This window comes from Streptomyces sp. NPDC059909, assembly GCF_042730885.1.
GTDB lineage: Bacteria > Actinomycetota > Actinomycetes > Streptomycetales > Streptomycetaceae > Streptomyces.
The window spans coordinates 1-53,487 of record NZ_JBHWKX010000050.1; the positions used below are offsets into that span (position 1 = coordinate 1).

Here is a 53,487-nt window from a genome sequence, read left to right on the forward strand (position 1 = left end):
GCATCTCCCCGAGGGCCTGGCGCTGCCGGACGGTGGGGCGAAGGAGGAACTTGTAGGCACGTATCACGCCTGCCCCTCCTTCTGCTTCTTCGTCCAGGGGCGTTCCCACTGGGTGTTGATGTACTTCTCCACCGTGTCCGCGCTGACCGCGCCGACCGAGGCAACGAAGAACGACGACGACCACAGCGTGGGCATACGGCTCTTGAGGTGCGGGAACTCCTCGCGCAGCACGCGAGAGGTGAAGCCCTTGAACTGGTTGGCGATGTAGGAGGCGGAAGCCTTCGGCTCGTGCTTGACGAACAGGTGCACGCGATCGGGCATCACCTCAAGGGCGATGATCTCCCAGCCCTTCTCGGCCGCCTTCTGCTCGATCAGCTCACGCAGTCGGACCGCGACACGCCCACCAAGGACCCGGCGGCGGTACTTCGGGCACCACACCACGTGCAAGCCCAAGTCGTACACGCCGCCGGAGTACCGGCGAACCTTCCGTGTCACAACCACGTGATCACTATACACGCAGCGCGCATCTAGCCGAGGTCAACAGTGCAGACCCGTGGGCACAGTTGAGGTCAGAGCAGTCCTGAGAAGCGATTCCCCCCATGCCTAAAGGCACGGGTCCCCTCGCTAGCTATCCGATGGACGACCGGGCGTGGCTTGGGCTCGGCCATCTCGACCCCCCAGAAGTACGGGATCCCCGCGCCGGCGTACTTGTGCGGCTTGGTGTCGGTGTCGCGGGACTCCGAGTCCGGCGAGACCACCTCGATCGCGAGCAGGACGTCTCTGACCTGGAAGTAGGTCTGCTGCGGACTTTCTCGCCGCCGGGGCCCGTACGACGAGCACATCCGGCTCCGGGCCGTTGCGCCTGTCGATCACCACGGTCATCCCGCGAACGACTGTCAGCTCGGGTGGCACAGTGCTGCGGAGCCCGTTCACCAACAGGTCGGTCGCGATGCTGTGGAAATAGCGTTGCGGGCTCACGAAGACCAGGCTCCCGTCGATCAGCTCGGTGTGCGGCGGGAGGTCGGGCAACGTCAGCAGGTCGTCCACGGTGTAACCGTCCTGCGGCGGCACCGGCCAGGGGTGCGCGGTCTCAGCGGTCATGAGGATTCCTCCCATGGACGGGATTCTGGTCCGTATGGGCAGCGTACCCAGCCGATACGACAACGCCGCCGCCCAAACGAATGAGCGACGGCGTCGGCGTTGACCTGCTACGTATGCGTAGGGGTCACTCCCACTCGATGGTGCCCGGAGGCTTCGACGTCACGTCGAGCACGACACGGTTGACGTCCGCGACCTCGTTGGTGATCCGGGTCGAGATCTTCGCGAGCACCTCGTACGGCATGCGCGTCCAGTCCGCCGTCATGGCGTCCTCGGACGAGACGGGACGGAGCACGATCGGGTGCCCGTACGTCCGGCCGTCGCCCTGGACACCGACCGAGCGCACATCGGCGAGCAGGACCACCGGGCACTGCCAGATCTCACGGTCCAGGCCGGCCGCCGTGAGCTCCTCGCGGGCGATGGCGTCGGCCTCGCGCAGCAGGTCCAGGCGCTCGCGCGTGACCTCGCCGACGATACGGATACCGAGACCCGGGCCGGGGAACGGCTGCCGGTGGACGATCTCCTCCGGCAGGCCCAGCTCCTGGCCGACCATCCGGACCTCGTCCTTGAACAGCTTGCGCAGCGGCTCGATCAGCTCGAACTCGAGGTCCTCGGGGAGGCCGCCGACGTTGTGGTGCGACTTGATGTTCGCGGTGCCGGTGCCGCCGCCGGACTCCACCACGTCCGGGTAGAGGGTGCCCTGCACCAGGAACTGGACCGGCTGCTCGCCGTGCGCGCCCGCCTCGGCGATGATCTCGGCCTGCGCCTGCTCGAAGACCCGGATGAACTCCCGGCCGATGATCTTCCGCTTCTCCTCCGGGTCGGAGACCCCGGCCAGCGCGGTCAGGAAGCGCTCCTGTGCGTCGACGACCTTCAGCGAGACGCCGGTCGCGGCGACGAAGTCCTTCTCGACCTGCTCGGTCTCGCCCTTGCGCATCAGGCCGTGGTCGACGTACACGCAGGTCAGCTGGGAGCCGATGGCCTTCTGCACGAGGGCCGCGGCCACGGCGGAGTCGACGCCGCCGGACAGACCGCAGATGGCGCGCCTCTCGCCGACCTGCTCGCGGATCAGCGCGACCTGCTCCTCGACGACGTTGTGCGTCGTCCAGGTCGGCTCGATGCCGGCGCCGCGGTAGAGGAAGTGCTCCAGGACCTGCTGGCCGTAGGTCGAGTGCATCACCTCGGGGTGGTGCTGCACGCCGTACAGCTTCTTCTCGTCGTCCTCGAAGGCCGCGACCGGGACGACGTCCGTGGACGCGGTCACGGTGAAGCCCTCGGGCGCGGCGGAGCAGGCGTCACCGTGCGACATCCACACGGGCTGCTCGGCCGGGGTGCCCTCGAAGAGGGTGGAGCCCGTCTTGGAGACGTGCAGATTCGTACGGCCGTACTCGCGGGCGCCGGAGTTGTCGACGGTGCCCCCGAGGGTCTGCGCCATCAGCTGGAAGCCGTAGCACATGCCGAAGACGGGGACGCCGGCCTCGAAGAGCGCACGGTCGAGACGCGGGGCGCCCTTCTCGTACACGGACGAGGGGCCGCCGGAGAGGATGATCGCCGCCGGGTTCCTGGCCAGCATCTCCGCCACCGGCATGGTGGAGGGCACGATCTCGCTGTAGACCCGGGCCTCACGGACGCGGCGGGCGATGAGCTGGGCGTACTGAGCGCCGAAGTCGACAACGAGGACGACGTCGGGCGCGGCAGCTGGGGACGCTGAGGACACTACGGCGGCCTTCCGGCGGGGGTGGGAGGGGTCTCTATTTGTCGATTCTACCGGCGCGCTGGGGTCCGCCTTCGTCTCACCATCCGAACCCGCTTTGGCCCGGATGTCCCGACCGGGCCATACTGATCCCCATGCGCAAGCACTCGATCTTCGTCTTTACCTATGGCACCCGGCCCGCCGGCTGCCATGGTCGTGCTGCTTGAGCAACTGACAAGCGACTTCCCAGGCGCCCCGGGCCGACAGGCCCGGGGCGCTCTGTGTTTTCCGGGCCGGTTCGGTCCGGGGCCCCGGACACCAGGAAATACAAGGAGCCCCCTGATGACCGCCACGTCCCTCTCGACCGACACCGGCGCCCGCACCGACGAGGCCGCACAGGTGATCAGCAACGCCCGCGAGCGCATCGACGCCCTCGACGACCGCATCATCGGGCTGATCCAAGAACGGATGGCCGTCTCGGCCGTCATCCAGGAGGCCCGGATCACCTCGGGCGGCCGCCGTGTGAACCTCTCGCGCGAGATGGAGGCGCTCGGCCACTACAGGGACGCGCTGGGCAAGCCGGGTACGTCGCTGGCGATGACGCTGCTGGAGCTGTGCCGCGGCCGTATCTGAGGCATGTCGGTACGCACACGCGTACGGGCCCGCTCTCACCCGTACGGCGCGTGACCGCACCCGCGGGGGCTTCGTTGGTCCCGATGTCCGTGCCAGCCAGGGGCGGGCCCCGAAGGAAAGAAACCACGCGTGGCTCCGCTGGGGCGTGTGGCGTACCGCAGGTACGTCGTGGGACCTCGCCCCAGCGCGCGTGACCGGTCGGCAGGGGACAGCAGCCCGGTCACCCCAAGGGCGGTCGGCTCCGGGGACGCCCGGGGCCGACCGCATCCGGTCCGAACGGTTGCGTCCGCCGCAACCCGTCCAGCACGATCCCGCACCAGCCGGTCCCGCACTGCGCACCAACCGCCGACGGTCATGACCGCTGATGCGCGCCCTGAGCACCCGAGCGCGCCCGGCCGGTGACCGGGCATCCCCCACACACGAGCGGCGCACCCCCCGGCGCCGCCCCTCGGCACCGCCGCTGCCCTGACGTCGGTGCCGACAGCCGAGGGCCCCGCGGACGGGACGTCCGCGGGGCCCTCGCGTGTGCCGGGGTCCGTTACCGCCTACTGCTGTGCCCGTCGAAGCACCGGTGATGGTCGAGCCCTCAGGCGCATGTGACCGGGGCCACATAAAGATTGTGTGAGGCGGCGTACAACCAATCCCTCTGGTCGCAGGTCATGCATGCGGAACCAACGGCCACGCCCGTGACCCCACAGCCGGGGGCGGCCCACCAGACTCCGTACCGCACGCTGCGGTACGCCAGACTTCGCTGAGGTCTTCATGAAGCTTCGCCGCGCTATGGCTGTCGCCGCCGCGACCGCTGTCATAGCCCCCGCCGCCTTCCTGGCGGCGCCGGTCGCGTACGCGACGGACGGCACCACCAGCACGACCTCTGCCGGCACCACCGGCGAGACGGGCACCACGGGCGAGACCGGAACGACCGGCGAGACCGGCACCACCGGCGAGACGGGCACGACCGGCGAGACGGGTACCACGGGCGAGACGGGCACCACGGGCGAGACGGGTACCACGGGCGAGACCGGAACGACCGGCGAGACCGGCACCACCGGCGAGACCGGTACCACGGGCGAGACCGGCACCACGGGCGAGACGGGCACGACCGGCGAGACGGGTACCACGGGCGAGACCGGAACGACCGGCGAGACCGGCACCACCGGCGAGACCGGCACCACGGGCGAGACCGGCGAGGAGCCGGGCGAGGGCGAAGAGGGCGACTTCGAGGAGTGCCCCGTCGACGAGGACGGCAACGACCTCGACTCCCAGCTCGAGCTCGGCATCAAGGGCCTGCCCGGCAAGATCGTCGCGGGCAGCGGCTGGCACGAGTTCACGCTGCGCGCCACCAACAACTCGGACAAGGCCCTCGGCACCGTCCACTGGGCCCTCTTCGTCGACAACTTCGACGACAGCGAGGACGAAGAGAACTGGCTGAGCACGTACGCCCAGGTCCAGTTCAAGGACGAGAACGGCAAGTGGGACTCCCTGGCCGACGAGTTCGGCAACGGTGCCTACTTCGGTGAGACCGACCTCGACGCCGGCGCCTTCGTCGACCTGCAGCTGCGCCTGAACATCCCGAAGAAGGCCCCGGCCGGCGACAGCTACTCGGTCGGCTTCGGTGGCTACCTGGACTCCGAGAAGAACTGCTACCACAGCTCCTACTCGGACTGGATGTTCACCGTCCTGGCCGCGGGCAGCGACAACGAGGACCCGGGCGAGGCCAAGCCGGGCGACGACAAGGGCGAGGAGCCCAAGCCGGACCCGAAGCCGCAGGGTGAGATCAAGGAGATCCCCGTCACGGGCAACCTCGCCCAGACCGGTTCCTCCTCGATGCTGCCCACCATCGGCATCGCCGGTGGTATCGCGATCGTCGCCGGTGCCGGTGTCGTCTTCGCGATGAAGCGCCGCAAGAGCGACGCGGTCGCGTAACACCGCACCAAAGCACGAAGAGCGCTGCACTCGGAGGGGGGTGCAGCGCTCTTCGCATGCTCAGGGTCACTTCTTCGGCGGGACCGCCGGCATGCCCAGGAACGGCAGGTTCAGCGCGCCGAAGGCGTCCGCCGGGACCGCCGGGGACTTCGGGGCGATCGGGGCGAGGCGTTCGTACGCGGCGCCCTGCTCGGGACGCGGGTCCGTCTCGCCCTTGTTGGGCCAGAAGGACATCGCCCGCTCGGCCTGGGCCGTGATGGTCAGGGACGGGTTCACGCCGAGGTTCGCGGAGACGGACGCGCCGTCGACGACCGAGATGCCCGGGTGGCCGTAGAGGCGGTGGTACGGGTCGATGACGCCCTCGTCGGCGGAGGCGCCGATGGGGCAGCCGCCCAGGAAGTGGGCGGTGAGCGGGGTGCCCATCAGTTCGCCGATGTTGGAGCCGGCGAAGCCGTTGATCTCCTCGGCGAGGAGGGACGCGGCACGGGTGGCCTCGGGGATCTGTCCCGGGTTCGGGGCGCCGTGGCCCTGGCGTGCGGTGAGGAGGCCCTTGCCGAGCCCCTTGGGCTTGCGGTACGTCGTCAGGGAGTTGTCCAGGGACTGCATGACGAGGCCGATGATGGTCCGCTCCGACCAGCGGCGGTTGGAGAGCGCGCGGACCGAGAGCCAGGGGTGCCGGGCGCAGTTGCCCAGCCAGGCGAGGACGCGCCGTGAGCTGTAGGGCACCTGCAGGATCGTCATGCCGCCCATCGCGTTCGAGCCCTTGCCGTAGCGGACGGGCTCGATGTGCGTGTGCTCGTCCGGGTGGATCGACGAGGTGATGGCGACGCCGCGGGTGAAGTCGACCTTGTCCGCGCCGTGGCGCTTGCGGTAGCGGCGGTTGTCGGTCTGGGCACCGACGAGGGCCTCGGAGTTGGTGCGGGTCAGCTCGCCGAGGCGCCCGGAGACACGGGGCAGCAGACCGCTGTCCTTCATCCGGTGGAGGAGCGTCTGAGTGCCGTACGTACCGGCGGCGATGACGACCCGCTGCGCCGTGAACGTACGCCCCTTGCCCTTGCGCCGGTTGTCGCTGGGGAGGGTCTTGACCGCGAAGCCGGCGCGCGAGTCCTCGGTGACGGCGACGACCGACGTCATGGGGTGGATGACCGCGCCGGCCTTCTCGGCGAGGTAGAGGTAGTTCTCGTTGAGGGTGTTCTTGGCTCCGTGGCGGCAGCCGGTCATGCACTCGCCGCACTCGGTGCAGGCGCGGCGCGACGGGCCCGCGCCGCCGAAGTACGGGTCGGGGACCTCCGCGCCGGGCTTGGCCTTCACCGTGCCGACCCCGTCCCCGCCGACGGCGTCCTTCCCGTCCCCGAAGAAGACGCCCACCGGGGCCATGTGGAAGGAGTCGCCGACGCCCATCTCCTGTGCGGTCGCCTTGAGATGGACGTCCGACGGGGTCATGGTCGGGTTGAGGCGGACGCCGAGCATGCGCCTCGCCTGGTCGTAGTAGGGCTTCAGCTCCCCCTGCCAGTCCGTGATGTCCTTCCACTGCGGGTCGTTGAAGAACGGCGCGGGCGGTACGTAGAGGGTGTTGGCGTAGTTCAGTGACCCGCCGCCGACGCCCGCACCCGCCAGCACCATCACGTTGCCGAGCAGATGGATGCGCTGGATGCCGAAGAGACCCAGGGCCGGGGCCCAGAGGTAGTTGCGCAGGTCCCAGGAGTTCCTGGGCAGCGTCTCGCGGGTGAAGCGGCGGCCCGCCTCCAGGACTCCGACGCGGTAGCCCTTCTCCGTCAGCCGCAGCGCCGAGACCGAGCCGCCGAAGCCCGAGCCGATGACGATGACGTCGTAGTCGTAGTCGGATGCGGAGTCGTCCTGTTTCGGGGCAGGGGGGACCTCGGGCATGGCTCTCCTCGTCGAAAACGTGCGGGTACCGGGGTGCTGTCAGGGCGCCTAGCGCAGGCGCAGGGCCTTCATCGCCTTCAGGGACGTGCTCATGAACGCCGCGTACTTCGCGTCGTCCATCCCGAAGGACGGGGCCAGCGGGATCAGCCGCTGCTGTGCCACGGTCTGGGCCTCGGTGTACTTGAGGATGCCCTCGGAGCCGTGCCGGCGGCTGAGGCCGGAGTCCTTCATGCCGCCCATCGGGGACTGCACGCTGCCGTAGGCGGGCGCGTACCCCTCGTTGATATTGACGGTGCCGGTGCGCAGGCGGGCGGCGACGGCGTGGCCGCGCTTCCCGTCCTTGGTCCAGACGCTGGAGTTGAGGCCGTACGGGGTGGCGTTGGCCTGCTCGATGACGTCGTCCTCGTCCTTGAAGCGGTAGACGGAGACGACGGGACCGAAGGTCTCCTCGGCGCAGACGGCCATCGGCGCCTCGACGCCGTCGAGGATGGTCGGCTCGTAGAAGAGCGGGCCGATGTCGGTGCGGTGGACGCCGCCCGCGACGAGGGTGGCACCCTTGGAGACGGCCTCCTCGACGTGGCGCTTCACGGTCTCCAGCTGGCGCTCGCCGACGAGGGAGCCCATGTCGGCGCCGTACGCCAGGGAGTTGCCGAGCCGCATCGCCTTGGTGCGGGCCGCGAAGCGCTCCAGGAACGCGTCGGCGACGGACTCGTGGACGTACAGCCGCTCGATGGAGATGCAGAGCTGTCCCGCGGAGGAGAAGCAGGCGCGGACGGCGCCGGCGGCCGCCTTGTCGATGTCGGCGTCGTGCAGGACCAGCATCGCGTTCTTGCCGCCGAGTTCGAGGGAGACGCCGATGAGCCGGGCCGCGGCGCCCTGGGCGACCTCGCGGCCGGTGCGGGTGGAGCCGGTGAAGGAGACGTAGTCGGCGTGCTTGACGACCTCGGGGCCGACGACCGGTCCTTCGCCGATGACGACCTGGAAGACGCCGGCGGGGAGGCCCGCCTCGATCAGGAGGTCACGGGCCCAGAGCGCGGTCAGGGCCGTCTCGGTGTCGGGCTTCATGACGACCGCGTTGCCGGAGACGAAGGCGGGGAGCGCGTCGCCGACCGACAGCTCCAGGGGGTAGTTCCAGGGGGCGATCTGGCCGACGACACCGCGGGGCTGGCGCAGTTCGGTGGTCTTGGTGAGGACGGGGACGACGCCCGTGTGCCGCTTGGGCCTGAGGTACGAAGGGGCCTTGCGGCCGTAGTGGCGGGCGGCGACGGCGACGGCCAGGACCTCTTCATGGGCGTGGAGGCGGGCCTTGCCGGTCTCCAGCTGGATCAGGTCCAGCACCTCCGCCTGGCGCTCCAGGACCAGGTCGTGGAAGCGGAGCAGCACGGCGGCGCGGGCGCGCGGCGAGGTCGCGGCCCAGACGGGCTGGGCGGCACGGGCGCGCGCGAAGGCCTCGGCGACGTCCTCGGGGGTGGACTCGGGCAGGTCGGCCAGCTTCTCCCCGGTGAACGGGGTGTGGTTGGCGGTGCGACCGGAGCCGACGACGCCACGGGTGAGCTGGGCGACCACCTCGGGCGTGACCACGTCGGCGGCGATGCGCGCGCCGGCCGGGGCGGCGGCGACCGGGTTCGTGCCGAGGTTGCCGCTGGAGTGGGGGGCGAGGGCCTGCGAGTCCGTCATGGGGGCGAGAGTATGACGCAATCAGGGCTTTGGGTACCCGTCGGTAACAGCTTTTCGCGAGGCCCTCACACGGCATCCCACACCATGCCAGTGATCACTGGCACATAAGCCCTGATCAGGGGCTTGTGGGAGTCACAGGCCCTGGATCTTGAGATGTTTCACGACGTTCGTGAAGATCTCCTCGCCGTCCTGCCGCGCCGCGCCCTCCGCCGGCATGGACACCTGGAGCCGCCAGTAGGACTTGTCCTTGTCCTTGCCCGGAACGATCAGCTCGTGCAGGCGGTAGCGGATCGGATCGTCGCCCGACGCGGTGTACGGGATGTAGTCGACGGTCGTCTCGAAGGCCGGCTTCTCCTGGTGCGTGACGTCCAGGGTGTCGACGTCGGGCTCCTTGTAGTCCGTGCCGTTCTCGCCGCCCTTCGCGTAGAAGTCGTCCCACGCGTCCTTCCTGGGGGCGAGCACCTCGTCGGCGTTGTCCTCGGTGATCTCGACGTGCTCCAGGTAGATGCCGAAGACCCCGCTCGGGTCCCGGTACGTGACGCTGTCGCCGTTGTCGCCCTCGGAACGCTCGTACTCACTGGGGACGCCCACGTCCGCCGAGAGGATCTCGCTCTCCGGCCGGACCTGCCATCCCTCGGGCAGCTCGTCGCCGCCGAAGGGCTTCACGAGGATCAGTACGAGCGCGATCGCGACCGCGAGCACGCCGCCGAGCAGGCCGAACTGCGCGGGCCTGTTGCGGTGCAGGACCGGCGGCACCCAGCGGGAGCCGCCCGGCCCCGAGGCCGCCGCGGCCCCCGTGGACCCGTACAGCGCGGTCGGGTCGAGCGACGCCTGCGGCGGCCGGGCCACCGACTCCAGCGTCGCGCGGATCTCGGCGGCGCCAGGACGGGCGGCGGGGTCCTTGCGCAGCAGCTGCATCACCAGCGTGCCGAACGCACCGGAGCCGCGCGCCGGCATCTGCGGCTCGGCGGACAGCACGGCCTGGAGCGTGGCGGGGGTGTGCGAACGGCGGTACGGCGACATGCCCTCGACCGCCGCGTACAGCACGACACCCAGCGACCACAGGTCCGACTCGGGACCCGGCCGCTGCCCGAGCACGCGCTCGGGCGCGATGTACTCGGGCGAGCCGACGAAGGCGCCGGTCTCCGTCAGTCCCTGCTCGCCCTCGACCTGGGCGATGCCGAAGTCGGTCAGGACCACCCGGTCACCGCGGCCGAGGAGCACGTTGTCCGGCTTGACGTCCCGGTGGAGGACGCCGGCCTCGTGCGCCGCGGACAGCGCGCCGAGGACCGCGAGACCGATGCGGGCCGCCTCGCGGACGTCGAGCGTGCCCTCCTGCAGCCGGTCGCCGAGGGACTGGCCGCGGACCAGCTCCATCACGATCCACGGCTTGCCGTCCTCCATCACGACGTCGTGCATGGTGACGACGGAGGGGTGGTCGATACGGGCGGCCGCCCGGGCCTCGCGCTGCATGCGCAAATAAACGTTTTCGCGCTCGCGCTCGCCGAGGTGCTCCGGCACGCGCGGCTCCTTCACCGCGACCTCACGGTCCACGACCTCGTCGTGCGCGCGCCAGACCGTGCCCATGCCACCGTGCCCGAGGCGGGCGACGAGGCGGTAGCGACCGCCGACGAACCGGCCTGTGGGTGCCTGGGGATCGCCGGCGGTCTGCGGCACGTACTGCGTGGGCTGCGGCTCGGCCCCGTTGGGCTGCACCGGAGCCTGCGCCTGGGGCTGCGCCGGATCCGGTGTCCAGGGCTGTGCCTGCGGCGGTACGGGCTGCTGCGGCGGCCGGAGTTCGTAGCTGGTGGGCTCGTAAGCCCGTCCCCCGTCGTTCGTCATGTTCACATCCTGGCGAAACGCGACTGCAGTCGCCACCTGCGCAGTTGAGCGATGCAAAACGGTAACGGAGAACTCAGCCGGCCGAGGGCGGCGGCTGCCAGCTCTGCACCATGATGTCGAACTGCTGCCTGATCGTGGGCCAGTCCTCCGCGGGACCCGCCATGAAGAGCGCGTACTCGGTCCCGTCGTCCTCGTAGTACGCCTGGTCGATCGCACGGCGCTTGCCCGGATGGTCCTTGATCTCGGTCCACCGGAACTCCCAGATCGCCGACTTCGTCCGGTCGCGGAAGGTGATGGGGTGAAGGGTCAGCCGCTCGTAGTCCGACCGCCCGTCGACGATCTTCTCCAGATCCAGCAGGTGCATGTACGGGTTCTCGAAGTCGGGCGACTTGTCGATGCTGATACGGATGCGATGACGGCCGTTGTCGGGCGTGTAGTCGATCTGGTCGCCGTCCAGCTGCCGGGTCCAGCCGTCCGGTACGAGCAGACTGAAGCCCTCGGGGTCGTCCTCCCGGTGCCAGCCCTCCGGTACGGAACCCGTCTTGGCGGGCCCGGGCGACGAGGACGTGCCGGGCGGCGTCGTGCCGCCGCGGCCTGCCGACGTGCCGCCGCCCCCGCCCCCGTCCGCGTAACGCATCGCCAGGTACCCCGCGCCGCCGCCGACGATCGCGGCGAGCACGACGGCCAGGAGAACCGTACGCAGGCGGCCGGTCCGCTTCCGGCCCGCCGACGCGGAGACCGCGGGTGCCGCGGGTGCTGTGGGACCGGTGGGGCTGGTGCTAGCGGTGTGGCCGCCGAGCGGGTGCGCGGGCAACTGTGCGGTGGCTGCCCGCCGTTCCTCGCGGTCCACCGTCTGCGTCGGTACGTACGCCTGCGCCGACCTCGGGCTGCGCCCCTCCATCGCCTCCATCAGCATCCGCTCGGCCTCGGCGGCCGACGGGCGCTGCGCGGGGTCCTTGCGCAGCAGCGCCGTGATGACCGGGGTGAGCGGGCCCGCGTTGCGGGCGGGCGGCGGCTCCTCGGTCACCACGGCCTGCATCGTGGACAGCGGTGACGTACGGCGGAACGGGGAGTTGCCCTCCACCGCCGTGTAGAGCGTGGCGCCCAGGGACCACAGGTCGGACGCGGGCCCGGGGTCGCCGCCGCGTACCCGCTCGGGGGCCAGATAGTCGATGGAGCCGACGAGTTCACCGGTCCTGGTGATCGTCGAGTCGCCCTCGATGGCGGCGATGCCGAAGTCCGTGAGCAGGACACGGCCGTCGGAGGCGAGCAGCACGTTCCCCGGCTTGACGTCGCGGTGCAGCACACCGGCGGCGTGCGCGGCCCGCAGCGCGCCGAGGACGTGCAGGCCGATGCGCGCGGCCTCGGTGGCGCGGACGGGGCCCGACTCCTTGGCGGCATCGGCGAGTGACGGCCCGTCGACGTACTGCATGACGATCCACGGACGGTCGTCGTGCTCCAGGACGTCGTGGACCGTGACGACGTTGGGGTGGGAGATCCGGGCGGCGGCCCTGGCCTCCTTCTGGGTCCTGGCGTGCAGAACCGTCCGGTCCGCCTCGGAGACGTACAGCCCGGCGGTGAGTTCCTTGACCGCGACGGTTCTGTGCAGGAGTTCGTCGTGGGCGCGCCAGACCTTGCCCATGCCGCCGCGGCCGATACTTTCGGTCAACCGGTACCGCCCTGCCAGCAGCAGTCCCGCTCCCGTGCTCCGCATGTTCTCCACGTGCCCCGTGCCCCCGCCCCGTTCCTTGGAATGACAGGTTACGGAGGGGAAGTACGTACGGGGAACACAGGGGGCTCACCAACTCGCACCGTGACCCGCTCGTTGCGGGATGCGGTCGGCGGACGGCGATCACCCGATGGTTTTCGGCCAGTGGTCGGTGCGGGCCGGATCCGCAGCCGAACCTCGGCGTCAGCCGGTCCGCCGGCGCCCGCCTCGCGGTCTGCCGGCCGGCCGACGGCCGGTTCACCGTCAGCCGGCCGCGCGGTACGCAGCCGTCGCCTGCTGGTAGATCTCGCTGACCTTGTCCCGCTGGTCCTCGGGCCCGATCACCTGGATCACGTGGTACCGGTCGCCGACGATCATGGCGATGTTGCGGACGTACACCTCGCGTCCGGTGCTGTCCTGCCAGGTGAACTGCCCCTCCGCCATGGCCTGTTTGCCCACGTCGATACGGCGCAGACCGGACGCGGACGACCAGGAGGAGTCCCGGAACGGCTGCAGCTCGCGCTCCTTGTTGCGCTGGTACGCCATCGGGTCCGCGCCGTTCGCCCGGACCGAGTCCCGCCCGGGGACGACGACGAGCGTGAAGTCGCCGCCGACGTAACGGACCTGGCCGCTGTCGTTGATGGGCCGCCGCTGCCAGGTCTTGTCGACGCCGATCCGGAAGCCCTCCGGGTCGACGCGCACGACATAGCCGTCGGCGAGGTCCACGGCGGGTGCGGAGGTCTGGGGATGCTGACCACCGTCCGGGGTGCCTGAGGGCTGCTGGGGGTCCGGGGACCGGTCGTTCGCGGGTGCGCTCGGGCCCGGGGCCGTACTGCCCGCGGACTGGGGATCGGCCTTGGGCATGAACATCACGGCGTACGCCACGGCCGCGGCGAGCACGAGCAGGATCAGCAGCAGGAGGATGCGGCCGAGCGAGCGCGGACCGCGCGGGCGCCGCTCGCGCCGCTCCCGGGGTTCCTTGACCTTCTTGTGGCGGTGGCGGCCGTGCACCGCCTCGGGCGAGCCGGCCCGGCGCTTGCGGACGAGCTCTCCGCGACGGCGCACGACGGGCAGCCGCGTGCCGTCGACGGACGGCAGCGGCACGACCTCGGCGCCCGCGTCGGGCTCGGGCGCGGACCTGATGAGCGAGCGCAGCCAGCCACGGAGCTCCTCGAAGTCGGGGCGCTCGGTGGGGTCCTGGCGCAGCAGCGACTCGACGACCGGGCGCAGGGGCCCGCACTCCTCGGCAAATGCGGGCGGCTCCGCGCAGACCAGCTGGACCAGCTCGACCGCGCTCTCCTCGGGATACGGGGCGTGGCCCTGCACGGCGCGGTAGAGCAGCGCACCGAGCGCCCACAGGTCCGTTGCCGGGCCGATGGGCGGGGCCAGCTGCCAGTTCTCGTGGACCGGGCCCGCCTGCTCGGGCGCCCAGCGCTCGGTGACCGCGCCGACGACGGCGATCCGCGCCTGGCGGGCGCGCTCGGCGGCGAGGGGGGTGGCAGGGCCGCGGTAGGCGGCGAGAGGCGTGGCGGGGCCGCCGGCGACGACGTCGTCCCAACGACCGGTGGACCCGGCGCCCCCGGCGCCTGCAGTGGTCCCGGCGGCACCGGTGCTTCCCGTGGTCCCGGTGTGCGGCTGCCGGGTGCCGTGGGCCTGCGCGGGAAGCCGACGGCGCTGCGCGTCCGCGCGCAGGGCATCGGCGCCGAAGGACCCTCTGCCGTACGGCGATGCGCCGCCGCCCGCCGGGATCGGAGCGGGGCCGTCCGTGCCGGGGCGTGGGCCGTCGCGCCAGGTGCCCGCGAGTTCGGCGCGGTAGGGGCGGCGGGGCGGGTCGTCGCCGCCGCGCGTCACGTCGGTGGCTTCGGCCTCGTACGTCTCGGTCTCGTACGTCTCCGCCTCGTACGTCTCGACCTCGTAGGCGTCGTCGTCCGCGTCGTCGATGTCGTCGTCGGCGGCGTCCGTCGGCCGGGACCACCACTGGGGCTGGGCCCCGCTCGCGCGCGGGGCGGGCAGCGCGGAGCCGGGGCCGGAAACCCGGCCGCCGGAGGGCTCGTCCCGAACCCCCGGGTGGTGCAGGCGCTCGACGCCGTGATGCCCGTGCTGGGCGTGTTCCTCGGCCGCTCGGCTCCCGCTCTCGATCTCCCGGCGGGCTTCGTCCTGCCGCCGGTCCTCGCTGAGGCGGGCAGCGGCGCGGGCCCCCGCGCGGTACGCGGCGATGGCCCCCGCACGTGTGGCGCGCGTCTCCCCGGCCCCTTCGCCGAAGCCGTAACCGTAGGCCGGAGGTGTGTACGGATCCGTCGCGCCGCCCGCACGCGGCGAGGGCGCGGGCTCATGTCCAGGCGTGGGGGCAGGAGCGGGCGACGCCGCCTCTCCCGTCAGCGGCTCGTACGACTGCCGCGGCAGATACGGCTCGAGCCCGGCGTGCGCCTGTTGTGCCGCGGTCGCGACGTCCGCCGGGCCGACCGGATCCACCAGGTCGGCCTCGACCACCTGGTCCAGGGGCTCGGGCACCGGCGCGTACCCGCACAGGGCCTCCTCCGCCGCGCCCGCCGCGAGGCCCGTCAGCACGACACGGCCGTCGTCGCAGACCAGGACCGTGCGGACCGTGATGTTGCGATGGGTCCAGCCGTGCGCATGGAGGGCGCGCAGCGCGGTGAGGACGTCCGAGCCGATCTCCGCCGCCCGGTACGGATTCAGCGGCTTCTCGGCGAGCAGCGCCGCCAGCGGGCGCGCGGCGACGAGCTCGCTCACTATCCAGAGCGAACCGCCCTCCGCGAACACGTCGAAGACCTGGTCCAGCCGCGGGTGGTCCGGGATCTGGGCCGCGGCCTGGGCCGCCTCGACGGCCCGCCGGACGGCCGGGTCCGTCGGCCGGCGTGTGGTGCGTCCGGACACCCGCCGCGGCCCGGAGGAGCCCCGGGGGCCGGAGCCCCCGTCCGTGTCGAGCACCTCGGCGTCCACGACCTCCGGCAACGGCAGCTGCCGGACCACGACCTCCTGACCGCTGTAGGTGTCGAAGGCGCGCGTCTCGACGAGTTCGTACTCGTCGGAGGGCGGCAACGGCAGGCGGTAGCGGTCGGCGAGCACCCTTCCCGCGTAGTCGTCCACGACGCCTCCCCAGCAGCGCGCTGTGTTCCCCCCTGGTCCCGAAGACCGTACGAAACCGTCAATTCCGGTCGTTCACCGGTATCTTGCGGCTGCGTACGGTCCGCGGTCTCTCACGATACGTGGCCTGCTCAGTCCTTGGGAGCGAACGTGGCGAACGCCGTCTCGCGCAGGGTGGTGCACTCCGCGCCGTTCCACTCGCTCGCCTTGCAGCTGATCATGATGGCGTAGCCGTGCTTGGCGTCGACCTTGAAGCCGCGGTTGAGGACACGGATCCGCTCACCGTTCTGGGTGCGCTCGAAGCTCCAGTCCGCGACGGTCGGGTAACCGTTGTACTTGACCGTGTCGATGCCGAGGTGCTTGTAGCCGTTGCTGCTGGCGCGCACGCCCGCGACCGCCGCGGACCACGCCAGCTTGGCGTCACCCCCAGGGCTGCTGGTGAAGTCGACCTGGACGCGCGGGAATCCGCCGTTGGCGCTGAAGATCCCGCCCGAGTTCTGGCCCGCCGTGTCGGTGAGCCGGAAGTTCTTCGGCATCGCCATGGTGAAGTGGAAGCGGTCATTGGTCACCATCGCGTAGCCGGCCGGAATCCCGTCCCCGCCCGCCTGGCCGCCGCTCCCGGTCGAACCGCTGCCGGACGGCTGGGTCCCGGCGGTGCTCCCGCTGCTGTCCTGCGCGCCGTCGCCCTTGCCGGTGTCGCCGCCCTGGTCCTGAGCGCCGTCCGTGCCCTTGCCCTGGCCGTCGGCGCCGGAGGTGGTCCCGGCCGAAGCGGCCGTGTCGCCCTTGGACTTGCCCTGACCGCCCTTGTCGTCGTTTCCGTTGAGCGCGAGGAGGAGCACGGTGGACAGCACGGCGAGCGCGACGACGACCGCGACGACGACCAGCGTCCGCCTGGGCACCACGTCGGTGAGCGGGGCGCGCACCGGAGCCGTCCGCGTGGTGGTGGGACCGGGCGCCGGCGCGGGCTTCTGCTCGGACTTCGCCGCGGCGGCCGCGGCCGCCGCGTTCCGTACGGACCGCAGGGCGCCCCGCACGCGCTCGGCCGCCGCGTCCTTGGTCCTGGCGGTCGGGGCGGTGGGCTCGGGCGGGACCGGCGGCAGCGCGACCACCCGGGTGGCCTCGGCCGACGGCTCGGGCTCGGCCGGCCGCTCCGGGGCGTGGATGACGTCCTGGAGCAGCGCCCGCGCACCCGCGTCGTCGAGCCGCTGCGACGGGTCCTTGGCCAGCAGGCCGTAGATGACCTCCTCCAGCGGGCCCGCGTTCTTCGGCGGGTCGAGCGGCTCGGTCATCACCGCGGTGAGCGTCGCGATCGCGGAGCCCTTGTCGTACGGCGGGCAGCCCTCGACGCATGCGTACAACAGCCCGCCCAGCGACCACAGATCCGCCGCCGGCCCCGGCTTGTGGCCGCGGGCGCGCTCGGGCGAGATGTACGAGGGCGCGCCGACGAGCATGCCGGTGGAGGTGATGGAGGGGTCGCCCTCGACCTGGGCGATGCCGAAGTCGGTCAGGACGACCCGTCCGTCCTCGGCGATCAGCACGTTGGACGGCTTCACGTCGCGGTGCAGGATGCCCTCACGGTGCGCGGAGCGCAGCACGTCGAGGATCGCGAGCCCGACCTCGGCCGCCCGGCTGGGCGTCAGGATGCCGTCCTCGCGGATGGCTTCGGCGAGGGACTTGCCCTCGATGAGCTCCATGACGATCCACGGTCGGTCGTCCTCGTCGACGACGTCGTAGACCGTCACCGCGCCGTTGTTGCGGATGCGGGCGATCGCCTTCGCCTCGCGCAGCGTGCGCGTGATGAGTCGTCGCTTCTCGTCCTCGTCGATGCTGTTGGGGAAACGCAGCTCCTTCACGGCGACCGTGCGGCCGAGCGTTTCGTCGACGGCCCGCCAGACGGTGCCCATGCCGCCGCGCCCGAGCACGCCGCCGAGCCGGTACCGCCCGGCCAGCAGCCGTCCGTCGCCTGCGGCCTTCACCGCACCGCGCACCGCGTCACCGCCCGTCCTGTCCGGCGTGACCCGGGTGCCGCTGCCGGACCCTGCGGCCGCAGCCCCGGCCTCAGCCTTGGCGCCCGTGCCCGGCCCCGAAGTCGACTCCGGCTGCGCGTCCTTCGCCGCACCACGCGCCGCACCGGCCGCGCCCCCGCCAGCCGCTGACCCCGCGTCATCCGCCGGTCCCGCGCTCGCGACCGCGTCCGGCGTGGTGGTCCGCGCTGCGGCGTCCCCGGACGCCGTCGTGTCCGCCTTGCCCGCCGTGCCCGCGTCCGTCCCCGAGCCCCCGTCAGGGCTCTTCGACGCGGCGCCCGCGACGTCCCGATCAGCGTCCCGCTGGGGCTCCGGTGTCGTGTCCCGCGACTGCTCCGCCTCCGACATGCGTCCCCTCTGCGATCCCTGATCCTCGCCCGCGCCTGCCGCTTCCGCGCGATGCGGTAACCCGCCCTGGAAGAGCCCCCATTCTCTCTCACGGCGGGACCGGCGATTCTCCCGGGTCCACCGTGTGTCAGCGCGGGCCCGGAGAAGGGGACTCCGCGCCCTTCGGCCGATCGGGGCACGGCCCGCCACCCGGCATGCGATCGCCCCCTCGCATGCCGGGCCGGACTCGGGCGCCCTCGCAACCCGCTCTCCCGGGAGGCGAGTTCCACAGAAAGCCCACAGGCAGCCCGCAGAACGCCCGCGGGCAGCACCGCACCGGCCAGGAAAGGCAGCCCGATGAGCGGGCCAGGGCCCGTCTCGTGGACCAGGCCCTAGATGGGCACGATGTCGGGCGCGCCCAGCCGTGCCGCGTCCGCCGTCTGGTCGTCCGGCTGCAGCTGCGACTCGCGCTCGGCCTCCACCCGCTTCTCGTAGTGCTCGACCTCTTTCTCGATCTGCTCCTTGTCCCAGCCGAGGACGGGTGCCATCAGCTCCGCGCACTCCCGCGCACTGCGCGTCCCCCGGTCGAACGTCTCGATGGAGATGCGGGTCCGCCGTGTGAGGACGTCGTCGAGGTGGCGGGCTCCTTCGTGCGAGGCGGCGTAGACGATTTCCGCCCGCAGATAGTCGTCGGCCCCGGCGAGCGGCTCGCCGAGCCTGGGGTCGGCCCCGATGAGGTCGAGCAGCTCCTCGGTCATCGAGCCGTACCGGTTGAGCAGATGCTCCACCCGGGCGACATGGAGGCCCGTGCGGGCCGCGATCCTCGCCCGCGCGTTCCACAGTGCTCGATAGCCCTCGGCGCCCAGCAGGGGCACGTCCTCCGTGACGCAGGCCGCGACACGCTGGTCCAGCCCGTGCACCGCGGCGTCCACGGCGTCCTTCGCCATCACCCGGTACGTCGTGTACTTGCCGCCGGCGACGACGACAAGACCGGGCACCGGATGGGCGACCGTGTGCTCGCGGCTGAGTTTGCTGGTCGCGTCCGACTCGCCGGCGAGGAGCGGCCGCAGTCCCGCGTACACCCCCTGCACGTCGTCGCGGGTGAGCGGCACGGCCAGCACCGAGTTGACGTGCTCCAGCAGGTAGTCGATGTCGGCGCTGGACGCCGCCGGATGGGCCTTGTCCAGGTCCCAGTCGGTGTCCGTCGTCCCCACGATCCAGTGGCGGCCCCAGGGGATGACGAAGAGCACGGACTTCTCGGTGCGCAGGATGAGCCCGGTGGTCGAGTGGATCCGGTCCTTGGGCACGACCAGATGGATGCCCTTGGACGCGCGGACGTGGAACTGGCCGCGCTCGCCGATCAGGGCCTGGGTGTCGTCCGTCCACACCCCCGTCGCGTTGACGATCTGCTTCGCCCGGATCTCGTACTCCCCTCCGGCCTCGACGTCCTGCACCCGGGCGCCGACGACCCGCTCGCCCTCGCGCAGAAAGCCGATCACCCGTGCGCGGCTGGCGACCCGTGCGCTGTAGCTCGCGGCCGTGCGCACCAGGGTCGCCACATAACGGGCGTCGTCCATCTGGGCGTCGTAGTACTGCAAGGCTCCCACCAGGGAGTCCTTCTTGAGGCAGGGGGCTACCTGCAGCGCGTGCTTCCGGGAGAGGTGGCGGTGGACGGGCAGGCCTCGGCCATGGCCCGAGGAGACCGACATCGTGTCGTACAACGCGACGCCCGATCCCGCGTAGAGCCGCTCCCAGGCCTTGTGCTGCAGCGGATACAGGAAGGGCACGGGCTTCACCAGATGCGGGGCGAGCCGCTCCAGCAGCAGTCCGCGCTCCTTGAGCGCCTCCCGCACCAGGGCGAAGTCCAGCATCTCCAGATAGCGCAGCCCGCCGTGGATGAGTTTGCTGGATCTGCTGGAGGTGCCCGACGCCCAGTCCCGGGCCTCGACCAGCCCTGTCGAGAGTCCGCGTGTCGCGGCGTCCAGTGCGGTGCCCGCGCCGACCACGCCCGCTCCTACGACCAGCACATCCAGCTCACGCTCTGCCATCGCGGCGAGCGCTTCTGCGCGCTGGGCGGGTCCCAGTGTCGCTGTCCTCACGGCTGCCTCCCGTCGCCCCCGTGGGTCGGAGTCACAAACTTGATTCTGTCCGCACTCCCGGACTTCAGCCACCGCCTGTGGACAACACTCGGGCGGCCAGACCCTCGCAATGCCGTATTTCGGTCATATTTACGCCTAGTGTGACATTGCGCCCCGCTGGTTCTGCCTCGTTCCGTCCACAGGACTTGCGGGCCACGTCCCCTTCGGCTACTGGAGCTTCGGCTACCGGGAAGGACGGCCCACCGCCATGCCCGCAGATCTCGCCGTCATCGGACTCGGCCACCTCGGACTGCCCCTCGCCCAGGCCGCCGTGGCCGCCGGCATCGATACCATCGGCTACGACACCGACCCGCGCCCCGTCGCCGAACTCGCCGCCGGCCGCCCGCCGGTGGACGGTTCGCTCAGCGCCTCCGAAATCCGCCGGATGCTCTCGAGGGGCTTCCGGCCGACCACCGACCCGGCCGAGCTCGGCCGGGTCCGCACCGCCGTCATCTGCTCCCCCACCCCCCTGGGCCCGGACCGCATGCTCGATCTGACCGCGGTCGGCGAGGCCGCCCGCGCCCTCGCCGCACGCCTGCGCCCGCGCACCACCGTGCTGCTCGAATCCGCGGTCGCACCAGGCACCACGGAGAGTTACCTCCGGCCGATCCTCGAAGAGGGATCGGGGCTGCGCGCGGGCCGCGACTTCTCCCTCGCGTACGCCCCCAGCCGTCTCGACCCGGGCAACCGCGCCCACGGCCATGCCAACACCCCCCAGGTGATCGGCGGGCTCACCCCGGCCTGCACCGAGTCCGCCACCGCGTTCTACGGACGGATCACCGACAAGGTCGTCCGCGCGCGCGGACCGCGCGAGGCCGAGACCGTCAAGCTCCTGGAAACCAACTTCCGGCACGTCAACATCGCCCTCGTCAACGAGATGGCGGTGCTCTGCCACGACCTGGGCGTCGACCTCTGGGACGTCATCCGCTGCGCCGAGACCAAGCCGTTCGGCTTCCAGGCCTTCCGCCCGGGTCCCGGGGTCGGCGGCCACGGCGTTCCCGTCGACACGATCGGCGCCCACCGGCCGCTACGGCTCGTCGAACTGGCCGGCCAGATCAACGAGCGCATGCCGCAGTACGTCATCCAGCGCAGCGCCACACTCCTGAACGAGCACGGCAAGTCCGCGCGCGGGGCCAGGGTGCTGCTCCTCGGCATCACGTACAAGCCGGACCTCGCCGACCTCGAGGCCTCCCCCGCGCCCGAGATCGCCCAGCGTCTGATGGAGCTGGGCGCGTCCGTCAGCTACCACGACCCGTACGTCCAGGACTGGCGCGTCCACGACCGGCCGGTCCCCCGCGCGGACTCCCTCTACGAGGCCGCGGCCAACGCCGACCTCACGATCCTGCTCCAGCACCACCGCACCTACGACCTCCAGGGCCTGGCGGTGAAGGCCCAGCTCCTGCTGGACACCCGGGGCGCGTCCCCCGCGGGGGCGGCGCACCGCCTCTGAGCTGGGGTTCGACCGGCGTTCCCCGATGACGATGTCGTACGGGAGTGCTAGCCTCCGGGGCCACTGAGCGCACCATCCACGCGCTCGCGTTCCTTGGGGGGAACCCAGCTTCGTGTCCAGCAACGCGCTGCTGTCGCAGCCACAGTTCGAACCGCACATCACCATGCCCGCCCTCGCGCCGCTGCGGACGGCGGCCGTGGCCAGGGACTGGGATGCGGTCGCCCGTTTCTTCGCCGCACTCGGCCATGAGGACGAGCGCGCCTTCGCCGCCTCCATCGTGGCCGACGTGCCCGGGTCCGAGACGTTCCTGGAACAGGCGGTCGCCGACCGTCCCGGCGATCCGCTGGCCAGGTGCCTGCTCGCCGACCGGTACATCATCGTCGGCTGGTCGATCCGGACCGCCGCCCGTGCCAACGCCGTCTCGCACAAGCAGTTCACCCAGTTCCACAGCTGGCTGCGCAAGGCCGAGCAGCTGCTCATCGATGTCTGCGCCGAGTACCCCGACTACGCGCTCGCCTGGTATCTGCGGCTGATCACGGTCCGTGGTCTGGAGCTCGGCCACAGCGAGGCCAGGCGCCGCTACAACCGGCTCGCCGAGCACCACCCGCACCACTACCCCGCACAGTCCCAGCTCCTCCAGCTGCTGTGCCCGAAGTGGAGCGGCACCTGGGAGGAGGCCTTCGCCTTCGCCAGGGAGTGCGCCGCCGCGGCCCCACCCGGCGCCCACAGCGCCACGCTCCTCGCCGAGGCACATCTGGAGATGTGGCTCGAACTCAGCCCGGGCGCGGACGCCCGCCATCTCGCCCAGCCGTCCGTACGGGACGAACTGGCCGCCGCCGCCGCGCAGTCCGTGCTGCATCCGCAGTTCCGTCCCGGCTTCCACTGGATCAGCGCCCACGGATTCTTCGCCGCCACGCTCTCCGTCGGGCGCCACCACGCCCAGGCCGCACCGCACTTCCGCGTGCTCGGCGACCGCGCCAGCAAGCACCCCTGGGACTACCTGGGGGATCCGGCCGCCACGTTCAAGCAGCACCGCAAGACCTCGCTCGCGAAGGGCTGACCCATGACCGAAGGCATCCGCGAGACCGAGGTCGACGGCATCCGCACCCTGCTCGCACACCGCCCCGGCCCGGTGAGCGCCGGACTCTTCTTCCGCGTCGGCAGCGCCGACGAGACCCTCGCCACCCGCGGAATCACCCATCTGGTGGAGCATCTGGCGCTGCACCGGCACGGCGTCGGCGATCTGCACTACAACGGCGCGACCGCCGGGACCTTCACCCACTTCCATGTCACGGGCGACCCCTCCGAGGTCGTCGAGTACCTCAACGGTGTCTGCGCCGCTCTGCGCGACCTCCCGCTGGAGCGGCTGGAGACCGAGAAGGAGATCCTGCGCACCGAAGCGGCGGGCCGCAGCAGCGGCCCGGCGTACGACATGCCCCTGTGGCGCTACGGGGCCCAGGGCTACGGTCTGCCGAGCTACCAGGAGCTCGGCCTGTGGCGGATCGACGCGACGGCGGTACGGGACTGGGCCGCGACCCGGTTCACCCGGGAGAACGCCGTCCTGTGGATCACCAGCGACACCGTGCCGGAGGGCCTCGACCTGACGCTGCCGTCGGGCCCGCGGCATCCGCTCCCCGCGCCGACGTCCGCCCTGCCGCACACTCCCGCGTACTTCGAGGGCGACGACGGCGTCGTCGTCCTCGACGCCGTCGTCCGGCGCAGCACGGCCGCAAGCCTGTTCGCCGACGTGTTCGGCAAGGCGCTCTACCGCGATCTGCGCCAGGAGGGCGGCTACTCGTACACCGCCGAGTGCGACTACAGCCCGCGTGACGCCGAGTTCGCGACGATCACCGCTCTGTCCGACTCGCTCCCGAAGAAGCAGGACGCGGTGGTCGGCGGCTTCATCGACACACTCGCCGCGCTGCGGGCCGGTCGCATCCAGCAGGCCGATCTGGACGCCGCACGCAATGCGCGGCTCAAGGCGTACGAGATCCCCGATCTGGCCGCCGCGAAGCTGCCGAGCCAGGCGCTCGGTGTGCTCACCGGCCACCCCGTGCCCGGTGACGACGAGCACATCGCCGAGCTGCACGCGGTCACGGTCGAGGACCTCCATGAGGTGGCGCGCGAGGTCTGGGGAAACGCGCTGCTCAAGGTCCCGGGCTACCGGGGCGCCGACTGGGCGGGCTTCCACGAGGCCCCCAGTGGCTCCCCGGAGCTGCTCACCGGCCGCCGCTACGCCTATCGCACGGACTCCCAGACCGCGCTGATCATCGGCCGCGAGGGCGTGAGCCTCGGCTCGCCCCGCAACCAGGTCAGCGTCCGCTATTCCGAGTGCGCAGCGATGCTCGCGTATCCGGACGGCGGCCGCCGCCTCATCGCCAGGGACGGGCTCAGCATCTCCGTCGAACCGACGCTGTACCGCGTGTCCCCCGCGGAGCTCGCACCCATCGACGCCGCCGTGCCGGCGCAGGTGGTCATCCCGATGCCGGCCCGCTCCCCCGACCGGATCCCGCAGCCCGCGGTGCCGCGCGAGGCGGCGCGGCCGGCCCCGGGCTGGAAGTCGACGGCGGCGCTGTGGCTGTTCGCCGCCGTGGCGTTGTTCTGGGGGCTCGTCGCCGTCATCGGGACGGCCGACGAGTTCGACCCGGCGGTCACCCCGTCGCCCGACCGGGTCTACATCGCCATCCTGTGGCTCTTGGAAGGCGGAGTGCTGTTCCTCCTGGGCCGCACCTGGTACCGGCGCAGGCAGGGGTACGGCGGATGACGAAAGGGCCCGGCACCGTCAGGTGCCGGGCCCCTCGCCCACGTACGGGTCACGCACAGCTCGTGTACGGCACGTGCGGACCGGCGTCAGCGCTTGTGCTGCGAGTCCGCGACCGTCACCTCGACGCGCTGGAACTCCTTGAGCTCGCTGTAGCCCGTCGTCGCCATGGCCCGCTTCAGCGCGCCGAAGAAGTTCATCGAGCCGTCCGGGGAGTGCGACGGGCCGGTGAGGATCTCCTCCGTCGTGCCCACGATGCCCAGGTCGACGAGCTTGCCGCGCGGGACGTCCTCGTGGACGGCCTCCATGCCCCAGTGGTGGCCGCGGCCGGGCGCGTCCGTCGCGCGGGCCAGCGGGGAGCCGATCATCACGGCGTCCGCACCGCAGGCGATGGCCTTCGGGAGGTCGCCGGACCAGCCGACGCCGCCGTCGGCGATGACGTGCACGTACCGGCCGCCGGACTCGTCCATGTAGTCGCGGCGGGCCGCGGCGACATCGGCGACGGCGGTGGCCATCGGGACCTGGATGCCCAGCACGTTGCGCGTGGTGTGCGCGGCGCCGCCGCCGAAGCCGACGAGGACGCCCGCCGCGCCCGTGCGCATCAGGTGCAGGGCAGCGGTGTACGTGGCGCAGCCGCCGACGATGACCGGGACGTCGAGCTCGTAGATGAACTGCTTCAGGTTCAGCGGCTCCGCGGCACCCGAGACGTGCTCGGCCGAGACGGTCGTACCGCGGATGACGAAGAGGTCCACACCCGCGTCGACGACGGCCTTGGAGAACTGCGCGGTGCGCTGCGGCGAGAGTGCGGCGGCCGTGACGACGCCCGAGTCGCGCACCTCCTTCAGGCGCTGCCCGATCAGCTCCTCCTTGATCGGGGCGGCGTAGATCTCCTGGAGGCGGCGGGTCGCGGCCTCGGTCGGCAGCTCCGCGATCTCGTCGAGCAGCGGCTGCGGGTCCTCGTACCGGGTCCACAGGCCCTCGAGGTTCAGCACACCGAGGCCGCCCAGCTCACCGATGCGGATCGCGGTCTGCGGGGAGACGACGGAGTCCATGGGAGCGGCCAGGAAGGGCAGCTCGAAGCGGTAGGCATCGATCTGCCACGCGATCGAGACCTCCTTGGGGTCCCGGGTGCGCCGGCTCGGTACGACGGCGATGTCGTCGAACGCGTACGCCCTGCGGCCGCGCTTGCCGCGCCCGATCTCGATCTCAGTCACGATGTGTGGCCTTTCCCTCTACGTCTGCGCCTACCAGTATCGCCGACGCATGCCGCAGGGGCGGCCCCGGTAAACCCCGGGACCGCCCCTGGCACGTCCGTGCGACGACTTCCTGCATGCCGTCGTGCTCTCGTGCGGTTACTTGGCGCTGTAGTTCGGCGCCTCGACCGTCATCTGGATGTCGTGCGGGTGGCTCTCCTTGAGCCCCGCCGAGGTGATCCGCACGAAGCGGCCCTTGGTCTCCATCTCGTCGATGGCGGCCGCCCCGACGTAGCCCATGGTCTGGCGCAGACCGCCGACCAGCTGGTGGAGCACGGCCGCGAGCGGACCGCGGTAGGGCACCTGGCCCTCGATGCCCTCCGGGACGAGCTTGTCGTCGGAGGCCACCTCGGCCTGGAAGTAGCGGTCCTTGGAGTACGAGCGGCCCTGGCCGCGCGACTGCATGGCGCCGAGCGATCCCATGCCGCGGTAGGACTTGAACTGCTTGCCGTTGATGAAGAGCAGCTCGCCCGGGGACTCCTCGCAGCCCGCGAGGAGACTGCCCAGCATCACCGTGTCGGCGCCGGCGGCGAGGGCCTTGCCGATGTCGCCGGAGTACTGCAGGCCGCCGTCACCGATGACCGGAACGCCCGCCGCCCGCGCGGCCAGCGCCGCCTCGTAGATCGCCGTGACCTGCGGGACACCGATACCGGCGACCACACGGGTCGTACAGATGGAGCCGGGGCCGACACCGACCTTGACGCCGTCCACACCTGCGTCGATCAGGGCCTGAGCACCGTCACGTGTCGCCACGTTCCCGCCGATGACGTCGACGGCCACGCTCGACTTGATCTTCGCCATCCAGTTGAGGGCGTTGCTGTTGTGCCCGTGCGAGGTGTCGACGATGAGGAAGTCGACGCCCGCACCAGCGAGCGCCTGGGCCCGCTCCAGGGCCTCCGGGCTGGCGCCGACCGCCGCGCCGACGAGCAGACGGCCCTCGGAGTCCTTTGCCGCATGGGGATACTGCTCGGCCTTGACGAAGTCCTTGACCGTGATCAGGCCCTTGAGGATGCCCGCGTCGTCGACCAGCGGAAGCTTCTCGATCTTGTGGCGGCGCAGCAGCTCCATGGCGTCCACGCCGGAGATGCCGACCTTGCCGGTGACCAGGGGCATCGGGGTCATGACCTCGCGCACCTGGCGCGTGCGGACCGTCTCGAAAGCCATGTCGCGGTTGGTGACGATGCCGAGCAGCTTGCCCGTGGCGTCCGTGACCGGCACGCCGCTGATACGGAACTTGGCGCACAGGGCGTCGGCCTCGGCGAGCGTGGCATCGGGGTGCACCGTGATCGGGTCGGTGACCATGCCGGACTCGGAACGCTTGACCAGGTCGACCTGGTTCACCTGGTCCTCGATGGACAGATTGCGGTGCAGCACGCCCACGCCGCCCTGGCGCGCCATGGCAATCGCCATCCGCGACTCGGTGACCTTGTCCATCGCCGCGGAGAGCAGCGGGATGTTCACCCGGACGTTCCTTGAGACACGGGACGAGGTGTCGACCGCGTTCGGAAGCACTTCCGACGCACCCGGCAACAGCAGCACATCGTCGTAGGTCAGCCCGAGTGTCGCGAATTTATCGGGCACTCCGTCGACGTTGGTCATGACACCTTCCCCAAATGGCCTTGATCGGTGCGGATGTCCATGCTAACGGGCTCCGCTGGTGTCTCATTCCACGATCAAGATCAGTCAGAATATTTGTGTGTTCGCACGTATGTGACGTACGAACACAACGGTACGTGCCGCACGCGCCGCGTGTGACGCGACGTGTGACGTACGCACGCGGACGGTCATTGCTCCGCCAGCGCCCGCAGCCGGCTCAGCGCCCTGTGCTGCGCCACCCGGACCGCCCCCGGCGACATCCCGAGCATCTGCCCGGTCTCCTCGGCGGTGAGCCCGACGGCGACCCGCAGCACCAGCAGTTCCCGCTGGTTCTCGGGCAGATTGGCGAGGAGCTTCTTGGCCCACTCCGCGTCGTCGCTGAGCAGTGCCCGTTCCTCGGGGCCGAGCGAGTCGTCGGGACGCTCGGGCATCTCGTCGGACGGGACGGCCGTCGATCCGGGGTGCCGCATGGCGGCACGCTGCAGATCGGCGACCTTGTGCGCGGCGATGGCGAACACGAATGCTTCGAACGGGCGTCCGGTGTCCTTGTAGCGCGGAAGCGCCATGAGGACCGCGACACAGACTTCCTGCGCGAGGTCCTCCACGAAGTGGCGGGCATCACCCGGCAACCGGTTCAGCCGGGTGCGGCAATAGCGCAGCGCCAGCGGGTGCACATGGGCCAGCAGGTCATGGGTGGCCTGCTCGTCGCCGTCGACGGCACGCAGAACGAGTGCACCGATGGCCCCGTGGGCATTCGCCGCCTCGTCGTTGCGCATCGGTCCATGGTGCCTTGACTGCCGCTGCTCCGTGGCACTGCGTCCGTAGTTGTGCACCGAAGCGTTATGAGCAGGTACGCCGGAAGTCATCTCCTGCGCCCTCCCCTTGCGCTCGACCGACTCGTCCCCGAGGAACTCCACACCCTCAAGGATGCGGCATGTCGCGGGAAACGTGTGCCCACGGGCTGCGGTCGCCCCGCCCACCGGTCGGCGGGCGGGGACGGCCGTGCGCTCGGCACGGCTCAGCGGACCAGGCCCCAGCGGAATCCGAGCGCTACGGCGTGCGCCCGGTCCGAGGCGCCCAGTTTCTTGAACAGCCGCCTGGCGTGCGTCTTCACCGTGTCCTCGGAGAGGAACAGCTCGCGCCCGATCTCGGCGTTGGACCTGCCGTGGCTCATGCCCTCCAGCACCTGGATCTCGCGCGCGGTGAGCGTGGGCGCGGCGCCCATCTCGGCCGAGCGCAGCCGGCGCGGGGCGAGCCGCCAGGTCGGGTCGGCGAGTGCCTGGGTGACCGTGGCCCGCAGCTCGGCGCGCGAGGCGTCCTTGTGCAGATAGCCACGGGCGCCTGCCGCCACGGCGAGCGCGACGCCGTCCAGGTCCTCGGCGACGGTGAGCATGATGATCCGGGCACCCGGGTCGGCGGACAGCAGCCGTCGCACGGTCTCGACGCCGCCCAGTCCGGGCATGCGTACGTCCATCAGAATCAGGTCCGAGCGGTCGGCCCCCCAGCGGCGGAGGACTTCCTCGCCGTTGGCCGCGGTCGTCACACGCTCTACGCCGGGCACGGTTGCGACCGCGCGACGGAGCGCCTCTCGGGCGAGCGGGGAGTCGTCGCAGACGAGGACGGATGTCATGGCCGCCCTCCGCAGCTGATGCGCGTCACCTTGAGCCTCCAGGCTGGTTACGTATCGTCACCTGTGCGGTTGACGCTCCCGGACACCTGCCCGAGTGCTTGTTCTCTCAACCGCCTCCGCACTCTCAACGACGGTCACTCGAAAGAGTTACGGGTGCGACGGGCACCTTCGGCACTCTACGTGAGGACCTACGTACGGAGCAGAGCGACACAGCTCATCGACGCGTCACCTGGTGGGTATGCCCCATTTAGCGGCTTTTCTTCCCTTTTGCTGGTGTCTGTGGCTAGATTCGCAATGAGTCATATTTACATCTACTTACACCGTAGATGTACGGTCGGAGCTTCAGGCATCCACTCAGCACGGCTAAAGGGGACATGCGCTATGGCAGATTTCTCCCGCCTTCCCGGACCGAACGCCGATCTGTGGGACTGGCAGTTGCTCGCGGCGTGCCGTGGGGTCGACAGCTCGCTCTTCTTCCATCCCGAGGGGGAACGCGGCGCGGCAAGGAGCGCGCGCGAGAACTCGGCGAAAGAGGTCTGTATGAGGTGCCCGGTGCGCGCGGAGTGCGCGGCGCACGCACTGGCAGTGCGGGAGCCCTACGGGGTATGGGGCGGACTGACGGAGGACGAGCGTGAGGAGCTCATGGGGCGGGCCCGGAACCGGCTGATCCCGGCGTCGAGCGCGGGAGGCGTCTCAGGTCACGGTTGACGTACGACCACCGTTCCAAGAAACCGAAGAAACGTTCCTGCGCCGTCCGGCCCAGCGTCAGGCGCCAAGGGGAGCAGGGGTTTTGCGCGCCGGTGAGCAGGAGCGCGCCAAGGGGAGCGGGAGTTGGGCGCGCCGGTGAGCCAGGAGTGCGCGGAGGGGGTGGAGTTGGGGGCGCGCATGAGAGCGAAGGGGGCAGGGGCACGCCGAGGAGGCGCGGTTCAGCGCGCCGCGGCGAGTGCCAGCCGGTCGAGGGTGGCCGCGACCGCCGGGACCTGGGCCAGATCGGGAAGGGTCAGTGCGACGATCTCGCGCTGCACGGACGGCTCCACCGTGACCGTACGAGCGCCCTTGGGCAGCACCGACTCCAGTGCCAGCTCCGGCAGCACCGCCACGCCGAGACCGGCGCCGACGAGTCCGACGACGGCCGGGTAGTCGTCCGTGGCGAAGTCGATCCTGGGCGTGAACCCGGACTCCTCGCAGACCGCCACGAGTTGGCGGCGACAGCGCGGGCAGCCCGCGATCCAGGGCTCGTCCGCCAGATCGGCGATGGAGACCGCACCCGCGTCCGCGAGCCGGTGCCCCTCGGGCACCAGGCCGACGAGCCGGTCGCTCAGCAGCGGCCGTACGACCAGGTCCTCCCACTCCGCGCCCGCCGGGCCGTAGCGGAAGGCCAGCGCCACATCGCAGTCGCCCTCGCGCAGCATCTCCTCGGAGCGCGGCGGCTCGGCCTCGACGAGCGAGACCCGGGTGCCGGGGTGCGCCGCGCGCAGAGCGGCGAGCGCGGTGGGCACCAGCGTGGAGCTGCCGCTGGGGAACGACACCAGACGCACCCGGCCCGCGCGCAGACCCGCGATCGCCGCGACCTCCTCCTCCGCGGCTGTCAGCCCGGCCAGGATTCCGGCGGCGTGGCGCACCAGGACCTCGCCGGCCTGGGTGAGGCGCATCTCGCGGCCGGTCCGGATCAACAGGGGGGTGCCGGCGGACGTTTCGAGGGCCTTCATCTGCTGGCTGACGGCGGGCTGGGTGCAGCCCAGCTCGCGCGCCGCCGCGGAGAAGGAACCGGTGGCGGCGACAGCGCGCAGGACACGGAGATGGCGGGCCTCGATCACCTCTTGAGCATAAGGGGCACTTGGGGTCCCGGCGAAATATACGAGGAAAACTTTGGGGACGTCGGCCCGGGGGCGGGGTTAGCGTCACCGGTATGAAACTTCTGACCGTGAACGTCGGACGGCCGAAGGCCGTCGAGTACACCGACCATCCCGAGGGCATCACGGGGATCGACAAGCGGCCGGCGGACGGCCCGGTGCGGGTGGCCGATCCGGGACCCAAGGGCACGGGCGCGAGCGGCGTCGCCGGGGACACGGTCTGCGACCTGCGGCACCACGGCGGGACGCACCAGGCGGTGTACGCCTTCGCGCGCGAGGACCTCGACCTCTGGGAGAGCGAGCTGGGCCACCCGCTGCCCAACGGGGCCTTCGGCGAGAACCTGACCACGTCCGGGCTCGATGTGACCGGCGCCCTCATCGGGGAGCGGTGGCGGATCGGCACGCAGCTGGTCCTCGAGGTCACGTCCGGCCGGATTCCGTGCCGTACGTTCGCGGGCCACCTCGGCGAGAAGGGGTGGGTCAAGCGGTTCACGCGGACGGCTGCCCCGGGAGCGTATCTGCGGATCGTCGCGCCGGGTGAGATCCGGGCGGGCGACGCGATCGAGATCGTGCACCGGCCGGACCACGACGTGACGGTCGCGCTGTCCTTCCGGGCGGGGACGACCGAGCGGTCGCTGCTGCCGCGCGTGCTCGCGGCCGGGGACGCGCTCCACCCCGAGCAACTCGCCGACGCCAGGAGGTACCTGGCCAAGTACGGGGCGTAGCCCGGCCGGTGCAGCACGGCGCCGGGCCGGGCGGTCGGGTGCGTCGCACGCGTACGCGGGGCACTAACGTGCCGCGTATGACGACAGCACTGATTACGGGCGCGACCGCGGGCATCGGGGCCGCCTTCGCGCGCCGGCTCGCGGCGGACGGGCACGATCTGGTCCTGGTGGCACGGGACACCGAGCGGCTCCAGGAGCAGGCCACGGAGCTCCACGACCGGCACGGCATCGAGGCGGAGGTCCTGTCCGCGGACCTCGCCGAGGAAGCCGGGATCGCCTCGGTCGAGGCCCGCCTCTCGGACCGGAAGCGGCCCGTGGATCTGCTGGTGAACAACGCCGGGTTCGGCAACAAGGGCCGGTACCTGGAAGTGTCCATGGCCGACGAACTGCGGATGCTGAAGGTGCACTGCGAGGCGGTGCTGCGGCTGACGTCGGCGGCGGCCGGGGCGATGCGCGAGCGCGGTCGCGGCGGGGTGGTGAACGTCGCGTCGGTGGCGGCGTTCGTGCCGCGCGGGACCTACGGCGCGTCCAAGGCGTGGGTCGTGCAGTTCACGCAGGGCGCGGCGCGCGATCTGGCGGGGACGGGGGTGCGGCTGATGGCGCTGTGCCCCGGCTTCGTACGGACCGAGTTCCACCAGCGGGCCGGGATGGGGACGGACAGCATTCCGGGCTGGATGTGGCTGGATGCCGACAAGCTGGTGTCGGCGGCGCTGGCCGACCTGGCGCGCGGGAAGACGGTGTCCATCCCCGATCCGCGCTACAAGGCGCTGATGGGCGTGGTGAAGCTGGCGCCGCGCGGTCTGCTGGGCGGGGTCAGCTCCAAGGCGGGCCGCAAGTACGGACCGAAGTAGTCCCGTCCGGCCAGGTCACCGTGAGGGTGCGGGTGCCGGTGACCTCGACGGCGGCCAGGGAGACGACGGGCGCGGGATCGGGCTCGTCGGTGAGCGAGGCGAGCGCGACGAAGAGCGATTCCGGTCCGCCGGTCGTGCCGTGGAGCGCGGCGGTACGGGAGCCCGGGCCCTGGAGGGTCGAGCCGGTGTCGGACGCGGTGCGCACCGTGTAGCCGTGCACCGGCTGAAGTTGGGCGGTGGGGCCGTCGGGGGTGGTGGCCCAGCCCGTCTGGCGTACGGGAGTTCCGTCGGGCGCCCCGACGACGAGATGGGCGCGGACCTCGGCGCGGCCGTGGGCGAGCGTCAGGGAGTGGACCCGGACGCCGGGGCACGGAGTGTGGGCGGACGCGGCCCAGCCGGGGCCGGATCCCTGCGGCTCGGCGGGGCCGCGTGAGGTGGGCCTTCCGCCGACGACCAGGGCGAAGTGGTTGTCGTCGGATTCCGTCTGCCCGGTGACCGGGCCGGTGCGGGTCGAGTACGCGAAGCGCGCGTAGCAGGGGTCGTCCTCGCCACCGGTGTCACCGGCGGGCCCGGTTCCGTGGTTGTGGAGGCGTACGACCCCGTCGGCGGCGGTCGACTGGATGAGCAGGCCGGCCGGGGCGATGGCCGTGACGGCGTCCCCGGTCTCCGCGGGCAGCGGCTCCTCGCGGTCGGTCCACACGGGGTGGCCGGGCGGCAGGAGCAGGCCGAGGAAGCCCTTCGAGGCCCAGTAGGGCGATGCCGGTCCCGAGTAGCTCTGGAGGACGGGTGCGTACGGGCCGTGCCAGCCGAGCGTGAGCAGTCCCCGGCCGTCGGTGGCGCCCCGGTCGAGGAAGTGGCGCACGGCGCCGGAGGCGAGGCGGCGGGTGGCGCCGGGGGTGAGGGGCGTGTGGCCGGTGAGGGCGCCGAGCCAGGGGGCGGCCGCGGCGGCGAAGCGGTACGTGAGCGAGCGGCCGTACGGCATCGGTGAGCCGTCGGCGCCGAAGAGGCGGGCGAAGCCGTCGAGATGGGAGCGCAGGCGCGGACCGTAGCGGTCGAGGAGCTCCCTGTCGCCCGCGAGATGGGCGTGCAGGACGGGATAGAGGTGCAGGGCCCAGCCGTTGTAGTGGTCGAAGGACCGGCCCGCGCCGTCGCTGTACCAGCCGTCGCCCGCGTACCACTCCTCGATCCGGGCGAGCGAGCGGTCGATCGTCCGCTGCGCGCGGTCGGTCTCGATGCCGGCGTCCTGGAGGAAGCCGGCGACGGTGAGGCCGAAGAGCCACCAGTTGTTGTCGACCGGGGAGGGGCGGAGGGCGGGCAGCAGCCGGTCGACGGCCCGCTGCCGGGTGCGCTCGTCGAGGGTGTCCCAGAGCCAGGGGCGGGTGAGGCGCAGGGAGAGGGCGACGGAGGCGGATTCGACGATCGCCTGGGGGACGTCGGCGATGCGGGGCCAGGCGTCGGTGCGGTACGTGCCGGAGGTGCCGTACGTGTCCGAGGTGCCGGAGGCGAGCCCTTCCGCGTACCGCGCGAGGTGGCCGTGCGGATCGTCGCCGCCGGCCCCGGCGACACGGAATGCGGCGAGCAGGAACGTACGGGCGTACCCTTCGAGACCGTCCGACAGCGGCCCGGAGCAACTGGGGCGCGGGCCGGGGAGGTTGACGAGTCCGTGGTGCGGCGAGGCATACGGGCGCACGGCCAGCAGGAGTTCGTCCGCGACGGCCTCCCAGTGGGCGCGGGTCCAGCCGGTGTAGGGGCTCAGCTCACGGTTCTCGGACGGCGCGGGCATGATCCGCATCATGATCGCGGGCTGATCGAAGGTCAATACGTTCGAGCGAATGATCGAAAGTCTTGCCGTTCGATCACATTGCATTAATGTCTGGCTCACCCGGCCACCACACTGCAAGGGGGGTTCATGCGCGCAAGTGCTGCCCAACGTCACGACCGACTGCTGGATCTGGTGCGGGAGCACGGCACCGTGCGCCTGTCCGACCTCGCGGAGCGGCTCACGGTGTCCGCGGTGACCGTACGCAGGGACGTGGAGGCGCTCGCCGAGCAAGGGCTGCTGGACCGGGCCCACGGGTCGGTGTCGTGGCCCGAGCGGCACGCGCTCCCCCAGCAGCCCCCGGACGGGGGCGGCCTGGTGCTCGGAATGCTCGCGCCCTCGGCGACGTACTACTTCGCGGAGGTGATCCGGGGCGCGAGCGAGGCGGCCGCGCGCGCCGGGGCACGGCTCGTCCTGCGCATCTCCGACTACCGGCCGGCCGAGGACCGGGCGCGCACCGAAGGGCTGCTGGAGGCGGGCGCCCAGGGGCTGCTGATCGCGCCGGGGTGGCGCGGCCCGGACGACCCGGCCGAGCACGGGGGCTGGATCACCGAACTGCCCGTACCCGCTGTGCTGCTGGAGCGCCGGCCGGCGCCGGGGAGCGCGCTGGAGGAGTTGGACCGGGTGTCGTCCGACCACCGGCACGGGGTGCTGCTCGCCGTGCGCCACCTGGTGGGGCTCGGGCACGGGACTCCGCTGCTGGTGGCACGCGCGGACAGCCCGACGGCGCTGGCCGTGCGCTCCGGGTACGGGGAGGCGCTGGGGGCGCTCGGGCTGCGCGCGCCCGCGCCGGTGATCGATTCGGTGCCGGCCGAGCAGGACCCCGAGGGCTTCGAGGCGGCAGCGCAGGCACTGCGGGCGGCAGTGGAGTCGGGGAAGGCGACGGCGGCGCTCGTGCACAACGACGTGGACGCGATCCAGATGGTGCAGCGCCTGGCCGAGCTGGGTCTGCGGGTACCGCAGGATCTTGCCCTGATCGCGTACGACGACGAGGTCGCGGCGCTCGCCGGCACACCGCTCACGGCCGTTGCCCCGCCGAAGCGTCATGTGGGGCGGCACGCCACGGAGTTGCTGATCGAGCGGCTGACGGGCGGCGCGGCGCAGTCCGCGGACGAGCCGCGGCGGCATGTGACGCTGCTCCCACGGCTGAACGTCCGGGCGTCGTGCGGGGCGGGTGACGGCAACCCCTCCGCATAATCGGCCGTAAGGGGCATTTCTCACTAAGATGGGCGTATCCCAGCGACCTCCGGGGTGTGACGCCATGACATTCATACAATTGATCGACTGCAAGACGGATCGCGTGGACGAGCTGAACCGGCTCATGGACACCTGGATCGAGCAGACCAAGGGCAGGCGCACCGCGACGCACAGCCTCCTCGGCACGGACCGCTCCGATGCGACCCACGTCGTGGAGATCGTCGAGTTCCCCTCGTACGAAGAGGCGATGAAGAACTCCAACATGCCCGAGACCGACCGGATCTTCCAGGAGATGGTGGCCCTGTGCGACGGCCTGCCGACGTTCACCGACCTGGAGGTGATCAGGGACGAGCAGCTGAACGGGGCGGCCTGCCGCAGGTTCTTCATGGAGGCCCTGCCGAGCGGTGATGCCGCCCTCCTCGGCGAACTGCTCACCGACGACTACCTCGACCACGATCCCGCCAACGCGCAGGACGTCGTCGGCGTGGAGGGGCTCCGCAAGGAAGTCGCCGCGTGGAAAGAGGGGTTCGACTTCGGCTTCACGGTCGAGGACCAGATCTCCGACGAGGACCGCGTATGCACACGCTGGAGCTGGACCGGCCTGCACAAGGGCGAGTTCATGGGGGTCACCGCGACCGGCAAGCAGGTGACGATGACCGGGACGACCGTGCAGCGGTGCCGCGAGGGCAGGATCTGCGAGAGCTGGTGGCAGTACGACCGGCTCGGCCTGATGGGCCAGCTCGGCGTGCTCGAGATGTAGCCGCCGCGCCCACGCACGGCGCGGCACGACCTGGTACGGCTCGGCACGCGGAAGGCCCCCGCTCCCTCTCCGGGAACGGGGGCCTTCTCGAGCCTGAGCGCGTCAGAACCGGGCCGGCCGGTCAGGCCGGTCGCGGTGCGTCAGTGGGAGTGGCCGTGACCGTGGCCGTGGCCCGCCTCCGCCGGCTCCTCTTCCTTCTTCTCCACCACGAGCGTCTCGGTGGTGAGCAGCAGGGAGGCGATCGACGCGGCGTTCTCCAGCGCGGAGCGCGTGACCTTGACCGGGTCGATGACGCCGGCCTTCACCAGGTCGCCGTACTCGCCGGTCGCGGCGTTGAAGCCGTTGCTCTTCTCCAGCTCCGCCACCTTCGCGGTGATGACGTAGCCCTCAAGACCGGCGTTCTCGGCGATCCAGCGCAGCGGCTCGACGGCGGCGCGGCGGACGACCGCGACACCGGTGGCCTCGTCGCCGGCCAGTCCGAGATTGTCCTCCAGGACCTTGACGGCGTGGACGAGCGCGGAGCCACCGCCGGAGACGATGCCCTCCTCGACCGCGGCGCGGGTCGCCGAGATGGCGTCCTCGAGACGGTGCTTCTTCTCCTTCAGCTCCACCTCGGTGGCGGCGCCGACCTTGATGACGCAGACGCCGCCGGCGAGCTTCGCCAGACGCTCCTGCAGCTTCTCGCGGTCCCAGTCGGAGTCCGTGGTCTCGATCTCGGCCTTGATCTGGTTGACGCGGCCGAGGACGTCCTCGTGACTGCCGCCACCGTCGACGATGGTCGTGTCGTCCTTGGAGATCGTCACGCGGCGGGCGGTGCCCAGCACGTCCAGACCGGCCTGGTCGAGCTTGAGGCCGACCTCCTCGGCGATGACGGTGGCACCGGTGAGGGTGGCCATGTCCTGCAGCATCGCCTTGCGGCGGTCACCGAAGCCGGGGGCCTTGACCGCGACCGCGTTGAAGGTGCCGCGGATCTTGTTGACGACGAGGGTGGAGAGCGCCTCGCCCTCGACATCCTCGGCGATGATCAGCAGCGGCTTGGAGCCACCGGCCTGGATGACCTTCTCCAGCAGCGGCAGCAGGTCCTGGATCGAGGAGATCTTGCCCTGGTTGATCAGGATGTACGGGTCGTCGAGGACGGCCTCCATACGCTCCTGGTCGGACACCATGTACGGGGAGAGGTAGCCCTTGTCGAAGGCCATGCCCTCGGTGAAGTCGAGCTCCAGGCCGAAGGTGTTGGACTCCTCGACGGTGATGACACCGTCCTTGCCGACCTTGTCCATCGCCTCGGCGATGAGCTCGCCGACCTGCTGGTCCTGGGCGGACAGCGCGGCGACGGCGGCGATGTCGGACTTCTCCTCGATCGGACGCGCGGTGGCGATCAGCTCGTCGGAGACGGCCTTGACCGCGGCGTCGATGCCCTTCTTCAGGGCGGCCGGGGAGGCACCGGCGGCGACGTTGCGCAGACCCTCGCGGACCAGGGCCTGGGCGAGCACGGTGGCGGTGGTGGTGCCGTCACCCGCGATGTCGTTGGTCTTGGTCGCCACCTCCTTCACCAGCTGGGCGCCGAGGTTCTCGTACGGGTCCTCGATCTCGACCTCGCGGGCGATCGTGACACCGTCGTTGGTGATGGTGGGGGCGCCGAACTTCTTGTCGATGACGACGTTGCGGCCCTTGGGGCCGATCGTCACCTTGACCGTGTCGGCGAGCTTGTTGACGCCGCGCTCAAGGGCGCGACGGGCGTCCTCGTCGAACTTCAGGATCTTCGCCATGGAGCTTCTCAAGTCCTCTCAAAACGAACCGCGCCCCGGACCGCCCGGCTTCTTACGATGCGGGGGCCAGGGGCGCGGCTCAAAGCAAATCTGCCGGTGAATTACTTCTCGACGATCGCGAGCACGTCGCGGGCCGAGAGGACGAGGTACTCCTCGCCGTTGTACTTCACCTCGGTGCCGCCGTACTTGCTGTAGAGCACGACATCGCCGGTCTTGACGTCGAGCGGCAGGCGCTCGCCGTTCTCGAAGCGGCCCGGGCCGACGGCCAGGACGACGCCCTCCTGGGGCTTCTCCTTCGCGGTGTCCGGAATGACCAGGCCAGAGGCCGTGGTCTGCTCGGCGTCGAGCGGCTGGACCACGATGCGGTCCTCGAGCGGCTTGATGGCAACCTTGGAGCTGGTGGTCGTCACGATCCGACCTCCCCCTTCGGAGATCTCACGGGGTTTGACTGTCTGAGGTGGCGACCAGGTCGATCCGTCGTCGCGGGTGCCGGACCTGCCCGTCGCTGTTTGGCACTCTCCGGTGGGGAGTGCCAGAGCCGAGACTATGACCGCGATTAGCACTCGGTCAAGCGGAGTGCCAATCCCCCGCGCGGCGAGCACCGCCGGCGCGGAGGTGCCGCGGCCGGTCCCCCGAAGCCGCGGCCCGATCTCGATCCGGACACCGACAGGACAACGACGGGGCGCGGCACCGCGTTCCGTACGACCGTACGGAGATGTCGCCCGACACGGTCCCGCCCACGGCCCCGCCACCGCAGGGTCATCACCGGGGCCCCGCCACACCCTGGGGCGACGCCGCGCTCGCCCTGTTCATGCTCTTCGTGGACGCCGTCGCGCTCGCGGTGACCACCTTGTGCGTGTTCCTCGCGACATGGCGGGATCGCGGGGAACCCGTGGGGAAACCACCCGGGGACGCGCCTGGGCCACGCCGGGAGGCGGCCGCGGACGCCGCCCCGACGCCGTCGGTGGACTGGGGTCCGTACATCGGTTACGGCATCGCCGCGGCGCTGATCGCCCTCACCGCGTACGCCTTCGTCCGCAGCGGTCACAGGATCACGGCGGGCACACAGGTCCTGGCGGTCGTCGTGCTGACCGTCGGACTGCTCTCCTCCGGCGCCCTGGAGTACCGCGGCACACACCCCGGGCCGGTGCCCGCGCCGGCCGGGGACCGGTGCGTCTGCCACAGCGCCCGGCGGGAGCTGCCACGGCTGTGCGGGCAACTGACGGACGAGCGGCGCACCGGCCGCCCGCCGTCGGCCGCCACCGGGGCGGCCCGCGGCCCGGTGCGCATGACTCACACGTAGTCCTCCAGCCGGGCCACGGCGTACCCCTTCGCGGTGGCGACGTTCATGACCTGGCGGACCATGTCGGCCATGCTGCCCTTCCACTGCTCCTTGCCGCGGAAGTGCGTGAGGATGATGTCGCCGGGGTGCAGCGTGCGGTCCCACTCCCGCCATTCCATGTGGTCGGGGAACGCCTCCGCGGCCCACAGCGGCACGGCCTTCACCCCGCACGACTTGGCGGCCCGCAGCGTGTCCTCGTTGTAGCTCCCGTACGGCGGCCGGAAGAGCCGGGGACGCTTCCCGAAGTGCTTCTTGATCTTCTTCTGCTGCCCGCAGATCTCCTCCTTCTGCTTCCTGTACGAAAGCGCGGGCAGGTACGGGTGGTTGAGGGTGTGGTTGTGCAGGGACACACCGCGGTCCTGCATCTTCTCGAAGTACCCGTAGTCGTCCCGTACGAGGTAGTCGCTGAGGAACGCGCTGTAGGGAATGTCCAGCTCGCTCATCATCCTCAGCAGCTCGGGGTCCTTCTCGGCCCCGTCGTCGATCGTCAGGAAGACGACCTTCTCCGTCGTCGGCACGGTGGTGAAGACGGGCGGCAGTCCCTCGTGGTCGTCGACCTCGAAGCCCTTGCGGGTGGTGATCTTGGGCTTCTCGGCGGGCGCCGGGGGTGCGACGAGCGGTGTCTTCCTGAGCCCCCAGCGCTTGGCGGCCGCGACCCGGGCGGCATGGGCCTTCTTCGACCGCTCCGCGTAGGCGGACAGCGCGCCGGCCGGGCCGGCTGCCGCCTCCGGCCCGCCACGGGCGGCGGGCTTGGGGGCCCGCGGATCCGTGGTGGCCGTGCTGGACGGCTCGGCCGCACAGGCGGAGGCGGCCGCGGCGACGAGCAGTGCGGCCAGCGCCGTGCAGCGGCGATGCCGGGACAGGGCCGCGCGCCGGGCGCGGCGGGGCTGCCGCACGCGCCCGTTCCACCAGGCCGACCCTACGTGCCGATCTGATGATCTTTTTCGCATATTTCCGTTTTGTCGTACAGGCTGCATGGCGTCGCATCCTGTCAGCGCAGCCCCGCCACGACGGCCCGACACCGCCGCCCGGCGCCGCACCGTCCCCCGCCTGGCCGACAATGGCCGGGTGAACGACGTCTCCTTCCCCCACCTCGGCCCGCTGCTCGGCGACGAGGGGCAGGCCCTGCTCGCCGCCCTGCGCGACTACGACCCGGCCGAGGAACTCGCCCTCGCGACCCGGCTGCGCCGCGAGCACCCGGCGGAGCTGGTCTCGGCGGCGCTCACCCAGGCGCGGCTGCGGCAGCGGGCGGTGGCGAAGTTCGGCGCCGAGGACGCGTACCGGATGTACTTCACGCCGAACGGGATCGAGCAGGCCACCCGTGCGTCCGTCGCCGCGTACCGCGCCAGGCGTTTCCGGGACATCGGCCCGGTCGACGTCACCGATCTGTGCTGCGGCATCGGCGGCGACGCGATCGCCCTCGCCCGTGCCGGCTTCGTCGTACAGGCCGTCGACCGGGACCCGGTCACCGCCGAGACCGCCCTGGTCAATGTCCACACGGTGGTGGAGGGCACGCCGCTGATCACGGTCACCTGCGCCGACGTCATGGACCACGACCTCAGCGGCACCGAGGCGCTCTTCATCGACCCGGCCCGGCGCGGCGGCCGGGGCCGCATCTTCGACCCGGAGGCGTACTCCCCGCCGCTGTCCTGGGCGATCGACGCGGTCCGCCGGGTCGGCACCGGCGCCATCAAGATCGCGCCCGGCATCCCGCACGAGCTGATCCCCGACGACTTCGAGGCGGAGTGGATCTCGGACGGCGGCGACGTGAAGGAGGCGGTGCTCTGGCACGACGACCCGGGCCCGGGCACGAGCCCCGTCACCCCCGGCACGCGCCGCGCCACCCTCCTCCCCTCCGGCGCCACCGTCACCTCCCGCGGCCTCCCGAACCCCGCCGTCCGCAAGCTCGGCCGCTATCTGTACGAGCCCGACGGCGCCGTCATCCGCGCGCATCTCGTCGCCGAGGTCGCCGAGGACCTCGTCGGCGGCCTCGTCGACGAGACGATCGCGTACATCACGGCGGACGAGCTCCGCCCGACGCCGTACGCCACGGCCTACGAGATCACCGACGAACTCCCCTTCAACCTGAAGAGGTTGAAGGCCCTCCTGCACGAGCGCGAGGTCGGCAACCTGACCGTGAAGAAGCGCGGCTCGGCGGTCGAGCCGGAGGAGGTCCGCCGCAAGGTCAAGCCGAAGGGCCCGAACGCGGCGACGGTCTTCCTGACCCGCGTGGCGGGCGCGCCGACGATGCTGATCGGCGGGCCGGCGTCGTCCTGAGGGACAACCGCCGGGCGGTCAGCGGTGCACCCCGCCGGGCGCCTTCGCAGACGGTGCGGCCGTGGTGAGACGGACGGCCCAGCGGTAGAGGGCCACCGCCTTCGCGGCGCCGATCAGGCCCGCCACCCAGAGGATGGCGCCCACGCCCATCAGGTACGCGACCTCGCCGTACGTCGAGCTGCCGGGGCGGGCGGTCGCCGGGGTCGCGAAGGAGAGCCAGAGCCCGAAGGCGCCGACGGCGAAGGAGACCAGGAACCAGCACAGGCTCGGGCCGGGTGCGCGGAAGCGGGCGTCGCCCGCCGGGTCGCGGTCCAACGAGGCCCACTGGGCGAGCAGTTCGCGGATGCGGCGATCGCGCCGGATGCCGGAGCCGGCGGCAAGACCGCCCGCAACCATGATGCCGACGCCGATCGCTCCGCCGAACACCATGACGAGCAGGGTCGGAGGATCCGCGAGACCGTGACCCAGCGAGGTCAGCCCGGCGCCGAAGCCCCAGCCGAGCTGCAGCAGGGCGACCACGAGCAGGAACAGCAGCAGCCTCGGCACCCCGAGGAGGCGCGTCACGAGGTCCCCCAGCACCGCCGCCCGGTCGGCGAGCAGCGCATCCCGGCCGGGCCATGTGCGTATGTGCTCGGGCGGGGGCGGCGGGGGCGGCGGTGGCAGCGGGGCGCGGCGGGGCATGCCCCGAGATTACCGATGGTTGATCTTCCGCAGTCGGCCGACGTCAGTCTCCGACGACCTCACGGGCTCGCGCGAGCAGCAGCTCGCGCTCCCGGGCGTTGCGGGCCAGCGACGCCGCCCGCTCGAACTCCGCCCGGGCCTCGGCGTCTCGGCCCAGTCGGGCGAGCAGATCCCCGCGGACGCTCGGCAGCAAGTGGTAGTCCTTCAGGGCGGGTTCGGCTGCGAGACGGTCCACGATCGCGAGGCCTGGCTCCGGCCCTTCGGCCATCGAGACGGCGACCGCGCGGTTCAACTCGACGACCGGGGAGGGGGCGACGGCGGCGAGGCGCCGGTACAGCGCGGCGATGGTGGCCCAGTCCGTGTCCTCGTACGTCACGGCCTGCGCGTGGCACGCGGCGATCGCGGCCTGGAGGGCGTACGGGCCGGGCGGGCCGCCCGCGGCGTTCGCCCGGCCGAGAGCCGCGAAGCCGCGGCGGATGAGGAGCTGGTTCCAGCGGCGGCGGTTCTGGTCGGCGAGGAGGACGGGCTCGCCGTCGGGACCCGTGCGGGCCGTCGTACGGGAGGCCTGGAGCTCCAGGAGCGCGGCGAGGCCGTGCACTTCGGGCTCCTTGGGCATGAGGCCGGTGAGCACGCGGGCGAGCCGCAGGGCGTCCTCGCACAGCGCGGGGCGCAGCCAGTCGTCGCCGGCGGTGGCCGCGTACCCCTCGTTGAAGATGAGGTAGATGACCTCGAGCACCGAGGAGAGGCGGTCGGCGCGGTCATCGCCGTACGGGACCTCGAAGGGCACGCTCGCCTTCGCCAGGGTCCGCTTGGCACGCACGATGCGCTGCGCGACGGTCGGCTCGGGCGCGAGGAAGGCCCGGGCGATCTCCTCGGTGGTGAGGCCGCCGAGCAGGCGCAGCGTGAGCGCGATGCGCGCCTCGGCGGAGAGGACCGGGTGGCAGGCGGTGAAGACGAGCCGCAACAGGTCGTCGTCGATGTCGCCGGGGCCGCTGACCAGGTCGGCGGGGTCCGGTTCGTACGCCGCTGCCGCCGTCTCCAGGTCGCGGCCCATCTCGGCGAGCTTGCGCGCGTACGTCTCACGGCGGCGTACGAGATCGATCGCGCGGTGTTTCGCGGTGGCCATGAGCCAGGCGCCCGGGTTGTCCGGGACGCCCGACTCCGGCCACTGTTCCAGCGCGGCGACCAGGGCGTCCTGCGCGAGCTCCTCCGCGATACCGATGTCCCGGACGATCCGGGTCACGCCGGCGATGATCCGGGCCGACTCGATCCGGAAGACGGTCTCGACGGTCTCGGCGGTCTCGGCGGTCTTGGCGGTCTCGACGGATTCAGCGGGCCCTCGGGGCCCACCGGACCGGCCGCCGACCGTGTTTCGTGCGCTCACGGGTACCCATCAGAGCACCCGTGCGGCGCAGCGGCAATCGGCGGCTCAGCCCTCGAGGATCTCCCGGATCTCGGAGGTGACGTTCCAGTGGTCCTCGTGGACCTGGAGGAAGCGCTTCGTCCACTCCAGGGCCTCGGCCTTGTCCTTGGCCTGGATGATCGCGTAACCGCCGACGACCTCCTTGGACTCCGTGAACGGTCCGTCGGTGACGGTGAGCTTCCCACCGGACCAGGTGACGCGGGTGCCCTGCGAGGTCGGGGTGAGCCCGGCGGTGTCCAGGAGGACGCCGGCCTTGGTCATCTCCTCGATCAGGTTCCCCATCCGCTCCATGAGCTCCTGGCTGGGGCCCTCGGCGGGAATCTCGGCCTCGTTGACACGGACCATCGTCAGGTAGCGGGGCATGGTGACTCCTCGGGTCGGGCCGGCGGGGGTTGTTCCCCGCCTCTCACCCTGTACGTCGAACGGCGGCCGGGCCGATCGACACGGCCGCCCGAGATTTTTTACAGGTAGTCCTCGAGGCGCGCGACCGTGAAGCCCTGCTCCTGGATGCGGCGCAGCATGTTCGCCGTCATCTCGGTCATCGTCCTGCCCTTCAGGTCGGAGGGACCCCGGAAGTGGGCCAGGATGATGTCGCCGGGGTGCAGCTTCCTGTCGCCGCGCTGGTACTGCATGTTCTTGATCTGCATGGACTCGCGCCAGAGCACGATCGCCTCGACGCCGCAGGCCTTGGCGGCCGCGCGGGTGCCCTCGTTCCAGTTGCCGTAGGGCGGGCGGAAGAGGCGCGGCGTGGTGCCGTAGTGCCGCTTCAGCCGGTTCTGCTGGCCGCAGATCTCCCGCTTCTGGGCGGCGGGGCCCAGGGTGCGCAGGTTGGGGTGGGTGAGGGTGTGGTTCTGTACTCCGTTGCCGAGCCGCTGCAGCCGCTCGAAGTAGCCGTAGTCGCTGCTGATGGCCGCGTCGGTGAGGAACATCGTGAAGGGGATCTTCAGCTCGCTCATCATCGTCACGAACTCCGGGTCCTTCTCGGCCCCGTCGTCGACGGTGATGAAGACGACCTTGTCCTGGGTCGGGATCTCGCTGATCACGGGTACGTCACTGCCGGGGCGCAGCGTCACCGGCTTCTTCGCGGGCGGGGCGGGCGGCGCGGCGAGCGGCTCGATGCCCCACTTGCGGTAGGCCGCCGCGGTATCAACACCTGCTCCGGCCGCGGAGCCCTGCCCGGTCGCGGACGGTGACGCGCTCCCGGGAGCGGCCGAGGGCGCCGACGCGGTGGACGAGGGCGCGGTCGACGACGCCTGTGAAGGGGTCGAGCAACCCGATATCAGCCCGGAGACGAGGCCTGCCGCGAGCAGTGCCCCGGCAGCCCGCCGCCGCCCCGTGAAGTTCCCGCCCACCCCTGCACCTCATGTCCGTACGCCTGAACCGGTTCGCCCTGCTTGATGGACGAAAGGCGTACGAGGTTGCGTGCGGGAGGTGCGGGATTCGGTCCCGGGGAACGGGATTCAGGCCCCGAGGAAGTCGAGCGACTCGAAGCGCCAGCGGTGCACCGGCCGCGTGACGAGGTCCGCGGCCGGCTCGGGGAGTTCCGGCAACTCGGCGTCGGCCCCCGGCGCCTCCCACCAGGTCACCACCAGGACCCGCTCGCCCGGCGCCCGGAAGGTCTCCCTCCGCAGGGGCGCGGCGTCGAGGGTCCGCGTCCGCGCCCACTCCAGCAGTTCCGGGCCCCGTCCCTCGGCCGCCCGCGCCTCCCACATCAGGGTGATGACCGTCATGAGTGCGGGCTGCCCTTCACGAGTCACGAGTACAGGTTGTCCTTGCTGATCTCGTGCACATGGTCGTGGTCGTGGTGATGGGCGCCCGGCACATGAGGGTCCGTCACCGGCAGCGAGGAGTCGGCGGACAGCTCCCAGTCCGAGGCCGGCCGGTTCCTGGCGACCATCTCCGCGCCGAGCGCCGCGACCATGGCCCCGTTGTCCGTGCACAGCTTCGGCCGCGGCACCCGAAGCCGGATCCCCGCCCGCTCGCAGCGCTCCTGCGCGAGCGCGCGCAGCCGCGAGTTCGCCGCGACACCGCCGCCGATCATGAGGTGGTCGACGCCCGCGTCCTTGCAGGCCCGCACGGCCTTGCGGGTCAGCACGTCGACCACGGCCTCCTGGAAGGACGCCGCGACGTCCCGTACGGGCACGTCCTCGCCCGCGTTCCGCTTGGCCTCGATCCAGCGGGCGACGGCCGTCTTCAGGCCCGAGAAGGAGAAGTCGTACGCGGGGTCGCGCGGGCCGCTCAGTCCGCGCGGGAACGCGATCGCCGCCGGGTCGCCCTCCTTCGCGAGCCGGTCGATGACCGGACCGCCCGGGAAGCCCAGGTTCAGGACGCGCGCGATCTTGTCGAAGGCCTCGCCCGCCGCGTCGTCGATCGTCGCGCCCATCGGCCGTACGTCGCTCGTGATGTCCGGCGCGAGCAGCAGCGACGAGTGGCCGCCGGAGACCAGCAGCGCCATCGTCGGCTCGGGCAGCGGGCCGTGCTCCAGCTGGTCGACGCAGATGTGCGAGGCCAGGTGGTTCACGCCGTACAGCGGCTTGTCCAGCGCGTACGCGTACGCCTTCGCCGCCGAGACGCCCACCAGCAGCGCGCCCGCGAGCCCGGGGCCGGCGGTCACCGCGATGCCGTCGAGGTCGCGGGCGGTCACCCCCGCCTCCTTCAGGGCGCGCTCGATGGTCGGGACCATCGCCTCCAGGTGCGCGCGCGAGGCGACCTCCGGCACGACGCCGCCGAAGCGCGCGTGCTCGTCGACGCTGGAGGCGACGGCATCGGCGAGCAGGGTGGTGCCGCGGACGATGCCGACGCCCGTCTCGTCGCAGGACGTCTCGATGCCGAGGACGAGCGGTTCGTCAGCCATGGTTATCGGTTCCTTGTACGTGTAGGCGCATGACGAGGGCGTCGATGTTGCCGGGCTGGTAGTAGCCGCGGCGGAAGCCGATCGGCTCGAAGCCGAACCGCTCGTACAGCTTCTGGGCGCGGGTGTTGTCCACGCGCACCTCCAGAAGCACCTCGTCGCATTCGAAGGCGGTGGCGTGCTGCAGCAGATCGGTCAGGAGCCGGGCCCCGAGTCCGGTGCCCCAGTGGTCGCGGGTGACGGCGATGGTCTGGACGTCGCCGAGTCCGCCGGCCGCGGCGAGGCCCGCGTACCCGACGATCCTGCCGTCGGCACCCGCGGCGGAGCCGCCATCGCCCGGAGTCTCCGCGACGACATAGCGGCGGGTGGCGCGCGGGCCGCGGGAGTGCGCCAGCTCTGACCAGAACATCCCGGGCGACCAGGCGTCCTCGGGGAAGAGGTCGTGCTCGAGGCCCAGTACCGGCTCGATGTCCCACCACCGCATCTCGCGCAGCACGGTGGCGGTCGTGTCGGTCATTTCGGCGTGACCACCTTGTAGTTCTTCGGGACCTGCGCGTCCGGGCGGCGCAGGTACAGCGGCCGCGGCGGCAGCAGTTCCTCGCCCGCGGCCAGCTTCTCGGCGGCGAGCGACGCGAGGGCGGCGGCCGACTGGTGCTCGGGGCCGCGGGCGTCCGGGAACGTCTCGGGGTACAGCATCGCCCCGGCGCCGACCGCCGGAAGCCCGGCGACCTGGTCGGCGATCTCGGCGGGACGGTCGACGGCCGGCTCGCTCACCCGGGTGCGGAAGCCGTCGTAGCGCGCCCAGTAGACCTCCTTGCGGCGCGCGTCCGTCGCCACCACGAAGGGCCCGTCGAGCCGGGACGCGTACGCGAGCCCGTCGAGCGTGCACAGGCCGTGGACCGGGACCCCGAGCGCCGAGCCGAACGTCGCGGCGGTCACGAGTCCGACGCGCAGCCCCGTGTACGGTCCGGGGCCGACGCCGACCACGAGATCCGTGACGGCACCGAGTTTGAGCCCCGCGTCGGCGAGGACGCGGTCGACGGCGGGCAGCAGCAACTCCCCGTGCCGGCGCGCGTCGGTCGAGGTGGCCTCGGCGACGACGGCGCTGCCGTCGTGGAGGGCGACGGTGACGGCGGGGGTGGCGGTATCAACGGCGAGCAGAAGCACGCAAACAGCCTACGGCCACGCGCGGGGGGCACGGTTCCCGTACCGTCCTGCCGCTACTGCTACCGTCAGCCCGGTACGTGCGTGCGAGAAGGGAGCGAAGGTGGCAAGGAGCAGCTCGGGAACGGTGGCCGGGCTCACCGCTGCGGCCCTCGCCGTGGTCGCGTTCCTCGCCTACCAGGCCTCGGCGAACGTACCCGAGACCCTCAAGAAGCCCTCCGTCGCCGGTGCGTCACCCGCCGCGCGCCCCTCCGGCAGCGCGACGGAACAGCCGCGGAAGAACCCGCTGGACGTGCCGCCGGACTCCGGTACGGGCATGCGCGTCATCTACGCACTGGCCGAGCAGCGGGTCTGGCTCGTGGACGAGAAGGGGCAGCCCTCGCGGACCTTCGCGGTCATGCCGAGCACGGTGAGCCCGCTGCCCGGCGCGTACGTCGTGACCTCGCGGAGCGGCAGCATCCGGGGGTCGGACGGGGTGCAGATCGAGCACGTCGTGCGGTTCGCGAACGTCGACGGCGTGCACGTCGGGTTCAGCGCCGCGGTGGACGGGTCGATGCAGAGCCCGGACCCGGAGAAGAGGACCGGCGGCGTGCGGATGAAGCGCGCGGACGGCGACGCGATGTGGACGTTCGCGACGATCGGCTCCAAGGTCGTCGTCGTCCCGTAGCGCCTGCGCCGTCCCACGGCCGCACACGGCCGCGCCGCCTGTACGCATGCCACCCGAACGGACTACGCGGCGTTGCGCCGTTCCTCCCGCGGACGGTCCTCGGCGGGCTCCGCCCGCTCCGCTTCGCGCGCCCGCGGCGGAGTGGAGACCGCGCTGGCCGACGCGCACGACGCCAGCAGATCCCTCATCGAGAAGGCCGACGGTGATCGCGGCCGCGAATGCGGCTGCGTTTCGCGCTCGGACGCCGACATGAATGCCTCCTGGGGCTCCGGGGGCAGGCGAGGTTAGGTAGACCTAACCAGGTCGTGGTATCCATATGACCACGCCCCGAGCAGCAGACGCAACAGTTTGCCGACGACTTGTCGGAACGTTGTCGGAACGACCAACTCTTTCGGCGCTGGGGCCGCCCGGCGGGCCCGTCAGGCCGTGAGCCCCGCGAGCCCCGCGTCCTCCCAGCGCGCCCCGACGCCGATGAGGGTGACCGTGCGGCGCTCGTCGTCCGTGTTGCCGACGACCCGGTGGATGACCACGTGCAACCGGTCGTCGGACAGGTCCTCGACCTTGCCGTCGCCCCACTCCACGACGACCACCGAATCGGGCAGCGAGACGTCGAGGTCGAGGTCCTCCATCTCGTCGAGCCCGCCGCCCAGCCGGTACGCGTCGACGTGCACCAGCGCGGGGCCGCCGACCAGCGAGGGGTGGACGCGGGCGATCACGAAGGTCGGGGACGTGACGGCGCCACGCACGCCCAGGCCCTCACCGAGCCCACGCGTCAGCGTCGTCTTGCCCGCACCGAGTTCGCCGGACAGCATCACCAGATCGCCGGGCCGCAACAGCTTCGCGAGCCGGCGGCCCAGCTCCTGCATCTGGTCCGGAGAGGTGAGCGTCAGACGGGCGGCGGTCTCAGCCGCCGGGCTGTGCGGTGCTTCCATAGGTGCCAACGTTAGCCGCTGCCGGGACGGCGCCGACCCGGGCCAGCAGGTCCGCCAGCCGGTCGGTGACGACCACGGGGTGCTCCAGCATCACCAGGTGCCCGGCGTCCGGCACGGTCACCAGCTCCGAGTCGGGCAGCAGATCCGCGATCGCCTCGCTGTGCGAGCTGGGCGTGACCAGGTCCTTGTCCCCGGCCAGGACCAGCACCGGGACCTCCTGGAAGACGTCCAGCGCATCGGCCTTGTCGTGCTCCTGGAAGGCCGGGTAGAACTCGGCGACCACATCGATCGGGGTGCCCTCGATCATCCGCTCGGCGAACCGCGCCACGGCCGGGTCCACGTCCTTCGAGCTGAACGAGTACCGCTTGATCAGGCCCGCGAACAGGTCGGCCGTGGCCCTGCGGCCCCGCTCGACCAGCTCCGCCTGCGAGCCGAGCGCCTTCAGTACCCCCGGCAGCACGCGCCGCACCACGTTCACGCCCGCCACCGGCAGGCCGTAGTTCACCTCGCCGAGCCTGCCCGCCGACGTACCGACGAAGGCGACGCCGACGACGCGCTCCCGGATCAGCTCGGGGTACGCGTCGGCCAGGGCCATCACCGTCATGCCGCCCATGGAATGGCCGACCAGCACCAGCGGGCCCTCGGGCGCGGCCGCGTCGATGACCGCCTTGAGGTCGCGGCCCAGCTGGTCGATGGAGACCGGCACGCCGTCGGGGCCGGACTGGGAGGCGCCGCGGCCGGAGCGGCCGTGGCTGCGCTGGTCCCAGTGGACCGTGCGGACCAGACCGCGCAGGGCGGCCCGCTGGAAGTGCCAGGAGTCCTGGCTGAGGCAGTAGCCGTGGCTGAAGACGACGGTGACCGGCGCGGGCGACTTGCGGCCGAACAGCCGGCGCCTGCGCGGCGCGGCGCCGCCCGCCTCCGGGTCGACCTCGTCGATCTCGTAGTAGAGGGCCGTGCCGTCGTCCGCCGTGGCCCGGCCGGGGGTGCCGCGAAGGCCCCCGTAGGGGCCCGAGGCGTCCAGGGCGAGCCGGGCCTTGCGCCGCATGCCGCGGCCCACGGTCATCCGTTCTATCGCGACGCCCGCCGCCGCACCTGCGGCGATCACCCCTATGGCGGCGCCGGCGAAGCCCGCCCGGCGCCAGTTGCCCGCGGCTGCGTCGGTCACCGCCGCCGCCACGTCCCCCGCGCTGCTCTCGCTCACCGTGCCGCTCCTACGGGTCCAGGTCTCACAGGTCCGGATCTCAGTGGTCTCGTCACTGCTCGTCGATGTAGACGCGCGGAACGCGCGCGCCGATCCGCGTCACGATCTCGTACGCGATGGTTCCGGCCGCCTCGGCCCAGTCCTCGGCCGACGGCTCGCCACGGTCGCCCGGGCCGAACAGCACCGCCTCGGCCCCCTCCTGCACCGCGCCGCCGTCCGGGCCGAGGTCGACCACGAACTGGTCCATCGCGACCCGGCCCGCCACGCGCCGCCAGCCGTCCCCGACGAACACCGGGCCGCGGCCCGAGGCGTGCCGGGGGATGCCGTCCGCGTAACCGACGGGGATCAGGCCCAGCGTGGTCTCGCGCTCCGTGACGTAGTGGTGTCCGTAGCTGACCCCGTGGCCCGCCGGGACGTGCTTGACGAGCGCCACGGAGGCCTTGAGCGTCATGACGGGCCTGAGCCCGAGGTCGGCCGGGGTGCCCAGTTCGGGGCTGGGCGAGATGCCGTATACCGCGATACCCGTGCGCACGAGGTCGAGGTGCGTCTCGGGGAGGGTCAGCGTGGCCGGGGAGTTGGCGATGTGCCGGACCTCGGGCTCGATGCCCTCTTTCTCGGCGTACGCCACCACATCCTTGAAGACGGCCAGTTGGGCGGCGATCGAGGGATGCCCCGGCTCGTCGGCGCACGCGAAGTGCGACCACAGGCCCGTGACTTCGACCGTGCCCGCCTCTTCTGCGGCGCGCGCGGCGGCGACCAGCTCCGCCCACTCGGCCGGCTGGCAGCCGTTGCGGCCGAGGCCGGTGTCAGCCTTGAGCTGGATACGGGCCGGGCGGCCCGCCTCACGCGCCGCACGGGTGACCTCGCGCAGCGCCCACAGGCCGCTCACCGACACGTCCAGGTCCGCCTCGATGGCGTCGCGCCAGGGCCCGCCGGGCGTCCACAGCCAGCACAGCACCCGGCTGCGGATGCCTGCCGCCCGGAGCGCGAGCGCCTCCTCGGGCGTCGCGGTGCCGAGCCAGGTCGCGCCCGCCTCGAGCGCGGCCTTCGCACAGGGCACCATCCCGTGTCCGTACGCGTCCGACTTCACCACGGCCATCACGGCGGCGCGGGGCACCCGCGCGCGCAGGGCGCGGACGTTGGCGCGCAGCGCGGCGAGGTCGATCTCGGCGCGGGCTCGAAAGGGTGCGTTCTGAGTCATCGCCGTCAGTCTCTCAGAGCCCCACGACAGAGTTCGTACGGCAACGACCACGAGTGGCCCTGGTCACCCGCGTGACGGGTCCGGCCTCGTGGTTTCGTACGACAAGCATCCGGACCGGCCCCGGTGCCCGTCCACCGGCCGACCGGGACATCCTGACCAACCGGGAAGTACCGGGCACGGTCCGCGGGGCTGCGGCGGGCCGCCGCGTCAGAGCGTCCTCGTGTCGCGCCAGGCCCGCGGAATCGCCGTGGCCACGTCGTGGGCCGAGACCGGGGCGTCGTGGGAGACGAGACGGGCCGCGAGCCCGTGCAGGTACGCGGCCACCGAGGCGCCGTCGAACGGCGCGAGGCCCGCCGCGAGCAGGGAGCCGGTCAGCCCGGACAGCACATCGCCGCTCCCGGCGGTGGCCAGCCAGGACGTGCCGGTCGGGTTCACCCGGGCAGGGCGGCGCGGATCGGGGTCCGCCACGAGGGTCGTGGAGCCCTTGAGCAGCACCGTCGCCCCGTACTGCGCGGCCAGCCGCCGCACGGAGGCCAGCCGCGCCCCCTCGACCTCCTCGCGCGACACACCGAGCAGCGCGGCGGCCTCGCCCGCGTGGGGGGTGAGCAGCGTCGGCGCGCTACGGGCGCGGACGGCGGCCGGGTCGAGACCCCTGAGCCCGTCCGCGTCGACCAGCACCGGTACGTCGGAGTCCAGCACCTCGTCCACGCCGGGCCCGTCACCGAGTCCGGGACCGACGACCCAGGCCTGGACGCGGCCCGCCTTCGACGGGGGCCAGCCGTGGACCAGCGCCTCCGGGAAGCGGGCGATGACGGCGTCGGCGCCCGGGCCCACGTACCGCACGGCGCCCGCGCCGCCGCGCAGCGCGCCCGCCACGGCGAGCACGGCGGCGCCCGGGTAGCGCGGCGATCCGGCGACGACGCCGACGACCCCGCGCCGGTACTTGTCGCTCTCCGCGGCGGGCACCGGCAACAGCTGGGCCACGTCCGTGTGTTGCAGGGCCTCCAGGTCCGGCACCGACGGCAGGTGCGGCTCGAGCCCGATGTCGACGAGCCGGACGGCGCCCGTGTACTCCCGCGCGGGGTCGATCAGCAGCCCCGGCTTGTACGTACCGAACGTGACCGTCGCATCGGCCCGCAGCGCCTCCCCCACGACCTCGCCCGTGTCCACCTCGATCCCGCTCGGCAGGTCGACGGCGACGACCATGGCGTTGGACCCGCGCGCCGCGCGCGCGACCGGCACGGCGTCGGGCCGCAGGCCGCCGTGGCCCCCGATACCCGTGATCCCGTCCAGCACCAGGTCGGCCGCCGCCAGCACCGCGTACGGGTCGTCGGCGACCCGGCCCCCGGCCTTCACGAGTGCCGCGAGACCGGCCCGGTGGGCGCGGTCGGGGGCGAGCAGCACGGCGTGCACGCCGGCGCCGCGCCGGGCGAGTCTGGCCCCCGCGTACAGCGCGTCGCCCCCGTTGTCCCCGCTGCCCGCGAGCACCACGACCCTGGACCCGTACACCCGCCCGAGCAGCCCGGCGGCCGCCGCGGCGAGGCCGGCGGCGGCGCGCTGCATTAGCGCGCCCTCCGGCAACCGGGCCATCAGCTCGGCCTCGGCGGCCCGTACGGTCTCGACGCTGTAGGCATGACGCATGGTCAGCAGTCTGCCCCGCCTTGCCCTCCCGGGGCCACGCCGCCGTGCCCGACACGGTGTACGCGGTGTGCCTCCGGCGCGGCGGTGCGGGGTCCGGTGTGCGGTGTGCCTCCGGCGCGGCGGTGCGGGGTCCGGTGTGCGGTGTGCCTCCGGCGCGGCGGTGCGGGGTCCGGTGTGCGGTGTGCCTCCGGCGCGGCGGTGCGGGGTCCGGTGTGCGGTGTGCCTCCGGCGCGGCGGTGCGGGGTCCGGTGTGCGGTGTGCCTCCGGCGCGGCGGTGCGGGGTCCGGTGTGCGGTGTGCCTCCGGCGCGGCGGTGCGGGGTCCGGTGTGCGGTGTGCCTCCGGCGCGGCGGTGCGGGGTCCGGTGTGCGGTGTGCCTCCGGCGCG

43 protein-coding genes and 1 pseudogene are annotated in these 53,487 nt (G+C 71.9%); 13 read left to right on the forward strand and 31 right to left on the reverse strand.

The annotated features are described in order from the left end of the window. Positions 1-63: 63 nt before the first annotated feature. The 3 genes and pseudogenes from tnpA to guaA form a co-directional block, all read right to left on the reverse strand. Positions 64-495: an IS200/IS605 family transposase gene (gene tnpA, locus ACFV9O_RS27955; protein WP_385422576.1), complete on the reverse strand. Its 432-nt coding sequence runs from the start codon at positions 493-495 to the stop codon at positions 64-66. 143 nt (positions 496-638) lie between these two features. Next, positions 639-1,101 (reverse strand): annotated as a pseudogene (locus ACFV9O_RS27960) (Uma2 family endonuclease); the annotation flags it as partial. Between the two features lie 124 nt (positions 1,102-1,225). Beyond that, positions 1,226-2,815, reverse strand: coding sequence for a glutamine-hydrolyzing GMP synthase (gene guaA, locus ACFV9O_RS27965; RefSeq protein WP_385422502.1), 1,590 nt, complete (start codon positions 2,813-2,815; stop codon positions 1,226-1,228). Between the two features lie 318 nt (positions 2,816-3,133). Between guaA and ACFV9O_RS27970 the strand changes: the two genes are divergently transcribed. Further along, positions 3,134-3,424, forward strand: coding sequence for a chorismate mutase (locus tag ACFV9O_RS27970; protein ID WP_385422504.1), 291 nt, complete (start codon positions 3,134-3,136; stop codon positions 3,422-3,424). Between the two features lie 762 nt (positions 3,425-4,186). Continuing rightward, on the forward strand, positions 4,187-5,350 hold the full coding sequence (locus ACFV9O_RS27975; protein WP_385422506.1) for an LPXTG cell wall anchor domain-containing protein: 1,164 nt from the start codon (positions 4,187-4,189) through the stop codon (positions 5,348-5,350). 66 nt (positions 5,351-5,416) lie between these two features. On the opposite strand, the gene ACFV9O_RS27980 is transcribed toward ACFV9O_RS27975, so the two are convergent. From ACFV9O_RS27980 to ACFV9O_RS28010, 7 genes are all read right to left on the reverse strand, one after another. Beyond that, complete coding sequence (locus tag ACFV9O_RS27980; RefSeq protein ID WP_385422508.1) at positions 5,417-7,237, reverse strand: GMC oxidoreductase; 1,821 nt, start codon at positions 7,235-7,237, stop codon at positions 5,417-5,419. Positions 7,238-7,285: 48 nt separating this feature from the next. Next, positions 7,286-8,914, reverse strand: coding sequence for a succinic semialdehyde dehydrogenase (locus ACFV9O_RS27985; protein ID WP_385422510.1), 1,629 nt, complete (start codon positions 8,912-8,914; stop codon positions 7,286-7,288). Positions 8,915-9,046: 132 nt separating this feature from the next. Beyond that, entirely contained in the window at positions 9,047-10,756 is a 1,710-nt protein-coding gene (locus ACFV9O_RS27990; RefSeq protein WP_385422512.1) for a serine/threonine-protein kinase, read from the reverse strand. A gap of 73 nt (positions 10,757-10,829) precedes the next feature. Then, positions 10,830-12,479 carry a serine/threonine-protein kinase gene (locus ACFV9O_RS27995; RefSeq protein WP_385422514.1) on the reverse strand — a complete coding sequence of 550 codons (1,650 nt, stop codon included), beginning with the start codon at positions 12,477-12,479 and terminating at the stop codon, positions 10,830-10,832. A gap of 249 nt (positions 12,480-12,728) precedes the next feature. Further along, positions 12,729-15,572, reverse strand: coding sequence for a protein kinase (locus ACFV9O_RS28000; RefSeq protein WP_385422516.1), 2,844 nt, complete (start codon positions 15,570-15,572; stop codon positions 12,729-12,731). A 128-nt stretch (positions 15,573-15,700) separates the two neighbouring features. Further along, on the reverse strand, positions 15,701-17,941 hold the full coding sequence (locus tag ACFV9O_RS28005) for a serine/threonine-protein kinase (RefSeq protein WP_385422518.1): 2,241 nt from the start codon (positions 17,939-17,941) through the stop codon (positions 15,701-15,703). Between the two features lie 371 nt (positions 17,942-18,312). Further along, the gene (locus ACFV9O_RS28010) at positions 18,313-20,019 is read right to left on the reverse strand and encodes a glycerol-3-phosphate dehydrogenase/oxidase (RefSeq protein ID WP_385422520.1); all 1,707 of its coding nucleotides are present in this window, start codon (positions 20,017-20,019) and stop codon (positions 18,313-18,315) included. A gap of 247 nt (positions 20,020-20,266) precedes the next feature. Between ACFV9O_RS28010 and ACFV9O_RS28015 the strand changes: the two genes are divergently transcribed. The 3 genes from ACFV9O_RS28015 (at position 20,267) to ACFV9O_RS28025 (ending at position 24,272) form a co-directional block, all read left to right on the forward strand. Next, positions 20,267-21,508: a nucleotide sugar dehydrogenase gene (locus ACFV9O_RS28015; RefSeq protein ID WP_385422522.1), complete on the forward strand. Its 1,242-nt coding sequence runs from the start codon at positions 20,267-20,269 to the stop codon at positions 21,506-21,508. Positions 21,509-21,620: 112 nt separating this feature from the next. Next, positions 21,621-22,568 carry a hypothetical protein gene (locus tag ACFV9O_RS28020; RefSeq protein ID WP_385422524.1) on the forward strand — a complete coding sequence of 316 codons (948 nt, stop codon included), beginning with the start codon at positions 21,621-21,623 and terminating at the stop codon, positions 22,566-22,568. Positions 22,569-22,571: 3 nt separating this feature from the next. Further along, positions 22,572-24,272, forward strand: coding sequence for a M16 family metallopeptidase (locus tag ACFV9O_RS28025; protein WP_385422526.1), 1,701 nt, complete (start codon positions 22,572-22,574; stop codon positions 24,270-24,272). Between the two features lie 86 nt (positions 24,273-24,358). Here the strand turns inward: ACFV9O_RS28025 and ACFV9O_RS28030 are convergent, their stop codons facing one another. From ACFV9O_RS28030 to ACFV9O_RS28045, 4 genes are all read right to left on the reverse strand, one after another. Further along, positions 24,359-25,483, reverse strand: coding sequence for a GuaB3 family IMP dehydrogenase-related protein (locus ACFV9O_RS28030; protein ID WP_385422528.1), 1,125 nt, complete (start codon positions 25,481-25,483; stop codon positions 24,359-24,361). Positions 25,484-25,621: 138 nt separating this feature from the next. Beyond that, the gene (gene guaB, locus ACFV9O_RS28035; protein ID WP_385422530.1) at positions 25,622-27,121 is read right to left on the reverse strand and encodes an IMP dehydrogenase; all 1,500 of its coding nucleotides are present in this window, start codon (positions 27,119-27,121) and stop codon (positions 25,622-25,624) included. A 185-nt stretch (positions 27,122-27,306) separates the two neighbouring features. After that, positions 27,307-27,894 (reverse strand): sigma-70 family RNA polymerase sigma factor, encoded by a 588-nt coding sequence (locus ACFV9O_RS28040; RefSeq protein WP_385422532.1) that lies wholly within the window; start codon positions 27,892-27,894, stop codon positions 27,307-27,309. A 242-nt stretch (positions 27,895-28,136) separates the two neighbouring features. Continuing rightward, positions 28,137-28,748: a response regulator transcription factor gene (locus ACFV9O_RS28045; protein ID WP_003948568.1), complete on the reverse strand. Its 612-nt coding sequence runs from the start codon at positions 28,746-28,748 to the stop codon at positions 28,137-28,139. A gap of 381 nt (positions 28,749-29,129) precedes the next feature. Between ACFV9O_RS28045 and ACFV9O_RS28050 the strand changes: the two genes are divergently transcribed. Further along, positions 29,130-29,456, forward strand: a complete 327-nt coding sequence (locus ACFV9O_RS28050; protein ID WP_242329339.1) for a WhiB family transcriptional regulator — start codon at positions 29,130-29,132, stop codon at positions 29,454-29,456. A 218-nt stretch (positions 29,457-29,674) separates the two neighbouring features. Here ACFV9O_RS28050 and ACFV9O_RS28055 read toward each other — a convergent pair whose 3' ends face one another. Then, positions 29,675-30,565, reverse strand: coding sequence for a LysR family transcriptional regulator (locus ACFV9O_RS28055; protein ID WP_385422535.1), 891 nt, complete (start codon positions 30,563-30,565; stop codon positions 29,675-29,677). Positions 30,566-30,657: 92 nt separating this feature from the next. On the opposite strand from ACFV9O_RS28055, the gene ACFV9O_RS28060 reads away from it, so the two are divergent. Then, the gene (locus ACFV9O_RS28060) at positions 30,658-31,326 is read left to right on the forward strand and encodes an MOSC domain-containing protein (RefSeq protein WP_385422537.1); all 669 of its coding nucleotides are present in this window, start codon (positions 30,658-30,660) and stop codon (positions 31,324-31,326) included. A 77-nt stretch (positions 31,327-31,403) separates the two neighbouring features. Then, entirely contained in the window at positions 31,404-32,177 is a 774-nt protein-coding gene (locus ACFV9O_RS28065) for an SDR family NAD(P)-dependent oxidoreductase (protein ID WP_385422539.1), read from the forward strand. On the opposite strand, the gene ACFV9O_RS28070 is transcribed toward ACFV9O_RS28065, so the two are convergent. Then, positions 32,140-33,960, reverse strand: coding sequence for a DUF2264 domain-containing protein (locus ACFV9O_RS28070; protein WP_385422541.1), 1,821 nt, complete (start codon positions 33,958-33,960; stop codon positions 32,140-32,142). The two genes, ACFV9O_RS28065 and ACFV9O_RS28070, sit on opposite strands and share 38 nt — an antisense overlap. A 126-nt stretch (positions 33,961-34,086) precedes the next feature. On the opposite strand from ACFV9O_RS28070, the gene ACFV9O_RS28075 reads away from it, so the two are divergent. Beyond that, entirely contained in the window at positions 34,087-35,193 is a 1,107-nt protein-coding gene (locus ACFV9O_RS28075; RefSeq protein WP_385422543.1) for a substrate-binding domain-containing protein, read from the forward strand. Between the two features lie 64 nt (positions 35,194-35,257). After that, positions 35,258-35,953, forward strand: coding sequence for an ester cyclase (locus ACFV9O_RS28080; protein ID WP_385422545.1), 696 nt, complete (start codon positions 35,258-35,260; stop codon positions 35,951-35,953). 140 nt (positions 35,954-36,093) lie between these two features. On the opposite strand, the gene groL is transcribed toward ACFV9O_RS28080, so the two are convergent. Beyond that, the gene (gene groL / locus ACFV9O_RS28085) at positions 36,094-37,722 is read right to left on the reverse strand and encodes a chaperonin GroEL (protein WP_385422547.1); all 1,629 of its coding nucleotides are present in this window, start codon (positions 37,720-37,722) and stop codon (positions 36,094-36,096) included. A 101-nt stretch (positions 37,723-37,823) separates the two neighbouring features. Next, positions 37,824-38,132 carry a co-chaperone GroES gene (gene groES / locus ACFV9O_RS28090; RefSeq protein WP_015035628.1) on the reverse strand — a complete coding sequence of 103 codons (309 nt, stop codon included), beginning with the start codon at positions 38,130-38,132 and terminating at the stop codon, positions 37,824-37,826. Between the two features lie 305 nt (positions 38,133-38,437). On the opposite strand from groES, the gene ACFV9O_RS28095 reads away from it, so the two are divergent. Further along, complete coding sequence (locus tag ACFV9O_RS28095) at positions 38,438-39,025, forward strand: hypothetical protein (protein WP_385422550.1); 588 nt, start codon at positions 38,438-38,440, stop codon at positions 39,023-39,025. Here ACFV9O_RS28095 and ACFV9O_RS28100 read toward each other — a convergent pair. Beyond that, positions 39,016-39,927, reverse strand: coding sequence for a polysaccharide deacetylase family protein (locus ACFV9O_RS28100; protein WP_385422578.1), 912 nt, complete (start codon positions 39,925-39,927; stop codon positions 39,016-39,018). The genes ACFV9O_RS28095 and ACFV9O_RS28100 overlap by 10 nt on opposite strands. Positions 39,928-40,039: 112 nt before the next feature. Between ACFV9O_RS28100 and ACFV9O_RS28105 the strand changes: the two genes are divergently transcribed. Further along, entirely contained in the window at positions 40,040-41,341 is a 1,302-nt protein-coding gene (locus ACFV9O_RS28105; protein ID WP_385422552.1) for an SAM-dependent methyltransferase, read from the forward strand. Positions 41,342-41,359: 18 nt separating this feature from the next. Here the strand turns inward: ACFV9O_RS28105 and ACFV9O_RS28110 are convergent, their stop codons facing one another. The 8 genes from ACFV9O_RS28110 to tsaB form a co-directional block, all read right to left on the reverse strand. Further along, a complete protein-coding gene (locus ACFV9O_RS28110) occupies positions 41,360-42,022 on the reverse strand; it encodes a hypothetical protein (protein WP_385422554.1) in 663 nt (220 codons plus the stop codon). Between the two features lie 43 nt (positions 42,023-42,065). After that, positions 42,066-43,292 (reverse strand): RNA polymerase sigma factor, encoded by a 1,227-nt coding sequence (locus tag ACFV9O_RS28115; protein WP_385422580.1) that lies wholly within the window; start codon positions 43,290-43,292, stop codon positions 42,066-42,068. 159 nt (positions 43,293-43,451) lie between these two features. Continuing rightward, the gene (locus tag ACFV9O_RS28120; protein WP_385422556.1) at positions 43,452-43,808 is read right to left on the reverse strand and encodes a YciI family protein; all 357 of its coding nucleotides are present in this window, start codon (positions 43,806-43,808) and stop codon (positions 43,452-43,454) included. Between the two features lie 98 nt (positions 43,809-43,906). Continuing rightward, a complete protein-coding gene (locus tag ACFV9O_RS28125) occupies positions 43,907-44,797 on the reverse strand; it encodes a polysaccharide deacetylase family protein (protein ID WP_385422558.1) in 891 nt (296 codons plus the stop codon). Positions 44,798-44,905: 108 nt separating this feature from the next. Then, a complete protein-coding gene (locus tag ACFV9O_RS28130; protein ID WP_385422582.1) occupies positions 44,906-45,175 on the reverse strand; it encodes a hypothetical protein in 270 nt (89 codons plus the stop codon). A gap of 23 nt (positions 45,176-45,198) precedes the next feature. Next, positions 45,199-46,299: a tRNA (adenosine(37)-N6)-threonylcarbamoyltransferase complex transferase subunit TsaD gene (gene tsaD / locus ACFV9O_RS28135; RefSeq protein WP_385422560.1), complete on the reverse strand. Its 1,101-nt coding sequence runs from the start codon at positions 46,297-46,299 to the stop codon at positions 45,199-45,201. Next, the gene (gene rimI / locus ACFV9O_RS28140; protein ID WP_385422562.1) at positions 46,292-46,813 is read right to left on the reverse strand and encodes a ribosomal protein S18-alanine N-acetyltransferase; all 522 of its coding nucleotides are present in this window, start codon (positions 46,811-46,813) and stop codon (positions 46,292-46,294) included. The genes tsaD and rimI overlap by 8 nt, the downstream gene beginning before the upstream one ends. Continuing rightward, positions 46,810-47,463, reverse strand: coding sequence for a tRNA (adenosine(37)-N6)-threonylcarbamoyltransferase complex dimerization subunit type 1 TsaB (gene tsaB, locus ACFV9O_RS28145; RefSeq protein ID WP_385422564.1), 654 nt, complete (start codon positions 47,461-47,463; stop codon positions 46,810-46,812). Before tsaB ends, rimI begins: the two co-directional genes overlap by 4 nt. A gap of 100 nt (positions 47,464-47,563) precedes the next feature. On the opposite strand from tsaB, the gene ACFV9O_RS28150 reads away from it, so the two are divergent. Beyond that, entirely contained in the window at positions 47,564-48,127 is a 564-nt protein-coding gene (locus ACFV9O_RS28150; protein ID WP_385422566.1) for a hypothetical protein, read from the forward strand. Positions 48,128-48,546: 419 nt separating this feature from the next. Here the strand turns inward: ACFV9O_RS28150 and tsaE are convergent, their stop codons facing one another. From tsaE to ACFV9O_RS28170, 4 genes are all read right to left on the reverse strand, one after another. Continuing rightward, positions 48,547-49,059 carry a tRNA (adenosine(37)-N6)-threonylcarbamoyltransferase complex ATPase subunit type 1 TsaE gene (gene tsaE, locus ACFV9O_RS28155; RefSeq protein ID WP_385422568.1) on the reverse strand — a complete coding sequence of 171 codons (513 nt, stop codon included), beginning with the start codon at positions 49,057-49,059 and terminating at the stop codon, positions 48,547-48,549. Then, positions 49,031-50,260, reverse strand: a complete 1,230-nt coding sequence (locus ACFV9O_RS28160; RefSeq protein ID WP_385422570.1) for an alpha/beta fold hydrolase — start codon at positions 50,258-50,260, stop codon at positions 49,031-49,033. Before ACFV9O_RS28160 ends, tsaE begins: the two co-directional genes overlap by 29 nt. Positions 50,261-50,312: 52 nt before the next feature. Further along, a complete protein-coding gene (gene alr, locus ACFV9O_RS28165) occupies positions 50,313-51,461 on the reverse strand; it encodes an alanine racemase (RefSeq protein ID WP_385422572.1) in 1,149 nt (382 codons plus the stop codon). 207 nt (positions 51,462-51,668) lie between these two features. Then, positions 51,669-53,102, reverse strand: coding sequence for an NAD(P)H-hydrate dehydratase (locus ACFV9O_RS28170; protein ID WP_385422574.1), 1,434 nt, complete (start codon positions 53,100-53,102; stop codon positions 51,669-51,671). Between the last annotated feature and the right edge of the window lie 385 nt (positions 53,103-53,487).

Coding starts and splice junctions, on each gene's coding strand:
- ACFV9O_RS27990 (WP_385422512.1), bottom strand. CDS start 10,756: ATGACGAACGACGGGGGACGGGCTTACGAGCCCACCAGCTACGAACTC.
- tsaD (WP_385422560.1), bottom strand. CDS start 46,299: ATGGCTGACGAACCGCTCGTCCTCGGCATCGAGACGTCCTGCGACGAG.
- tsaE (WP_385422568.1), bottom strand. CDS start 49,059: ATGGAAGCACCGCACAGCCCGGCGGCTGAGACCGCCGCCCGTCTGACG.
- guaB (WP_385422530.1), bottom strand. CDS start 27,121: ATGACCAACGTCGACGGAGTGCCCGATAAATTCGCGACACTCGGGCTG.
- ACFV9O_RS28025 (WP_385422526.1), top strand. CDS start 22,572: ATGACCGAAGGCATCCGCGAGACCGAGGTCGACGGCATCCGCACCCTG.
- ACFV9O_RS28075 (WP_385422543.1), top strand. CDS start 34,087: ATGCGCGCAAGTGCTGCCCAACGTCACGACCGACTGCTGGATCTGGTG.
- ACFV9O_RS28070 (WP_385422541.1), bottom strand. CDS start 33,960: ATGCCCGCGCCGTCCGAGAACCGTGAGCTGAGCCCCTACACCGGCTGG.
- ACFV9O_RS28120 (WP_385422556.1), bottom strand. CDS start 43,808: ATGCCCCGCTACCTGACGATGGTCCGTGTCAACGAGGCCGAGATTCCC.
- ACFV9O_RS28050 (WP_242329339.1), top strand. CDS start 29,130: ATGGCAGATTTCTCCCGCCTTCCCGGACCGAACGCCGATCTGTGGGAC.
- ACFV9O_RS28080 (WP_385422545.1), top strand. CDS start 35,258: ATGACATTCATACAATTGATCGACTGCAAGACGGATCGCGTGGACGAG.
- ACFV9O_RS28015 (WP_385422522.1), top strand. CDS start 20,267: ATGCCCGCAGATCTCGCCGTCATCGGACTCGGCCACCTCGGACTGCCC.
- alr (WP_385422572.1), bottom strand. CDS start 51,461: ATGACTCAGAACGCACCCTTTCGAGCCCGCGCCGAGATCGACCTCGCC.
- ACFV9O_RS27975 (WP_385422506.1), top strand. CDS start 4,187: ATGAAGCTTCGCCGCGCTATGGCTGTCGCCGCCGCGACCGCTGTCATA.
- ACFV9O_RS27985 (WP_385422510.1), bottom strand. CDS start 8,914: ATGACGGACTCGCAGGCCCTCGCCCCCCACTCCAGCGGCAACCTCGGC.
- ACFV9O_RS28065 (WP_385422539.1), top strand. CDS start 31,404: ATGACGACAGCACTGATTACGGGCGCGACCGCGGGCATCGGGGCCGCC.
- ACFV9O_RS27980 (WP_385422508.1), bottom strand. CDS start 7,237: ATGCCCGAGGTCCCCCCTGCCCCGAAACAGGACGACTCCGCATCCGAC.
- ACFV9O_RS28105 (WP_385422552.1), top strand. CDS start 40,040: ATGGCGTCGCATCCTGTCAGCGCAGCCCCGCCACGACGGCCCGACACC.
- ACFV9O_RS28040 (WP_385422532.1), bottom strand. CDS start 27,894: ATGCGCAACGACGAGGCGGCGAATGCCCACGGGGCCATCGGTGCACTC.
- ACFV9O_RS28095 (WP_385422550.1), top strand. CDS start 38,438: ATGTCGCCCGACACGGTCCCGCCCACGGCCCCGCCACCGCAGGGTCAT.
- ACFV9O_RS28060 (WP_385422537.1), top strand. CDS start 30,658: ATGAAACTTCTGACCGTGAACGTCGGACGGCCGAAGGCCGTCGAGTAC.
- ACFV9O_RS28005 (WP_385422518.1), bottom strand. CDS start 17,941: ATGTCGGAGGCGGAGCAGTCGCGGGACACGACACCGGAGCCCCAGCGG.
- ACFV9O_RS28110 (WP_385422554.1), bottom strand. CDS start 42,022: ATGCCCCGCCGCGCCCCGCTGCCACCGCCGCCCCCGCCGCCCCCGCCC.
- ACFV9O_RS27970 (WP_385422504.1), top strand. CDS start 3,134: ATGACCGCCACGTCCCTCTCGACCGACACCGGCGCCCGCACCGACGAG.
- groL (WP_385422547.1), bottom strand. CDS start 37,722: ATGGCGAAGATCCTGAAGTTCGACGAGGACGCCCGTCGCGCCCTTGAG.
- ACFV9O_RS28130 (WP_385422582.1), bottom strand. CDS start 45,175: ATGACGGTCATCACCCTGATGTGGGAGGCGCGGGCGGCCGAGGGACGG.
- rimI (WP_385422562.1), bottom strand. CDS start 46,813: ATGACCGACACGACCGCCACCGTGCTGCGCGAGATGCGGTGGTGGGAC.
- ACFV9O_RS28170 (WP_385422574.1), bottom strand. CDS start 53,102: ATGCGTCATGCCTACAGCGTCGAGACCGTACGGGCCGCCGAGGCCGAG.
- ACFV9O_RS28045 (WP_003948568.1), bottom strand. CDS start 28,748: ATGACATCCGTCCTCGTCTGCGACGACTCCCCGCTCGCCCGAGAGGCG.